The organism is Phyllobacterium sp. YR531, from assembly GCF_000282595.1.
Taxonomy (GTDB): Bacteria; Pseudomonadota; Alphaproteobacteria; order Rhizobiales; family Rhizobiaceae; genus Phyllobacterium.
This window is the reverse complement of sequence record NZ_AKIZ01000022.1, coordinates 1-57,671: the sequence shown is the minus strand read 5'-3', so window position 1 is coordinate 57,671 and position 57,671 is coordinate 1. Positions and strand designations below refer to the sequence as shown.

General features: G+C 49.5%; 58 protein-coding genes (1 of these 58 running past the window's edge). 39 read left to right on the top strand and 19 right to left on the bottom strand.

All coding sequences use genetic code 11. The features are described 5' to 3' along the window. The 14 genes from PMI41_RS13985 to PMI41_RS13920 all read left to right on the top strand — a co-directional run. Positions 1-238, top strand: the final stretch of a protein-coding gene (locus tag PMI41_RS13985) for an aldehyde reductase (RefSeq protein ID WP_008125872.1). 785 nt of this gene lie to the left of the window's left edge; only the last 238 of its 1,023 coding nucleotides appear in the window; its start codon lies beyond the left edge, outside the window; it ends in the stop codon at positions 236-238. Between the two features lie 135 nt (positions 239-373). Next, entirely contained in the window at positions 374-1,729 is a 1,356-nt protein-coding gene (locus tag PMI41_RS13980) for an LLM class flavin-dependent oxidoreductase (protein ID WP_008125869.1), read from the top strand. 21 nt (positions 1,730-1,750) lie between these two features. Next, on the top strand, positions 1,751-2,644 hold the full coding sequence (locus PMI41_RS13975) for an ABC transporter ATP-binding protein (protein ID WP_008125861.1): 894 nt from the start codon (positions 1,751-1,753) through the stop codon (positions 2,642-2,644). Positions 2,645-2,678: 34 nt separating this feature from the next. Next, the gene (locus PMI41_RS13970) at positions 2,679-3,722 is read left to right on the top strand and encodes an ABC transporter substrate-binding protein (protein ID WP_348225805.1); all 1,044 of its coding nucleotides are present in this window, start codon (positions 2,679-2,681) and stop codon (positions 3,720-3,722) included. Between the two features lie 28 nt (positions 3,723-3,750). Beyond that, positions 3,751-4,584 carry an ABC transporter permease gene (locus PMI41_RS13965; protein WP_008125859.1) on the top strand — a complete coding sequence of 278 codons (834 nt, stop codon included), beginning with the start codon at positions 3,751-3,753 and terminating at the stop codon, positions 4,582-4,584. Next, on the top strand, positions 4,584-5,372 hold the full coding sequence (locus PMI41_RS13960) for an ABC transporter permease (protein WP_008125858.1): 789 nt from the start codon (positions 4,584-4,586) through the stop codon (positions 5,370-5,372). The genes PMI41_RS13965 and PMI41_RS13960 overlap by 1 nt, the downstream gene beginning before the upstream one ends. Before the next feature lie 34 nt (positions 5,373-5,406). Next, positions 5,407-6,276 (top strand): NADPH-dependent oxidoreductase, encoded by an 870-nt coding sequence (locus PMI41_RS13955; RefSeq protein WP_008125856.1) that lies wholly within the window; start codon positions 5,407-5,409, stop codon positions 6,274-6,276. Between the two features lie 243 nt (positions 6,277-6,519). Continuing rightward, positions 6,520-8,259: an ABC transporter ATP-binding protein gene (locus tag PMI41_RS13950; RefSeq protein WP_008125846.1), complete on the top strand. Its 1,740-nt coding sequence runs from the start codon at positions 6,520-6,522 to the stop codon at positions 8,257-8,259. Positions 8,260-8,417: 158 nt separating this feature from the next. Next, a complete protein-coding gene (locus PMI41_RS13945; protein WP_157179395.1) occupies positions 8,418-8,966 on the top strand; it encodes a 4'-phosphopantetheinyl transferase superfamily protein in 549 nt (182 codons plus the stop codon). Between the two features lie 332 nt (positions 8,967-9,298). Further along, positions 9,299-10,939 carry a phosphoethanolamine--lipid A transferase gene (locus PMI41_RS13940; protein WP_008125842.1) on the top strand — a complete coding sequence of 547 codons (1,641 nt, stop codon included), beginning with the start codon at positions 9,299-9,301 and terminating at the stop codon, positions 10,937-10,939. Beyond that, positions 10,936-11,322 carry a diacylglycerol kinase gene (locus PMI41_RS13935; RefSeq protein WP_008125840.1) on the top strand — a complete coding sequence of 129 codons (387 nt, stop codon included), beginning with the start codon at positions 10,936-10,938 and terminating at the stop codon, positions 11,320-11,322. Before PMI41_RS13940 ends, PMI41_RS13935 begins: the two co-directional genes overlap by 4 nt. Positions 11,323-11,365: 43 nt before the next feature. Beyond that, a complete protein-coding gene (locus PMI41_RS13930) occupies positions 11,366-12,028 on the top strand; it encodes a response regulator transcription factor (protein ID WP_008125825.1) in 663 nt (220 codons plus the stop codon). Continuing rightward, the gene (locus PMI41_RS13925; RefSeq protein ID WP_008125822.1) at positions 12,025-13,356 is read left to right on the top strand and encodes a HAMP domain-containing sensor histidine kinase; all 1,332 of its coding nucleotides are present in this window, start codon (positions 12,025-12,027) and stop codon (positions 13,354-13,356) included. Before PMI41_RS13930 ends, PMI41_RS13925 begins: the two co-directional genes overlap by 4 nt. A gap of 311 nt (positions 13,357-13,667) precedes the next feature. Then, on the top strand, positions 13,668-14,699 hold the full coding sequence (locus tag PMI41_RS13920; RefSeq protein ID WP_040855124.1) for an adenylate/guanylate cyclase domain-containing protein: 1,032 nt from the start codon (positions 13,668-13,670) through the stop codon (positions 14,697-14,699). 14 nt (positions 14,700-14,713) lie between these two features. Here PMI41_RS13920 and PMI41_RS13915 read toward each other — a convergent pair whose 3' ends face one another. Then, positions 14,714-16,015 (bottom strand): aspartate aminotransferase family protein, encoded by a 1,302-nt coding sequence (locus PMI41_RS13915; RefSeq protein WP_008125818.1) that lies wholly within the window; start codon positions 16,013-16,015, stop codon positions 14,714-14,716. 96 nt (positions 16,016-16,111) lie between these two features. Between PMI41_RS13915 and PMI41_RS13910 the strand changes: the two genes are divergently transcribed. Beyond that, the gene (locus tag PMI41_RS13910; RefSeq protein ID WP_008125816.1) at positions 16,112-16,963 is read left to right on the top strand and encodes a LysR family transcriptional regulator; all 852 of its coding nucleotides are present in this window, start codon (positions 16,112-16,114) and stop codon (positions 16,961-16,963) included. A gap of 72 nt (positions 16,964-17,035) precedes the next feature. After that, a complete protein-coding gene (locus PMI41_RS13905) occupies positions 17,036-17,602 on the top strand; it encodes a TetR/AcrR family transcriptional regulator (RefSeq protein ID WP_008125813.1) in 567 nt (188 codons plus the stop codon). Between the two features lie 45 nt (positions 17,603-17,647). Here PMI41_RS13905 and PMI41_RS13900 read toward each other — a convergent pair whose 3' ends face one another. Beyond that, positions 17,648-17,866 carry a hypothetical protein gene (locus PMI41_RS13900; protein WP_157179394.1) on the bottom strand — a complete coding sequence of 73 codons (219 nt, stop codon included), beginning with the start codon at positions 17,864-17,866 and terminating at the stop codon, positions 17,648-17,650. A gap of 511 nt (positions 17,867-18,377) precedes the next feature. Here PMI41_RS13900 and PMI41_RS13895 point away from each other — a divergent pair. The 3 genes from PMI41_RS13895 to PMI41_RS13885 all read left to right on the top strand — a co-directional run bounded on the left by PMI41_RS13895 (position 18,378) and on the right by PMI41_RS13885 (position 21,869). Further along, on the top strand, positions 18,378-19,262 hold the full coding sequence (locus PMI41_RS13895; RefSeq protein ID WP_244423951.1) for a sugar ABC transporter substrate-binding protein: 885 nt from the start codon (positions 18,378-18,380) through the stop codon (positions 19,260-19,262). Positions 19,263-19,357: 95 nt separating this feature from the next. Beyond that, positions 19,358-20,884 (top strand): sugar ABC transporter ATP-binding protein, encoded by a 1,527-nt coding sequence (locus PMI41_RS13890; RefSeq protein WP_052025901.1) that lies wholly within the window; start codon positions 19,358-19,360, stop codon positions 20,882-20,884. After that, positions 20,871-21,869 carry an ABC transporter permease gene (locus tag PMI41_RS13885; RefSeq protein ID WP_008125806.1) on the top strand — a complete coding sequence of 333 codons (999 nt, stop codon included), beginning with the start codon at positions 20,871-20,873 and terminating at the stop codon, positions 21,867-21,869. The genes PMI41_RS13890 and PMI41_RS13885 overlap by 14 nt, the downstream gene beginning before the upstream one ends. Positions 21,870-21,911: 42 nt before the next feature. Here the strand turns inward: PMI41_RS13885 and PMI41_RS13880 are convergent, their stop codons facing one another. Both PMI41_RS13880 and PMI41_RS13875 read right to left on the bottom strand, forming a co-directional pair. Then, positions 21,912-22,565: a glutathione S-transferase family protein gene (locus PMI41_RS13880; protein WP_008125804.1), complete on the bottom strand. Its 654-nt coding sequence runs from the start codon at positions 22,563-22,565 to the stop codon at positions 21,912-21,914. 53 nt (positions 22,566-22,618) lie between these two features. After that, positions 22,619-23,260 (bottom strand): dihydrofolate reductase family protein, encoded by a 642-nt coding sequence (locus PMI41_RS13875; protein ID WP_008125802.1) that lies wholly within the window; start codon positions 23,258-23,260, stop codon positions 22,619-22,621. A gap of 94 nt (positions 23,261-23,354) precedes the next feature. Here PMI41_RS13875 and PMI41_RS13870 point away from each other — a divergent pair, with 94 nt between their 5' ends. The 6 genes from PMI41_RS13870 (at position 23,355) to PMI41_RS13850 (ending at position 31,173) form a co-directional block, all read left to right on the top strand. Beyond that, entirely contained in the window at positions 23,355-23,870 is a 516-nt protein-coding gene (locus PMI41_RS13870) for a helix-turn-helix domain-containing protein (protein ID WP_008125799.1), read from the top strand. 84 nt (positions 23,871-23,954) lie between these two features. Then, positions 23,955-24,716 (top strand): endo alpha-1,4 polygalactosaminidase, encoded by a 762-nt coding sequence (locus PMI41_RS13865; RefSeq protein WP_202949300.1) that lies wholly within the window; start codon positions 23,955-23,957, stop codon positions 24,714-24,716. 286 nt (positions 24,717-25,002) lie between these two features. Next, positions 25,003-25,167 carry a hypothetical protein gene (locus tag PMI41_RS25265; RefSeq protein WP_008125796.1) on the top strand — a complete coding sequence of 55 codons (165 nt, stop codon included), beginning with the start codon at positions 25,003-25,005 and terminating at the stop codon, positions 25,165-25,167. 79 nt (positions 25,168-25,246) lie between these two features. After that, positions 25,247-25,627 (top strand): HTH domain-containing protein, encoded by a 381-nt coding sequence (locus PMI41_RS13860; RefSeq protein WP_008125794.1) that lies wholly within the window; start codon positions 25,247-25,249, stop codon positions 25,625-25,627. A 112-nt stretch (positions 25,628-25,739) separates the two neighbouring features. Continuing rightward, on the top strand, positions 25,740-29,972 hold the full coding sequence (locus PMI41_RS24870) for a type III effector HrpK domain-containing protein (protein ID WP_008125793.1): 4,233 nt from the start codon (positions 25,740-25,742) through the stop codon (positions 29,970-29,972). A gap of 745 nt (positions 29,973-30,717) precedes the next feature. After that, positions 30,718-31,173 carry a hypothetical protein gene (locus tag PMI41_RS13850; protein ID WP_008125791.1) on the top strand — a complete coding sequence of 152 codons (456 nt, stop codon included), beginning with the start codon at positions 30,718-30,720 and terminating at the stop codon, positions 31,171-31,173. A gap of 147 nt (positions 31,174-31,320) precedes the next feature. Here PMI41_RS13850 and PMI41_RS13845 read toward each other — a convergent pair whose 3' ends face one another. Then, positions 31,321-31,722: a cupin domain-containing protein gene (locus PMI41_RS13845; protein WP_008125789.1), complete on the bottom strand. Its 402-nt coding sequence runs from the start codon at positions 31,720-31,722 to the stop codon at positions 31,321-31,323. A 290-nt stretch (positions 31,723-32,012) separates the two neighbouring features. Between PMI41_RS13845 and PMI41_RS13840 the strand changes: the two genes are divergently transcribed. Continuing rightward, positions 32,013-32,885: an alpha/beta hydrolase gene (locus tag PMI41_RS13840; protein ID WP_008125787.1), complete on the top strand. Its 873-nt coding sequence runs from the start codon at positions 32,013-32,015 to the stop codon at positions 32,883-32,885. Between the two features lie 276 nt (positions 32,886-33,161). Further along, positions 33,162-33,809 carry a response regulator transcription factor gene (locus tag PMI41_RS13835; RefSeq protein ID WP_008125785.1) on the top strand — a complete coding sequence of 216 codons (648 nt, stop codon included), beginning with the start codon at positions 33,162-33,164 and terminating at the stop codon, positions 33,807-33,809. Here the strand turns inward: PMI41_RS13835 and PMI41_RS13830 are convergent. After that, positions 33,784-35,517: a hybrid sensor histidine kinase/response regulator gene (locus tag PMI41_RS13830; RefSeq protein WP_157179393.1), complete on the bottom strand. Its 1,734-nt coding sequence runs from the start codon at positions 35,515-35,517 to the stop codon at positions 33,784-33,786. The genes PMI41_RS13835 and PMI41_RS13830 overlap by 26 nt on opposite strands. A 28-nt stretch (positions 35,518-35,545) precedes the next feature. After that, the gene (locus tag PMI41_RS13825) at positions 35,546-36,436 is read right to left on the bottom strand and encodes an MBL fold metallo-hydrolase (protein WP_008125780.1); all 891 of its coding nucleotides are present in this window, start codon (positions 36,434-36,436) and stop codon (positions 35,546-35,548) included. Positions 36,437-36,634: 198 nt separating this feature from the next. Between PMI41_RS13825 and PMI41_RS13815 the strand changes: the two genes are divergently transcribed. Beyond that, entirely contained in the window at positions 36,635-37,291 is a 657-nt protein-coding gene (locus PMI41_RS13815) for a peroxiredoxin (RefSeq protein WP_008125778.1), read from the top strand. Between the two features lie 533 nt (positions 37,292-37,824). On the opposite strand, the gene PMI41_RS13810 is transcribed toward PMI41_RS13815, so the two are convergent. Both PMI41_RS13810 and PMI41_RS13805 read right to left on the bottom strand, forming a co-directional pair. Beyond that, positions 37,825-38,538, bottom strand: coding sequence for an SDR family oxidoreductase (locus tag PMI41_RS13810; RefSeq protein WP_008125776.1), 714 nt, complete (start codon positions 38,536-38,538; stop codon positions 37,825-37,827). Positions 38,539-38,564: 26 nt separating this feature from the next. After that, positions 38,565-39,365: an SDR family oxidoreductase gene (locus PMI41_RS13805; protein ID WP_008125774.1), complete on the bottom strand. Its 801-nt coding sequence runs from the start codon at positions 39,363-39,365 to the stop codon at positions 38,565-38,567. Positions 39,366-39,475: 110 nt separating this feature from the next. Here PMI41_RS13805 and PMI41_RS13800 point away from each other — a divergent pair, with 110 nt between their 5' ends. The 3 genes from PMI41_RS13800 (at position 39,476) to PMI41_RS13790 (ending at position 43,122) form a co-directional block, all read left to right on the top strand. Next, positions 39,476-40,414, top strand: coding sequence for a GlxA family transcriptional regulator (locus PMI41_RS13800; protein ID WP_008125772.1), 939 nt, complete (start codon positions 39,476-39,478; stop codon positions 40,412-40,414). A gap of 137 nt (positions 40,415-40,551) precedes the next feature. Then, a complete protein-coding gene (locus PMI41_RS13795) occupies positions 40,552-41,460 on the top strand; it encodes a hypothetical protein (RefSeq protein ID WP_008125770.1) in 909 nt (302 codons plus the stop codon). Positions 41,461-42,036: 576 nt separating this feature from the next. Next, the gene (locus tag PMI41_RS13790) at positions 42,037-43,122 is read left to right on the top strand and encodes a porin (RefSeq protein ID WP_008125767.1); all 1,086 of its coding nucleotides are present in this window, start codon (positions 42,037-42,039) and stop codon (positions 43,120-43,122) included. Positions 43,123-43,281: 159 nt separating this feature from the next. Here the strand turns inward: PMI41_RS13790 and PMI41_RS13785 are convergent, their stop codons facing one another. Continuing rightward, on the bottom strand, positions 43,282-44,199 hold the full coding sequence (locus PMI41_RS13785; protein ID WP_008125765.1) for a hypothetical protein: 918 nt from the start codon (positions 44,197-44,199) through the stop codon (positions 43,282-43,284). A gap of 264 nt (positions 44,200-44,463) precedes the next feature. Then, positions 44,464-45,360 carry a LysR family transcriptional regulator gene (locus tag PMI41_RS13780; RefSeq protein WP_008125763.1) on the bottom strand — a complete coding sequence of 299 codons (897 nt, stop codon included), beginning with the start codon at positions 45,358-45,360 and terminating at the stop codon, positions 44,464-44,466. A gap of 96 nt (positions 45,361-45,456) precedes the next feature. Between PMI41_RS13780 and PMI41_RS24760 the strand changes: the two genes are divergently transcribed. Together PMI41_RS24760 and PMI41_RS13770 are read left to right on the top strand one after the other, a co-directional pair. Continuing rightward, on the top strand, positions 45,457-45,831 hold the full coding sequence (locus PMI41_RS24760; protein WP_081497139.1) for an Atu4866 domain-containing protein: 375 nt from the start codon (positions 45,457-45,459) through the stop codon (positions 45,829-45,831). Between the two features lie 35 nt (positions 45,832-45,866). Next, positions 45,867-46,601 carry an SDR family oxidoreductase gene (locus PMI41_RS13770; protein WP_008125760.1) on the top strand — a complete coding sequence of 245 codons (735 nt, stop codon included), beginning with the start codon at positions 45,867-45,869 and terminating at the stop codon, positions 46,599-46,601. A 338-nt stretch (positions 46,602-46,939) separates the two neighbouring features. Here the strand turns inward: PMI41_RS13770 and xth are convergent, their stop codons facing one another. From xth to PMI41_RS13755, 3 genes are all read right to left on the bottom strand, one after another. Further along, positions 46,940-47,725: an exodeoxyribonuclease III gene (xth, locus tag PMI41_RS13765; protein WP_008125757.1), complete on the bottom strand. Its 786-nt coding sequence runs from the start codon at positions 47,723-47,725 to the stop codon at positions 46,940-46,942. Between the two features lie 254 nt (positions 47,726-47,979). Then, complete coding sequence (locus PMI41_RS13760) at positions 47,980-48,990, bottom strand: PAS domain S-box protein (RefSeq protein WP_008125755.1); 1,011 nt, start codon at positions 48,988-48,990, stop codon at positions 47,980-47,982. A gap of 163 nt (positions 48,991-49,153) precedes the next feature. After that, complete coding sequence (locus tag PMI41_RS13755) at positions 49,154-49,801, bottom strand: TetR family transcriptional regulator (protein ID WP_008125754.1); 648 nt, start codon at positions 49,799-49,801, stop codon at positions 49,154-49,156. Positions 49,802-49,887: 86 nt separating this feature from the next. Between PMI41_RS13755 and PMI41_RS13750 the strand changes: the two genes are divergently transcribed. The 3 genes from PMI41_RS13750 (at position 49,888) to PMI41_RS13740 (ending at position 52,814) form a co-directional block, all read left to right on the top strand. After that, on the top strand, positions 49,888-50,544 hold the full coding sequence (locus PMI41_RS13750) for a class I SAM-dependent methyltransferase (protein WP_008125753.1): 657 nt from the start codon (positions 49,888-49,890) through the stop codon (positions 50,542-50,544). 60 nt (positions 50,545-50,604) lie between these two features. Further along, complete coding sequence (locus PMI41_RS13745) at positions 50,605-51,471, top strand: SDR family oxidoreductase (protein ID WP_008125752.1); 867 nt, start codon at positions 50,605-50,607, stop codon at positions 51,469-51,471. Between the two features lie 131 nt (positions 51,472-51,602). After that, complete coding sequence (locus tag PMI41_RS13740) at positions 51,603-52,814, top strand: adenylate/guanylate cyclase domain-containing protein (protein WP_008125751.1); 1,212 nt, start codon at positions 51,603-51,605, stop codon at positions 52,812-52,814. A 23-nt stretch (positions 52,815-52,837) separates the two neighbouring features. Here the strand turns inward: PMI41_RS13740 and PMI41_RS13735 are convergent, their stop codons facing one another. Further along, positions 52,838-53,464 carry a YdeI/OmpD-associated family protein gene (locus tag PMI41_RS13735; protein WP_008125749.1) on the bottom strand — a complete coding sequence of 209 codons (627 nt, stop codon included), beginning with the start codon at positions 53,462-53,464 and terminating at the stop codon, positions 52,838-52,840. A gap of 17 nt (positions 53,465-53,481) precedes the next feature. Beyond that, positions 53,482-54,687: an NAD(P)/FAD-dependent oxidoreductase gene (locus PMI41_RS13730; RefSeq protein ID WP_008125747.1), complete on the bottom strand. Its 1,206-nt coding sequence runs from the start codon at positions 54,685-54,687 to the stop codon at positions 53,482-53,484. A gap of 64 nt (positions 54,688-54,751) precedes the next feature. On the opposite strand from PMI41_RS13730, the gene PMI41_RS13725 reads away from it, so the two are divergent. Both PMI41_RS13725 and PMI41_RS13720 read left to right on the top strand, forming a co-directional pair. Beyond that, positions 54,752-55,216 carry a MarR family transcriptional regulator gene (locus PMI41_RS13725; RefSeq protein ID WP_008125746.1) on the top strand — a complete coding sequence of 155 codons (465 nt, stop codon included), beginning with the start codon at positions 54,752-54,754 and terminating at the stop codon, positions 55,214-55,216. 128 nt (positions 55,217-55,344) lie between these two features. Beyond that, on the top strand, positions 55,345-55,671 hold the full coding sequence (locus PMI41_RS13720) for an EthD family reductase (protein WP_008125744.1): 327 nt from the start codon (positions 55,345-55,347) through the stop codon (positions 55,669-55,671). A 306-nt stretch (positions 55,672-55,977) separates the two neighbouring features. On the opposite strand, the gene PMI41_RS24755 is transcribed toward PMI41_RS13720, so the two are convergent. Continuing rightward, positions 55,978-56,124, bottom strand: a complete 147-nt coding sequence (locus tag PMI41_RS24755; RefSeq protein WP_008125740.1) for a DUF1127 domain-containing protein — start codon at positions 56,122-56,124, stop codon at positions 55,978-55,980. A gap of 145 nt (positions 56,125-56,269) precedes the next feature. Beyond that, entirely contained in the window at positions 56,270-56,476 is a 207-nt protein-coding gene (locus tag PMI41_RS25070) for a hypothetical protein (protein WP_008125738.1), read from the bottom strand. A 21-nt stretch (positions 56,477-56,497) separates the two neighbouring features. Between PMI41_RS25070 and PMI41_RS13715 the strand changes: the two genes are divergently transcribed. After that, positions 56,498-57,121, top strand: coding sequence for a TetR/AcrR family transcriptional regulator (locus tag PMI41_RS13715; protein WP_008125736.1), 624 nt, complete (start codon positions 56,498-56,500; stop codon positions 57,119-57,121). 107 nt (positions 57,122-57,228) lie between these two features. On the opposite strand, the gene PMI41_RS13710 is transcribed toward PMI41_RS13715, so the two are convergent. Beyond that, a partial coding sequence (locus PMI41_RS13710; RefSeq protein WP_008125734.1) for an ABC transporter substrate-binding protein occupies positions 57,229-57,671 on the bottom strand: 443 nt, incomplete at its 5' end.

Sequence of the window (57,671 nt, the reverse complement as noted above, 5' to 3'; positions counted from 1 at the left end):
CTCCGGATTGGGCATTAAAGGCAAGAAGGTCCCCACCCGCCAGCTACCGGAATTTCTCGTCAAAATTCTTTTGCCCTTTCTACCTAACCTCAAGCCACTTGCCCCGCTTATCGGACATAAGTTTCTCCTGACCACACAAAAGGTTCGCAAAGTACTTGGATTCAACCCTCGTCCGCACCGGGACACAATCATAGATTGCGCGAATAGTTTGAACGGATCGTCTGCAAGCGCATCGTGATGACAATCACCACAGCGGTCTGAATGCCAATAAAAGAGAAAACTCCAATACCCGAGATTTAAAGAATACCATTTCTGTAGTGATTAGATAATCGCGCTTAGGCTTCCCGTAACTCGATTTACGGAAAGCTTGATCATGAGCAAACGCCAAGAGCAGCTGAAACTCGGAGCCTTTCTCTACCCGACTGGACATCATATCGCTGCATGGCGCCATCCAGAAGCACAGGCAGATGCAGGATCGAATTTTGCACATTATGCAGAGCTTGCGCGCATAGCTGAAGAAGCAAAATTCGACCTGATTTTTATGGCGGATGGTGTAGGAACACGCGGTACCGACACGGAAGCGCTGAGCCGCACTGCTCAACGTTATGTAGCTCAATTTGAACCGCTTACATTGTTATCGGCACTGGCTGCACTGACCAAGAAAATCGGCTTCGTCGCCACCGCTTCCACTACCTATAACGAGCCCTATCACATAGCTCGGAAGTTTGCGTCTCTCGATCACATTAGCGGCGGCCGGGCAGGATGGAATCTCGTGACATCTTCAAGCGAGAACGAGGCTCATAACTTTAATCGTGATCATCACGTCGCTCATGCAGACCGTTATGAGCGAGCAGAGGAGTTTGCTGATGTTGTCGTCGGCCTTTGGGATACGTGGGAGATTGATGCGTTCGTCAGAAACAAGGAAAGCGGCATTTTCTATGATCCGTCGAAGCAGCATTTGCTCAATCATCATGGCAAACATTTCAAAGTCCGGGGCCCGTTGAATGTATCGCGGGCACCGCAGGGACATCCCGTCATTGTTCAGGCCGGCTCGTCTGAACCCGGGCGCAATTTGGCCGCCCGTACCGCAGAGGTAATCTTTACTGCGCATCAGGACATCAACGACGCACGTGCTTTCTATAGCGATGTCAAAAGCAGACTAACAAGATACGGTCGTTCTGCTGATGATTTGAAGATTATGCCTGGCATTTTCCCGGTTGTCGGCAAGACACAGTCGGAAGCTGAAGAAAAATTCCAGCAGATTCAAGAGTTGATCCACCCGGCTGTTGGCCTGTCGCTGCTTAATGGGATGGCGGGAGATGTTGACCTTTCACAATATCCGCTCGACGGCCCATTGCCGGATGTCACCGAAACCAACGGCAGCAAGAGCCGGCAGAAATTGATGATTGAACTTGCTCGACGCGAGAACCTAACCATTCGGCAACTCTATTTGCGGGTCGCTGGCGCGCGAGGCCATTGGCAGGTGGTCGGAACTGCCTCGACGATCGTTGATCAAATGGAAGACTGGTTCAATACAGGAGCTGCAGACGGTTTCAATGTCATGCCCCCGCATTTGCCAGTTGGGCTTACCGATTTTGTTGAACATGTCCTTCCTGAACTTCGCAAGCGCGGTCTGTTCCGCAATGAATACGAAGGGAACACGCTTCGCAATCATCTCGGGCTGCGGGAGCCTCAGCACCCAGCACGCCAGGCTGTGGCAGCTGAATAGTATCAAGAGCGAGGTAGCACCGTGCCAAATCAGAAGCATGTACACATCAAGGACGTGACCCGGCGTTTTCAGGTCAACGGAAATACAATTACTGCCCTCGATAGCGTCAGCCTAGATATAGCCGAGGGAGAGTTCGTTACAATTGTGGGGGCCAGTGGTTGTGGCAAATCCACTCTTCTCCGGCTGGGCGCAGGTCTTGACACTGGACACAATGGGAATATCGAACATGCCGGAAAGGTAGTTAAGGGTCCATCGTTGGATCGGGGTATCGTGTTCCAAGAGCCTAGGCTTTTCCCGTGGCTGACCGTCGAGCGCAATGTTGCACTTGGATTGCAGAATTCCGGCTTCACCAAAGATGAGAAGCGCCAGCTAGTAACGGACCAGATCGAATTGGTCGGATTGGCTGGCTTTGAAAAAGCATATCCACACCAGCTTTCCGGTGGCATGGCACAGCGCGCTGGAATTGCGCGAGGCTTGGTGAACCGACCCGACGTGCTTTTTCTTGATGAGCCTTTTGGAGCGCTTGACGCCATTACGAAGGCCCGGCTCCAAGGAGAGCTACAAGACATCTGGGCGAGAGAACAGATTACTATGATTCTCGTAACTCATGATGTCGATGAAGCGGTTTATCTTGGAGATCGAGTCGTTGTGATGTCTCCACGCCCCGGTCGGATCAAAGAGATTGTACCCGTCAATCTGCCACATCCGCGAGAGCGCACTTCGAACCAGCTTGCACATATTCGCAATCATGTTCTCGAAGTTCTCGAAAGCACAACAGCCACCTCCAAAGCTCGGCCAGTGCAAGCAAAGCCAGGCCCGCAAAAGCGCCGCACGACAGCAGCTGTATCGGCTGTGCCAATCGCATTGAATGCGAAAGCGAACCGCCAAACACTCTATTCCTCAACGGAGATTTGACATGACTATCCTCCAATTATCACGGCGGGCTTTGATGGCCGTTTTTACTGCCTCGGTACTGGCTTTGCCAGCTATTGCTGCAGAACCGCTAACGATCCATGTGGGCTATGCCGCTATCGGACTTGATAGCCGTCCTTATTCGGAAGGGACTTCTGCTGCCACTGCTCGCGCTGGCGAATATCTCGAAAAAGAATTTGCCAATGATCCAAATATCAAGATCGAGTGGTTTTTCTTTAAGGGTGCAGGTCCTGCAGTCAATGAAGGGTTTGCCAATGATCAACTAGACTTCGCTTACCAAGGCGACCTCCCCTCTCTCATCGGTCGTGCTAATGGCTTGAAAACCAAGTATCTCTTGGCAAGTGGCGCGCGCAAACCACTTTACCTGGCAGTTGCCAAGGACTCCGGTATCAATTCGGTTACTGATTTGAAGGGCAAAAAGGTAGCCTATCAGCGCGGAACCAATGGGCATCTTGCAGCAATCAAAATTCTGGAGGCAAATGGACTAACAGAAAAGGACCTGCAGGTAACGAACCTCGATAGTGCTGGCACTGTGGCTGCGCTGACCAGTCAGGATATCGACGCTGCCTTCGGTGATACTGCTCTCATTAATCTCGCCGCCCAAGGCAATGCCAAGGTGATCTATACCACTAAAGGCGACGATCCCCGCTTTGGCCGCAATGCCGGTATCGTTGCGCGGGAGGCTTTTATCAATGAGCACCCTGAAATTACACAGCGGGTGGTCGATGCTTTCGTCAAAGCAGCTCAATGGTCTTCGGACGAGCCAAACCGTGCCGCCTTGTTTGAGCTATGGCATAAATCCGGCACTGCGATTCCGATTCTGGAAGATTACTTCAGCAATGATAAACTCGCCTACCGCAACTCCCCGCTGATCGACGATCTGCTGGTTTCTCAGTATCAGAAGCAAGGTATCAAGGCAAAAGAGTTTGGCCTCATCCGCCGCGACGTTAGTACGGATGGCTGGTTTGAGCCCAAATACCTCAAAACTTCGTTGGATAAGTTCGGGCTTCAGAATTTCTGGCAGGCCTATGGTTCGAACGGCAAGCCGCTCGGTTCCTGAGCCCGGCGCGATTGGTTTACGATAACGAATGACATTCTCTGCCGATACAGTTTCATCCGCTTCGGTCAAAAGCCGAAGCGGCAAAAAGTTTTTCACAGCCCGGCGCGCGCGCAGGACTGCGGTAGCTCTCTTTCTGCCAGTCTCTTTGACCCTACTTTGGTGGATTGCATCGGATCGAGGCTGGCTACCCGAACAAATTCTGCCATCGCCGGCCTATGTCTATTCTACAATGATTGAAATGATTGGATCGGGCGAAATCCTTTATCATGCGGGCGTTAGTCTTAGACGTGTTGTGATTGGGTTCATTTTCGGAGCTTTAGCTGGTCTTGCGCTCGGCATGGGCATGGGTTTGTCACGACGGGTTGATGATTACGTCCGCCCCCTGTTTCTCGCCTTTGCCCAGATTCCCACCCTTGGGTGGATACCACTGCTGATGCTTATTTTCGGGATCGGGGAAACGCTAAAGATTATTGTGATCGCCAAAGGTGCACTGGTCCCGATGGCAATGAACACTGCAGCGGGAATACGTGCTGTCCCAGCCGATTTTGTGGAAGTCGGCCACGCGCTGCGCTTTAGCCGTTGGCAAACCTTACGTCTTATTGTTCTGCCCGGCGCAGCTCCTGCTATTTTTACCGGTATTCGTTATGGACTGACCCATTCCTGGACAGCGCTTGTTGGTGTGGAATTGCTAGCCTCATCAGAGGGGCTGGGCTACCTCCTTGTATGGGGGCGGCAAATGTTTTGGCTGGATGTGGTGATGGTCGCGATGATCACTATTGGTCTTATCGGCTTTGCCATGGACAAAAGCCTAGATGCCTCCGAAAACTACCTGCAGCGCTGGAAAAAAGAGGGGGCGGATTAATGTCGGTTCAATCTGCACTGAAAACCAGACGAGCAGTAAAAATCCGACGCGGGCTGACAATTCCTATACTGCTCCTCATTATATGGGAAGTATCTAGTCGGACGGGCCTTGTCGATCCGCGATTTTTGCCTTCGCTGGAGAACGTTTTCCTGACAGCAAAGCGTGAACTGATAGACAATAACCTTATAGGTGAACTGAGCATCAGCTTGTCCCGAAACATTGCAGGGTTTTTTATCGGTTCTATCGTCGGCATTGTCTTTGCGACAGTTCTCGCACTATCGCGTACAGCCGATGCACTAATCACTCCAAGTTTCAATGGATTGAAGCAAATATCACTTTTAGCTTGGATTCCGTTGATATCGATCTGGTTTGGCTTTGGCGAACAGGCCAAAATCGTGTTTGTTGCCATCGCCGCCTTTATTCCGGTTGTACTCAATACCTATGAGGGAATGCGCAGCGCACCGCGCGATCTTATCGAAGTCGGGCATGCATTGAGATTCACACCCTTGCAGCGGATCACACGAATATTTCTGCCATCGGCCTTGCCATCCATAGCAACCGGGGTTCATCTGGGCCTGATCTATTCTTGGCTTGCAACCGTTGGGGCAGAATACTTCCTCGCGATAGGTAGGGGAGTTGGAAGCTTGATCATTGCCGGCCGGGAACATTTCGATATGGCGCTGGTCATGGTCGGCGTCTTTATACTCGGCCTTGTCGGATTTGCTCTAAATCGGATAGCTGGCGCTGCCGAAGCCTATTTATTGCGTTGGCGGCGAGTTGTTGAATAAACGCTCTGCAATACTGGAAATAAGGACCCACTCAATGTCCACTGCCAACAAAAGCAAAGTTTCCTCTGGGGGCGGGCCTGCGGATGATCGTATCGGTCAATTGTTACGCGCGCGCTACGGCGCAGATGTCGATTTACCTGACGGCCATAATGCTGGGGATATGTTAGAAACTCTTCTTTCCCATCGCAGCATACGTTTTTACCTGCCGCAACCTGTTCCATCCGCAGCAATTGATCTTGCAATCGCCGCCGCTCAATCCGCGTCGACGTCATCGAACCTGCAAGCATGGAGTGTAGTTACTGTCGAGGATAGTGCGCGTAAGGCGCGGATCAATGCGATAGCTGGTAATCAGAAGCAGATCGATCAGGCGCCTTTGCTCCTTGTCTGGCTTGCTGATCTTTCCCGCGCGCGCCGTATTACAGCCGAACGGAGCGAAACATCGGATGGGCTGGATTATCTGGAGAGTTTTCTTCTTGCCGTAATCGACGCGACGTTAGCAGCACAAAACGCTGTGATCGCCTTTGAATCAATTGGTCTCGGCACTTGTTACATCGGCGCACTGCGCAATGATCCTGCAACAGTTGCCAAGGAATTAAATCTGCCTGACGAAGTATTTTCTGTCTTCGGACTGACTGTTGGCTACCCTGACCTGTCAATCAAGACCGATATTAAACCGCGACTACCGCAATCCATTGTAGTTCACAATGAGCAGTATAAGCGTGACGCGGAATCAGAAGGCCTGTCTGACTACAACGCTGCCTTACGTATCTTCCAAAAAATCCAGCTTATGTCGTCTATTGATTGGACCGAACAAGTGAGCCGGAGAATTGGTACAAAAGAAGCTTTGAAAAAGCGCCACGAGCTTTTGACCGTAATACGAAAACTTGGTTTTGAGCTGAAATAGCTTGAATTGACCCGCGTAGACTAATCGAAATAAGACCTCCTTAATTGTCGAACTATCGTTAGATGAACCCATTTCCGTTCAAGCTGCAGCGATATTGTACTAACGCCTGTTGAAAGATGACTATTATTCTCAATTTTATCTCTGTAATCATCGAATTCGTTGGGATAAAGGAATGGATGTGCTAACTCCGGCATTGTGCCTCGACATGCACACTTGCCTTTCCACAGTTCTTATGCGTGCAATATGATCAGACGTTTCTTTGCCTACTACGCCCCGTACAAGGGTCTTTTTGCGCTGGATTTCTCCTGCGCAATCATATCGGGGTTGCTTGAATTGGGTTTTCCCATGGCTGTACGCAGTTTCATTGACGTTTTGTTGCCTAGCCAGAATTGGACATTGATCCTCCTCGCTTCTTTTGGCCTGCTGACTGTCTACTTACTGAATACCGGATTGAATGCGGTCGTTGTATATTGGGGTCACAAACTAGGCATCAATATTGAAACCGAGATGCGCCGTAAGAGCTTCGATCATCTGCAAAAACTGTCATTCCGCTTCTATGATAACCAAAAAACCGGCCATCTTGTTGGACGTGTTACCAAAGATCTTGAAGAAATTGGTGAGGTTGCTCACCATGGTCCTGAAGACCTTTTCATCGCTGTCATGACATTCATTGGTGCCTTCTGGCTGATGGTCTTTGTCAATCCTATCCTCGCAGTTCTCACATTGGTGGTCGTGCCCGTGGTGGTGTGGGGCGCCGGCCAGTATGGCGGACGAATGACAAAGAACTGGCAGAACCTTTACAGCCGCGTCGGGGATTTTAACGTCCGTATTGAGGAGAATGTGGGCGGCATGCGCGTGGTTCAGGCATTTGCCAACGAAGACCACGAACGCACTCTTTTTGCGCGGGACAATGCGCGTTATCGTGAGACCAAGCTTGCCGCCTATTGGATAATGGCAGCCAGTACATCCCTCAATTACATGAGCATGCGGCTGATACAGGTCATCGTCATGATTGCTGGAAGCTACCTAGTTATCACCGGACAGATGACCAATGGCGGTTTCGTCAGCTTTCTTTTGCTCGTTGCTGTTTTTGTCCGCCCAATCGAGAAGATCAACTCTGTCATTGAATCCTACCCGAAGGGTATTGCTGGTTTCCGTCGTTATACCGAACTTCTCGATACGGCTCCAGATATAGCAGACCATGCAAATGCGGTGGCTGTTTCCAACTTGAAAGGCGATATTGCTTACAACAAAGTCACATTCGCATACTCGTCAGACCGCAACGCATTGCAAGACATCGACCTTAATATCAAAGCAGGCGAGACAGTTGCCTTTGTTGGATCTTCTGGCGCCGGAAAGACCACGCTTTGTTCATTGCTACCACGCTTTTACGAGGTAGATTCTGGCGGTATCAGCATTGATGGTATCGATATTCGCAATATGACGCTGGCCTCGCTACGCAGCCAGATCGGCGTCGTTCAGCAGGATGTTTTCCTTTTCGGTGGAACTATACGCGAAAATATCGCTTACGGCCGTCTTAACGCAACAGACGATCAAATTGCCGAAGCAGCGCGTCGGGCCCGGCTCGATGAGATGATTGGGCTACTTCCAGCCGGTTATGAAACGATAATCGGAGAGCGGGGAGTAAAATTATCCGGCGGGCAGAAACAGCGGCTTGCTATTGCTCGCATGTTCCTCAAAAATCCACCAATCCTCATCCTTGACGAGGCGACATCTGCTCTCGACACAAAGACTGAACGCGAGATTCAGGCATCCTTGACCGAACTCGCCGAAGGGCGCACCACCTTGGTTATTGCCCATCGGCTTGCGACAGTCCGCAATGCAGATCGTATAGTCGTCGTCGACGATACGCGCATTCTGGAACAGGGCACGCACAAGCAACTGCTAAAGTCGGATCGCTTCTATCGGCGCCTTTACGATGCTCAGTTTGGTGAAAATAGCCCTTCAACTCTGGCCAGTTAAAAGGTTGCAATCCTCGCATGGATTTCTCCTCAATCATATCTCTGGAAGAACTAGCAACCAATAGCCTGAGGAGACACGCTAACTACTGTTTTCTTGCGCCTCGAAGTTTGGCAAAGCGTGTCGACCCGACGACACTAATCCCTGCAGAAGTCGAGCGCATGCAACTGTTCAAATTCGAAGCCGATCGCGAACGTTTTCTGGTTGCTCATGGTTTAAAGCGAATTATCTTAAGCAACATACTCGAATGCAGCCCGCAAGAAATACCCCTTGTTTTCGGACCAGGCAACAAACCCTACCTTCGGGACGGACAATGCCATTTCAACCTTTCCCATAGCGGAAATTGGATTGTCATGATGATCTCATGCGAAACAGAAGTCGGAATCGACGTTGAGCAACCCAACGCATCGGGCGAGGTCCCCTTCTCAATGGTCAGCCACCCTAATGATGATCTTCACTCCACGCTCAAAACGGCTGAGCAGCAATTCTATGCCAGTTGGACTCTGAAAGAAGCAATGTCGAAATGGGATGGACGCGGCCTCGATCGTCCGTTTAACGAAATCCGCCTTGAAGCAACCTCTGGGAATACTTATCGCGGCTATCATGAGGGAACAATTTGGCATGCAAGACATGCCACGCTTGGTGATGGTGCTCACATTGCTTATGCCAGTGCTAACCCCTTACAGGTGTTTCATCTGGCAGTGAGCTGACCTTCATCCTATTGCTGGAATGAAATTGTTGCCATTCGCGTGCGGTGTTTAAAATCTAATTTCGCGGCCAGCGGAACCAACGAAAGCGCCGCCACAAGCGCTAGTATCAGGCAGATGCCGTAGTTCACTCTAAACTTCATATCTTAGTCCACATTAAATCAATGCGAACATTTTGTTCTTAAAAGCTGACACCAACCTGAAACCCTCAGCGGGCAACGAATAACTGAAAATCGGTTATCATTCAGGTTCCTGTCAGCAAATAATCCGATTTCTGCATTCGAACAGCGCCGCACAATTGCGACGCCTTAATTCGATCACGCAAGGAAGTCGCCGTGTCAGTCGCAGCAGGTTATTTGGAAGGCAGTTTAGCTCGCCCGAAAATTGGTAGCGTAAGTTTGAGTGTTGTCGTTGCGGTCTTTCTAATTGCGACCGCCAACGCTACTTTTTGGGGAAAAGCAAGTGTCCTGCTCGAGGGGCAGACAATCGCACTCGTCTACTTAGCCTTCGGGCTTACGTGTGCGTTCGTTGCCCTATGCGTGTCTTTTTCTCTGAAGTTTCTTATTAAACCGTTTTTGATCATTCTTTTACTCTTCAGCGCATCCACATCCTGGTTCATGGATAGCTACGGCACGATAATTGATGTGAACATGCTGCAAAGCGTTATCGATACCACCGATGCTGAAGCCGGCCACTTAATGACACCCGCCTATATATGGCACATGCTTATCTTCGGAATAGCGCCTGCTCTTTTGGTCGGTTGGGTACGAGTCAAACATCGGACTTATTTCCAGAAACTCAAATGGAATATGGCAATCATTGCCCCTGCGCTTGTTTTTTTCGTAGTCGCAGCGCTTTCACATGCCAGCACATATCTGTCTTTGGGGCGAGAAAACCGCGATTGGTTTGCCACCTTAAATCCCATTGCGCCAATAGTGAATGTAGTTAAGCTGGCGATAAGAACGACCAGTAACCAGAACATCGTGGTACAGCCACTCGGTACGGATGCTCGCGTCTATTCGACCGCAAAAACAGACAAGCCACGTGTCACAATTATCATTGCAGGCGAGACAGCCCGGGCAGAAAGTTTTTCACTTGGTGGCTACTACAAGAACACCAACCCTGAACTGTCGAAGCAGGATATCACCTATTTTCCACAAACGAGCAGTTGCGGCACCATCACCGAAGTTTCATTGCCATGTATGTTCTCAGTCTACACACGCAAAGAATACACCTACCGAAAAGGACTGGAGACAGAAAACCTGATGGATGTACTAGGTCACGCCGGGATAAAAACGGAGTGGTGGGACAATAATACCGGCGATAAGAAAATTGCCAAACGCACGACATATCAACCGCTCTATAAATCCGGCAACCCGGCTTATTGCAAAGATGGCGAATGTCTCGACAGTATCCTTCTCGACCAGCTCGATAATTGGCTGGACAACGTGAAAACTGATTCAGTATTGGTTATTCATCAACTCGGCAGCCATGGCCCGGCCTATTATTTACGGTATCCGGAAGAGTTTCGACATTTTACTCCAGACTGCCGTACGTCCGAGTTTGCGAAATGCACCCGGCAAGAAATTATAAACTCCTACGACAACACCATACTTTACACCGATCACATTATCTCGACTGTAATTAACAAACTCAAGGAGAGAGAATCCCGCATATCACCGTCCATGATCTATATGTCGGATCACGGGGAATCGACCGGCGAATATGGGCTCTATCTCCATGGCGCACCATATTTCATGGCCCCTACACAGCAGACGCATGTGCCCTTTGTGCTATGGCTTGGGCAGACTGCTAAGTCTGAAATTAACGCTTCGTGCCTTGCTTCTCAGGCCCCCAAACCGCACTCACACGACAATCTCTTCCATACTGTGCTTGGCATGATGCACGTCGAAACAGCGGCACGCGACAAGACGCTTGATGCACTTGCCCCATGCCGACAGGGATATTCGTCATGACTGACAGTCCATACTTTAAAAAGAAAACCGGATTGCGTCATCTGTTCGCGGCTGCAACTTACTCGGTGAAAGGAGCCAAACGTCTTGTGCAAGAGTCGGCGGCGCGGCACGAAATTGTTGCTTTCATTCTGATCACGGCTTTGTTCTCATTCGTTGGAGCGACCATTCTTCACCAACTGGTGTTAACATCCCTTTTCCTTCTGCTACTCGCTGTTGAAGCTCTGAACACAGCCGTCGAAGAGGTCGTCGACCACATTTCGCGCGATTACTCGGTTGCAGCTCGAAATGCGAAAGATCTCGGCTCGTTTGCGGTCTTTTGTGTCCTCGGCATCAACGCCGTTTTCATTGTCTACGTCTTAATCGATTTGCTGACCCAAGTTTAATTGGCTACGCTGAACAAATATCAAACGTTGCCGGGGTTGAGGTTTGAGAGTTCTCCTTGTTGAAGACGATCAAACTCTTGGTGAGGCGGTGCGCGACCATGTCGCCAGCACCCACCATGCAGTTGATTGGATGCAAACCATTGATGATGCGACCGGTTCCGCCCGTGTGGTAGAATATGGGCTGATCCTGCTTGATCTTAGATTGCCGGATGGCAGCGGCATAGATTTCCTCAAAGCACTCCGATCAAAAAGTGATGCAACGCCTGTCATCATTTTAACTGCCCATGATCAGATATCCGATCGGATCGAAGGCCTGAATGCAGGCGCCGATGATTACCTCGTCAAACCGTTTAATCTCGACGAACTCACAGCTCGCATGCTTGCGGTGACAAGGCGGCACTCCGGCAGTTCAAGCTCAGTGATCTCCATTGGCAAACTGCGTATCAACATCGCCGATAGAAGTATTTACTCGGGAAAGCAGGAAATTATATTGTCGGGACGTGAATGGGCCGTGCTTGATAAATTACTTTCGCGTACCGGTGCCATCATCTCAAAATCTCAGATCGAAGAGGCGCTTTACGCATTTGGCTGGGAAGTAGAGAGCAACACTGTCGAGGTTTACATTAGCCGTCTTCGCAAGAAGCTTGGGCGCGAGCACGTGTCAACAATACGTGGTGTCGGCTACAAACTCGAAGGTCGCGTATGAAACACCGCAGCATGACACGCCGTCTGATTTTTTCTTTGACGGCGACACTAATACTATTTTGGCTTCTGGCTACAACTGCTGGCATATTCGTTATGCAAGACGAGTTTGGAGAGATTTTTGACGGCTCTCTACAGGCAACAACTGAACGTCTCACGCCGCTCGTTGTCGACGATCTTCTGCAGAATGCGCAACTTCCTGAATCACGGCGTCTGCAGAACTTGAATGAGTCCACGCACAAAGGTTATCTTACGTATCAGGTCAGAGACGCCACCGGCAAGGTCATCCTTCATTCTCACGACGTGTCGGCAACACCTTTCGTTGCACCATTAAAACGCGGGTTTTTTCAAGATGATATCTCGCGATTTTATACGGTTTCCGCGGCCAACAATACAATCTTTGTCCAAGTTGCAGACTCGATGGCACATCGCACGGAAGCGGCTGTAGAAGGAGGTCTTGCTTTGCTCCTTCCTGTTTTGGTGCTGATACCAGCCAGCATAATAGGTATATGGTTGATCGTGCGCCGCTCCATCGAACCGGTCAATGATCTGCGCCAAGCAATATCCGACAAAGATAGCGGGAATCTGGCTGCAATCGAGCTACAGACACTCCCACGTGAACTCCAACCGATTATGCTGTCAGTCAATCGACTATTGGAACGTCTGCGTTCGGCTCTCACCGCGGAGCGAGAATTCACTGCAAACAGCGCACACGAGTTGCGCACACCGCTTGCGGGTGCACTTGCACAAACTCAGATGTTGAAATCTGAGCTGCGAGCCCCAACGTCAAATTCACGGGTCACACAGATAGAGTCGTCACTGCAGAAGCTTATCAAGCTCGTTGAAAAACTTATGCAATTGGCGCGTGCCGAAGCACGGATTGGCACTTCGAACGAAACTGCCGATTTGGGGAATGTCCTAGAGCTTGTGATCGAAGACTTCCGTCGTGCTTCCGAGGCTGGCAACAAAATCCTGTATGCACGGGCCGAGGCAGCAACGCTTCACCGCCCGGTAAGTGAGGACGCATTTGCAATCGTCCTTCGTAACCTGATAGAGAATGCGCTGATCCATGGAGATCCCAATACTCCAGTCAGAATTGACCTAACGCGCCATGGAACTATCCATATCGTCAATGACGGGCCGGTCCTCAATTCCAACGAACTCAAATCAATCCGGCAACGCTTCAGTCGTGGCAAAACCACATCTCCGGGCTCAGGTCTCGGCTTGCCCATTGCTACGGAACTGGCATCGCAGATGGGAGCTACCTTGGAACTGAAATCTCCGGCGACTAACGCTACTGCCGGTTTTGAAGCTATTTTGCGCTTTAGCTGACGTTTCACACCCTTTTACCCTTGCAACAAATAGTTCCGCTCGCCATTGATGGCTCGGCACAAGCCCCCATATGCATATCACATCCTGCCTGAAAATGAGCTTCATCGGGAGAAACGTTCTTGCGTAGAAATTCTACAGGATTTTGGATTCTCGTTCTCTCTGTTATTGCTTTGGGTGGTTTCTCAACAAGCTCACTGATTTACGATGGCTCTCCACTGATTGGGTCTAGCCTGGCACTCGTCATCTGTATACCTATTCTCGCGCTTGAGCGCAGCTCCGCATTTCCTGCCCTTCACCGGTGGTTCACTTCATTGAATTCTGTGCAGTTCTGGTCACTGGCGCTGAGTATCGCGGCTGCGGGTGGACTCACTTTTGCGGTGCTGGCGGCAAAAGACTCTCTTGTTGCGAGCGCTTTTTTTGGAATCTGTCTTTCTGTTCCAATTTTTGCTTTTGAGCGCGGAGTTATCCTGCGGAAATTACATCTATGGATCAACAGACTGCCCACCTTCGGATTCATTCTGGCAGGCCTTTCCGTCTACTATATTCTGATCAATATTGGTTTTGCTATCGCCGGAACTGCCATGTGGAGCATTGGTCTCATGGGCGGATCGTTTACGGAAGCAACGATCATTCCACCTAACATCCTGCTTTATACGCTCGGCGTCTCTGCGATGCTGACGTTTATTCTGCGCGTGCGCGAATTGCTTGGCCGCGATATTTTTGCGAGCCTTATTGTTGGTCGCTATCGTCAGCCAGTCAGTGAAAATCGCGTCTTTCTATTCATTGACCTCGTGGGCTCTACATCATATGCCGAACAATACGGCGATCTGCGTGCGCAACAGTTTTTAAGCGCATTGTTTGCAACATTCTCGGAGCCAGTGCGACGCCATCGCGGCACTATTGATGATTATCTCGGTGATGCAGTTCTTATTACCTGGCCTTATGAAAAAGGCATTCGGGATGCACGCTGCGTCCGATGCGTTTTCGACATCCTTGATGTTATCGCAGCAAACTCGGCAAAGTGGATGAGGGAATTCGGCCAAGTTCCAAGTTTGCGAGCGGCCCTCCATGGTGGGCCGGTTATTACGGCGGAAATCGGCGTTGACCACCACAAAATAACTTACTTCGGCGATACCGTGAATACGACCGCCAGACTTGAGGGCCTCTGCAGAACCTTAAGCGCCAATGTCCTGATTTCTGGCGAACTTGCGCTGCGTATCAACTTTCCTCCTGAAATAGCGAGAGAGCAATTAGGAACGCATAATGTCAAGGGCAAGGGACAGCCGCTTGCCGTGGTAGCGTTGAAACGGCAAGCCCCACAGCAGAACGCTGACTTGTTGTAACCAAGTGTCCAGTATCAAACACATTCGGCAATTGCACGTTCAAGAATGTTTACTCCAAGCTCAAGTTCTTCGTTCGAGACTGTTAAAGGTGGAGCAATACGGAATACACCTCCCATTCCGGGAAGCTGTACGATATTCATACTTAGACCAAGTTCCATGCAGCGACGTGTAATCCTGGCGCCAAGCTCTGGTGCAGGCTGTTTACTTTCCCGGTCGGCTACAATTTCCATTCCCAAAAGCAAACCTCTACCGCGCACATCACCTATGCATTCAAACCGTTGTTGAAGGTCCCTCAGTTTACCAGTCAATATATTACCGGCCTCTGCTGCACGGTTGACCAGTCCATCACGTTGAACAATCTCCAGTACCTTGAGACCAACGGCAGCCGGCAGCGGGTCAGAAACGTGCGTTGTGTAAAACAAAAACTTGCGCTCGTGGCAACGTTCTTCAATTTCCGCTGTTGTCAGAACCGCCGACAGAGGAAGACCTGCTCCGAGCGTCTTGGACAGAACGAGAATATCTGGAGTGACGCCATCTCTTTCGCACGCAAACATAAGACCGGTCCGGCCTATCCCGGTTTGTGCCTCGTCAAGTATAAGGAGCATTCCCCGCTCCTCGCATTTCGATTTCAGCGCGGCAAGGTAACCTGTCGGGAGTTCGATGATACCGCCTGAGCTGAGAATTGGCTCCGCCAAAAATGCTGCAAGATTCCCTGTCGATTGCTGGTCCACCAAGGAGAACGCATAATCAAGTTCTGCTCGCCAGTCGGCTTCTCCACTCCGTTCAAATGCTGGCCTATAGGAATTGGGTACAGGGATTGCAAAAGAACCCACTGCGGGCGGCCCATAGCCTTTGCGGCCAGCGCTGTAAGTTGCCGATGCTGCAGCAGCGGTCATACCGTGCCACGACTGGGCAAAGCTCACAACTTCCCAACCGCCCGTCGCAAGCTTGGCCATACGCAAAGCAGCTTCATTTGCTTCGCCACCTGTTGTCAGCAACATTGATCTTTCGAGATTTCCAGGTGCGATACGCGCAAGTTCCGATGCGAGGTCGACGACGGGTCGGCTGAGCATGCCACTGAAAAGATGATCAAGGTTTCTGACGTGGTGTGTTACCACCTCGGAAATCTCAGGGTGGCCGTGTCCCAAAATTGCGCTCATCTGGCCGGAGGTAAAGTCGAGAATTGCTCGACCGTCAGCATCATAAACAAAACTGCCTTGCGCTCGATCGATGATCAATGGCTCGAACACACCACCATAGCGTATGAGGTGTTTACGAGCGCTTGTCCAAAAGGCGGGATCGGTATTTCTGCTCATGGCTGGCTCCTGATCACTAGCAAATTTCCAACAGGCTAGAGAAGCCAACCACTTCATGCTAGCTTATAGAACTAAATTGAGCATTCAATAAAACTTATGGCTCCTCTTGATATAGACCTCCTCCGCTGCTTCCTGATGGTCGTCGAGACCGGCGCATTGAGCCGGGCTGCCGAGCGCATAGGGCGTAGTCAGGCAGCAGTCAGCATGCAGATGAAGCGCCTTGAGGATATTGTCGGTCAACCGCTGCTTAATAGAACGGGGCGCGGTGTGCTCATGACCATTCACGGTGAACGGCTATTGGGGCATGCACAGCGTATCCTGCGTTCGCACGATGAAGCTGTCGCGGAACTAACAGGACGCAGCCTTAGCGGCACATTGCGCTTCGGTTGCCCGGACGATTATGCCGATGCATTTTTGCCGCCATTATTGCGCAGCTTTGCTCAACTTCATCCTCAAGTGATGATAGAGGTCGTTTGTGCTTCAACCCCTCGCCTGCTTGCCCAGTTGGATCGCAACGTCCTTGATCTTGCGCTGACATCAGTCTCGCTAGATTCAGGGCGTTCAGTACTGCGCGAAGAGGAATTGGTGTGGGTAGGGCAGAAAAACATCAGGGAGGATTCGCCTGACCCACTTCGCTTGGCGCTTGGTGATCCAGATACGCTTGATCATCGTGCTGCAACAGCGGCTCTTGAACAGCCAGAGCGAAGCTATCTTATCGCATACTCAAGCGGTAGCCTTTCAGGTCTTCTTGCTGTTGTCCGATCAGGCCAAGCCATTGCAGTGCTGACCAAAGCAGCTGTACCTGCTGACTTATCGATCCTTTCAAAAACAAACCGCTTGCCTGAACTCCCCAAAATAGGCCTGATACTTAAGATGGACGAGAAGCGTGCTACGCCGTTAACGCGCGCCTTTGCAGCCCATGTCCGTACACTGCTGCCAGCACTTTGACTATTTAGCCCCTTACCTACCAATTCAATAGAAAATTGACTAATTTGGTTGAATTCGTGCTAATCTGAAAAAATGCCAAAGCCTACCAAATCCGAGATAGACGCTGAGATTATTGATCGTGCTGCAGCATTATTTGCCAGACACGGTTTCGCCCATACATCGCTACAACAGATTGCAGACTCCGTGAATTACTCAAAAGCGGGAATACTGCATCATTATCCAAGTAAGAAAGCAATTTACGACGCTGCCTTGCGTACTGGTCGCGAGCACATGCATGAACTACTGGCCAATGTCGAAGCAATTGCCGTTGGTATCGAACGTGATCGCGCTATCGTGGAAGCTTCCGTTGATTATACATTCAATTGGCCGGGAGTATCCGCCCTTGTAAATCGGTTGGCAGACAAAGAGCAGGATATTGATCCTGAACTAACCGAGATGGGGCTGGTGATGTATGCAGCGTTGGGGATCGATTTAAAAGCACCTCAACAGGAACGGATTGTTCGTGTCACCAGTGCATTCATGGGGCTCGGCATAACGGCCTTGTTGGCTGTTCGATTGGATTTAAAACGTGAGTGGCGTGATCACATCATTTCCGCTGCGATGAATGGACTCGGTCATCCAAATAAGAAGACTCGCTGAGATTCACTCAAGTTTATACCAATACCGTGGCCAGTTGCTTAATAATCAACGCGCTTTCCATCCAAGCACAAAGGCTACGAAAATTACTCCAAGAGCAAAAACTTCAGAAATTGCAATGCTGAAGACGATAACTGTTCCTCTGTTCTGCTTAATAAGCACAAGCATATTATGCAGTAGCGCCATGGCACTTTTCCGCTCGATTACGATCGCTGTCACTATCATGCAAATTGCAAAGACGACGTAGAACGCAATGCTGAGAGTCATGAACTCACTTCTATGCTGCTTGATGATCGAGAGCGTATTCAGGAAGGGCAATTTATTTTCCTTGAGTATTCATAAGCAGCAAGCTTGGTTCGCATAGGCGCGAACACCACCTATCATAGAGTTAGAGAATATACCAATATGGTCTTTTTACAACCATTTTGGTGGGTAGTTGCAGACCACGTCCGCAGTGTTCGCGAGCAACAAGTCCCAGGCTAGTGGCCTCGAAGTATTGAGCCAGACAATTCCGCTTGCTTCGATCGCAGTAACAACTCTATCCGCCGCTGCCTACCCACTCCATATAAAAAATATTGATATGAAACGTTTCATATTGACTTTACTAGCGGTACATGACCTTTAATGCACGGAACACGGTTGCCATCCTTCGATCGCAAACCGTGTTGTCGCCGCGTTGGAGGACGAGGCGAGACTCTACTCATTTTGTCGTTCTGGGAGGAATACAATGAAATTCGCCAAATTTATTGCCGCCGGTATATTGGCAAGCACAATCCTGATGCCTGTGTCGGGATATGCTGCCGACAAGCCCGTAGTTGGCTTGGTAATGAAATCTCTCGCCAACGAGTTCTTCAAGAACATGCTGGAAGGTGCAAAGGCCGATGAAGCAAAGCGCGGTGACTACACACTCAAAGCCGTGGGCATGCAGTCGGAAACAGACGTAGAGACCCAAATTAACGCGATAGAGAGTTTTATTACGGAAAAGGTCGATGCGATTGTCGTTGCACCATCTGACTCCCGTGCGTTGGTACCGCCGATCAAACGCGCAATAGACGCTGGCATAACAGTGATCAATTTTGACGTAGCACTGGACGAAAAGGCAAAAGAAGAGGCCGGAGTGAAACTGGCCTTCGTGGGGCCGGACAATCGTGGTGGAGCAAAGCTCGCAGGCGATGCTTTGGCGAAAAAACTTGGTGAAGGTGCCAAGGTCGTTATCATCGAAGGTAATCCCGGTGCTGATAATGCCGCTCAACGCAAACTTGGGTTTATGGATTCTGTAGAAGCCGGCAAGCTGGACCTGCTGGATTCACGCACCGCTCACTGGGAAACTGAAGAAGCCAATACACTATTTTCCAACATGTTGACCGCTCACCCTGATATTCAGGGTGTTCTGGCCGCCAATGACTCGATGGCACTTGGCGTGGTCAAGGCGATCGATGCAGCAGGTAAGACAGGCAAGATTGAAGTCGTTGGCTTCGACAACATTCCAGCCGTGCAGCCGCTTCTCAAGGAAAAGAAACTGCTTGCAACTGTGGATCAGTTTGGCCAGCTAATGGCGGCAGACGCCATCGATAAGGCTCTCAAAGTGGTAAAAGGCGGAGCGCCGCTTGAAGGTTGGGTCAAGACCGACATCAAACTCGTGACATCTGACGATGTGAAGTAAATCCCGTCTGGCTGCGTCACCAGGATGGCGCAGCCAGTACTTCAACGCTCTAGATTAGGCGGACAGCGGATTTGAACGAGTCGCCCAGCACTGATATGTCTATTAAACCATTGCTCGAACTGTCAGGTGTTGCAAAACGCTTTGGCGGCGTCGTCGCCCTGAATGGCGTCAGCTTCAATCTCCGGGCTGGCGAGGTTCACGCTCTTGTGGGCGAAAACGGCGCAGGAAAATCCACTTTAATCAAGATTTTATGCGGTATCATCCGACGAGATGCCGGGACCATCGTGCTCGGTGGAACACCTTACGATCCGCAAACACCTGGGGATGCCAAGGCAGCCGGTATTCAGGTGGTGCATCAGGAATTCAATCTTCTCCCCTATTTATCTGTCGCTGAAAACATATGCTTCGAAGATTTGCCGCGAAACCGCTTTGGTATCGTAGATCGACGCTCACTACACGAGCGGGCTCGCAAAGCGCTTGACGCGATCGGCCTCGCTGATGTGGACGTTCGCCGCCCCGTGGCATCACTTGGCGTGGCCCACCGACAGCTTGTGGAAATCGCCCGCGCCCTGATGGGCGAGAGCCGCATTCTCATTCTGGACGAGCCCACTGCAACACTGACTGCGCGGGAAACCAAGCGACTATTCGCAATTATCGCCGCTCTTAAAGCAAAAGACGTGGCCATTGCTTTTGTCTCACATCATCTCAATGAAGTTTTCGCGATATGTGATCGCGTCACTGTCTTGCGCAATGGCCAATCTGTGATGACCTCCGATATTTTGGCGACTAATCCAGATCAACTTGTAGGCCACATGGTCGGGAGACAGCTCGCTGCAGCGATGGCGGCAACACGCGAAGTGGATAAATCCGGACGTACTGCGCTGTCATTGCACAATTTAAGACACCCCGCCTCCCCTAATGAAAGCGGTATATCCTTTGATCTGCACTATGGCGAAATGCTTGGTATCGCGGGCCTCGTAGGCTCTGGCCGCACCGAACTTCTTCGTTCGATTTTTGCAGCTGACCTGCCTAAATCAGGTTTGCTGGAGCGTGATGGGAAAAAGGTATTCTACCGGAATCCGAAAAACGCGATCCGCGATGGAATAGGGTTTGTTACCGAAGATCGCAAGGAAGAGGGTCTTATCCTGAACATGCCCATCGCGGCAAATGTGACGCTTGCAAATCTGAAAGCAGTATCTCGATATGGACTTCTGAAAAAACACGGCGAGATTGCGCTGACACAACAACTCGGCAGTGACATTAAACTGAAATACGGTCACCCGCAGGACAATGCCTCGACCCTTTCAGGTGGAAACCAGCAAAAAGTCGTATTGGCAAAATGGCTGGCCAATAATCCTAGAATTCTTTTGTTGGATGAACCCACTCGAGGGGTCGATGTTGGCGCAAAGGCAGAAATTTACGCTCTTTTGCGCGGACTTGCGGACAAAGGACTGGCTCTGCTTGTCGTTTCCTCTGAATTGCCTGAGTTGATCACACTTTGTGATCGCATCTTAGTCATGTCCAATCATCGTATCGCAGGCGAGTTGCCGCGGAAGGACTTCTCAGAAGAACGTATTTTGCATTTTGCCTATAAGGATGAGCGCAGCCATGAACACCAGTGATGTAAGTCAAACAGGCCAGACACGCATTGCCACCACAACCAAAACGGTTTTGCGTGAGGCTGGTATTGGTATCGCGCTGATAGTGCTCATCCTTGTATTTTCCATGACAACGCAGCACTTTCTTACCGCCAGTAATGTCACCAATATTCTTACACAGGTAACCATAAATCTTATTCTGTCTATAGGCATGACATTTGTCATTCTGATTGGCGGCATTGATTTGTCAGTAGGTTCGGTGCTGGCATTTTGCGCAGTCGTAGCAGGGACCGTTATGACCCTGCCTGGCCTAGATCCGTCAACTGCAGTTATTTTGGCAACGCTGAGCGCAGTAGCAGGCGGCATCTTTTTCGGGTTACTTAACGGCTTCATAAGTGCCTATTGGGCAATCCCCTCCTTCATAGTAACGCTTGGAACTCTCAACATTGCTCGTGGCGCTGCCCTTCAGGTAACAAATGCCTCAACAATCTATTCCTTTCCTGCTTCCTTCAACGCATTTGGATCCCAAACACTATATGGCATCCCTCTGCTCTTTCTCATTGCGTTGGTGCTTGTCGGCATAGGTTGGTTTGTGCTTACCAAGACGGTTTTTGGCCGTGTTCTCTATGGAATTGGAAACAATGAGGAAGCCGCGCGGCTCGCAGGCCATAATGTTTTCTTTTATAAAATTGCTGCATTCACGATTTGCGGCGGCGCAGTGGGCATCGGCGCAATCGTCTATATGGCACGTCTCAACATTGCCAGTCCGATTATAGGTATAGGTTTTGAGCTCAACGCCATTGCCGCCGTTATCATCGGCGGTACGAGCTTGAGTGGCGGACGGGGTAGTATAATTGGCACGTTGCTCGGAGCTTGCATCATCGGCGTCTTGGCGAACGGGTTAATACTTCTGGGGCTGAGCGATTTCATGCGCCAGATGATCACCGGTTTTGTCATCATAATCGCAGTTGTTCTCGACAAATATCGTGAACGTTTGACCAAGGTTTAATTAGCGCTAATACTGATCGTGTCCGACGAGCAAATCGTCTATTCAATCGCGATCTTCAGGCGCTCCCAAGGGAAATAGATGACGATAGGGGCGAGCCTCATCAAGTGCTCGAGCATAACTGGGGCGTGCAAGGAGGCGATCACGATATGCCCAGAGATTCTGGTATTTGACAGGGATGGAATAGGTCCAATCGGCATAGAGCAAGGAGGGAGCTGCTGCACAATCTGCCAAGCTGAAATCACCGGCGACCCATTCACGTTTAGCCATGCGTCTATCAAGAAGTTCGTAGGCAGAGTCAAACGCGGTTTTCCACTTTGCACCGTCCTCGCCATCATCAGGTTCACGCCCGATCGACAGATAAACCAGCCTTTGCTGCGGATAGTTGACATAGTTGTCGAAGAACCGGTCCCACATCCGAACCTCAACCGCTTGGATTGGATTGGCGGGTATTAGTGGTGGCGTGTCGGGGTAAAGGGCATCAAGATATTCAATGATCGTTGTCGCCTCAAAGATCAATTCCCGCCCGTTTTGCACGACAGGAAATCTTTTGATAGGCCAAAGTTCTTCAAACTCACTGGCAACTGGATCTGTGCCGTCAAGCAGGCGTGTTTCGAATGATACACCCTTTTCATAAAAGCCTGTCTTGGCCTTCTGCACATATGATGAAAGAGGGTGAAGATACATAATCAGCGTCATTGCCATTCCTATTATCCAGCATATGAGATCGGCTTGGACTGACTCCGATCCGACTATTTTGTCAGCACTATATGAGTTGCTTGATCGGTCAGGGTACGTTGCGTGACATTGAATCCCAATTTCGGCAAATCTATCCCACTGAACATGGCTTCACCTTCTCCAAGAACCACGGGCGAGATTGCAAAGTGCAATTCGTCAATCAAATCTGCTTGTAGATATTGGCGAACAGTACTCACACCCCCACCAATTTTCACATCCCCATCCCCAGCTGCAGCTTTTGCCTGTTCAAGAGCAGCCTCAATGCCTTCTGTTACAAAGTGGAAAGTAGTGCCGCCTTCCATGACAATCGGATCGCGCGCGTAATGCGTTAGAATAAAGGTTGGAGCATGATAAGGAGGATTGTTACCCCACCAGCCTTTCCATGTGCCATCCGACCATTCGCCTCGGATTGGGCCAAACATATTGCGGCCTAAAATGAACGCACCGAAGCCTGCCATACTGCGGGCAGCGTAATCATCATCGGGGCCGGTTTCTCCGACTTGTTTCCCTAACATTGCGTTGAATGTCTTGGTACCAAAGAACCATTGATGCAGCTCCTCGCCTCGTCTGCCCAATGGATCAACCAAGCTTTGTTCCGGTCCTGCACCAAATCCATCAACTGAAAGGGAAAAACCTCCCACCCGCACTTTTGGCATAACATCCTCCTACCAATTGCATATTGCAACTGGTTGCTTTGTGCCACAACCGATCCTATATTGCAACCAGTTTTTTTTCTGGAGAACCTTATAGTTGGAAATTGATAAAAGATCGGGTTGCCCGATAAATCTCTCATTGGAAGTTCTGGGAGATAAATGGAGCCTTATCGTCATACGCGATATGATGTTTGGCAATCGGCGGCATTTCCGGGACTTGTTGACCCATTCAGAAGAGAGGATTGCCTCTAATATTCTTGCTGCTCGCCTTAAACACCTATTATCAATAGGGCTGATTACCAAGCGGGATGATCCCAGTCACAGTCAAAAAGCCATATACAGCCTAACGGAACCATCTATCCAACTTTTACCCATACTTGCCATGATAGGTGGTTGGGGACGAAAGCACCTGCCCGTTACCCCGGAATTGAGTATCCGTGCAGAACTGCTGGAAGACGGCGGACCCATTATGTGGGAAGAATTCATGAACGAGCTACGAGAAATTCATATCACGAATCCAATTGGCGGAACAAATGGTCAGGTCGCCTCTTCAGTCCTTGCCCGCTTGACTGCTGCTTACATACAGACATGTGAGAGAATGGAAGAAAGCTGACTATGAGAGCTTTTCAGCTGTAAAGGTATACCCGGGATGGGCAATTTTATAACAAGATCCACTTGCCTTTTCATGGCCATAGCCATGAGCTTGATCGGCCTTCAGGAAGCCACAGCCACTGAAAAACCACAGCGCAGTCTTCCTGCCGATGCTGTGACAGATTATCAATTGGGAGGCAGCTATACACCGCCATCTGGTGTAAATATCGTTGTCAGAGACAGCACTGAATTGCCCGCCGTCGGCCTCTATAATATTTGCTATGTGAATGGCTTCCAAACACAGCCTGGCGATAGCTGGCCAAAGGAACTTCTGGTACTCAATCCTGACGATACGCCTCTGGTCGATCCCGGTTGGCCCGATGAGCAGCTACTCAATATTTCATCTAAGGTTCAGCGGACCCGGATCCTTGAACGACTCGCAGCCACTATTTCCCGCTGTGCCAAGGCCGGGTATACTGCTGTTGAATTCGACAATCTGGATTCCTACACCCGATCAAAAGGTGCTCTAAAACTAAACGATGCAATAGCGTTTGCCACTTTGCTCGTGAAAACGGCCCACGATCATGGCCTTGCTGCAGGACAAAAGAATACTTCTGAACTATCCGCTCGTGGCAAAACACAAATCGGGTTTGACTTTGTGGTCTCCGAAGAATGCCACCGATTTGATGAATGTGCAGCCTATACCCTTGTTTATGGCGACCAAGTGATCAATGTTGAATATACTGACGATTTACGGGGCTCATTCAAAGATGTTTGCTCCGATTCTCAAACACCAAAAGATACAGTTCTGCGCGATCGGAATCTGACGCCAGCAGGCAACAGCCACTATTATTTCAAGCACTGTTAGCTTTGGCTTTCACTTTTCGGCTACGCAATAACTACACAGCACACGTTCCAACATCTACAACACTGAGGCAAAAATCCTGCAGTGAATTCTCGCCTTTGACGATTATGCAGCCGTCACAGACACGGTTATGTTTGTAAAAAGAAGAACGTGCTTTGCTAGCGGAAACTAATAAGCTTTGCATGTTGTCTATTGGTTAAAAAATTGTTCTATACTTTTACCCGCCAATAAAATGGGACTTTATACCCTTTGGCGCAGCTATATTACGACCGGTTTGAGGAGGAATATTATGGCAGTTCAAGGTGTAGGTGCCGGATCAACAGGTTCAGATGCGTCAATCGACAAGATGACCCAAGCCTTTGACAAAGCCATCGAGAAATCGGCTAAGATCACCGAAATTACAACTGAAAAGAAAGTCGCTTTGGATGCCGCCAAACAGCGGCCCAATAACTGATTTCACAACGCCGAGCAGCACTGCTGCGCAATCTCTAGTCCATAAATCCGAATATCCAATTGAAAGATATAATAGCTGAATGGCTGACAGATCACATCGACTGGTAAAGATCGTCAATATCCTAGGCGAAGCTTCAAAACCCTTGTCTGCGGAAGCTTTGGGAGAGTCGTTGCGGGTTGCAAGCCGAACAATATACCGTGATATTGCTTCACTACAGCAAACTGGCGTTCCGATCGAGGGTAGCACCGGTTCAGGTTACATTATGCGCTCTGTAAGCAGTGTACCGCCGATAACCTTCACAACCGCAGAACTCGAGATCATTATCGCTGGTCTTTGTCTTATCGGACAAAAAAGTCACGTTGAATTCCAGCCTGCAGTAAACAGCCTCTATCAAAAGATGATGCATGCTGGCCAACCAGTATTGTCGAATATACCGCATCGTTTCGAGGAATTAAGATGAACGAGTTTCTGCACTGAACTGCGCATATGTAGCAGGAAGCCCACTAACTTGGGTCTACTGTAAAAATGGAAAGAAATTTTAAGTTGTTCTGAGAAATACGGAGAAATATTTAATGAAACCAGAGTCAGTGAAGCTGCAAAATGCAAGCACTAGCCCCGCGGATACTCCATTAGATATTTCAAAGTGGCTTACCGCGACATCCGCCATCCAAAAGAAATCACCGGATGATAGCGCTCGTAAACAAGCCGAGGCTCTGGGTATTGAGTGGGAACGGCCAAAGGGCGACAACCGGTCCGCCAAATATATTATTGAAAACTCCCCAATGCTGAAAGACCTGATCGATCACGAAAACGGCGGCAAAGGCCGCCCGGACGTCGGTGACATGAAAGAGGGCCTTAACAAGCTTGTAGGTGATTACGAGAATGATTCCGATGCAGCCTTCAGGGCTGATCAAGTGCTTGAGCATATCGAGAAATTCGACGGCGATGGGAAGCTCATTTCCGGTAAAGATGTCGGGAATGGGAAGATCGATGGGATCACCGATTCCAATCAGGTGAAGAACGGCACTGAGGCTGGCCGGTTAAAGGATCTTGGCAAGTATGGCTTTGAGCATCTGAAGGGCGATCTTGTAAAGTCGAACACCATGTGGGGAGATCCGAAGGCTCGCGAGGAAGCCGCACGCCTTGGGATTAAATGGGTTGCGCCTGAGGGCGATAATCGGTCGGCTGAAGATATCATCAATGACAATCCGCTACTCAAGAACCTTGGCAACCAGAGCGGCGTAAAGGACAAGTTGAGGGATCGCGTCGGCGACTTCGAACATGATCGCGACGCGGCGTACCGTGCCGTCCAGGTTCTCGAGCACATTGAGAAATTCGACGGCGATGGTAAGGCCCAAGAGGGCAAGAATGTTGGCAATGATGAAATTAACGGCTTCACCAACAGCGGCGAAGCCAAGCATGGCACCGAAGCTGGCCGCCTTCAGGATTTTGGAAAGTATGGCTTTGAAAATCTGAAGGGTGAATTGCCGGAGAAACTCAATCCAAAGGACAACAAAGAGGCTCGTGCTGAGGCCGAGAAGCTCGGAATTAAATGGGAAAGGCCGAAGGGCGATGAGCGCTCCGCCAAGGAGATTCTTGATGACAATCCTGTTTTGAAAAACATGAAAAACCATGGCAACGCAAAGGACATGCTGAAGGAGCGTGTCGGTGATTTCGACCGGGACGCTGATGCGGCATTCCGTGCATCGCAGGTTCTCAAGCATGTTGAGAAGTTTGACGGCGACGGCAAGCTTCTGGATGACAATAAAGTCGGCAACAATCAGATTGATGGGTATACCAGCAGCGATGAGGCCAAGCATGGGACAGAGGCTGGACGTATACAGGATTTCGGCAAGTATGGTTTTAAGAACCTGAAAGGCAATCTCGACGAGGCCGCGAAGAAGGACGATAACCCACCGACATCATCCGATCCGGGGAAAGACGGGGATGCAGGCAAGATCGAGAACGAGGACAAAGCGCGCAAAGAGGCGGAGGCGTTGGGTATCGAGTGGAAGCGGCCGAAGGACGATGATCGCTCAGCCAAATCCATTATTGATGATAGCCCCATGCTGAAAGACCTCGTTGATCGTGACAACGGCGGAAAAGGTCGTCCCGATATCAAGGACATGAAGGATGATTTGAAGAAGCGGGTTGGCGACTATGAGAAGAATGCTGACGCAGCATACAGAGCGTCACAAGTCCTAAAACATATCGAGCAATTTGACGAAGAAGGCAAGGTTACCAAAGGTAAAGACGTCGGCAATAACAAGATCGATGGAATAACAGACTCTGATCAGGTCAGGCACGGGACGGAAGCCGGGCGTCTGAAAGATTTCGGCAAGTATGGTTTTGAGCATTTAAAAGGCAAGTTTCCGGATCATTCCAAACCCGGCAATGATGATGCGGCCCGCAAAGAGGCGGAGGCACTGGGTATCAAGTGGGAACTGCCGGACTATGACAAACGAGATGCCAAAACGATTATAGATGACAGCAATCTGCTGAAGGGACTTGGCAATCAGAGCGGTGTGAAAGACAGATTGAGAGACCGTGTCGGCGACTTCGAGAATGACCGCAATGCGGCCTATCGTGCCGTACAGGTTCTTGATCGCATCGAAAAATATGACGCCGACGGCAAGTTGCAAACCGGTGATAGTGTTGGCAACGGCAAGATTGACGGATTTACCAACAGCGGCGAAGCCGAGCATGGTACAGAAGCCGGTCGCTTGCAGGACTTTGGCAAGTATGGCTTTTCAAGCCTCGCCGGTGTGGGTGGCACCTATGATGACTATCTGAAGAAAAACAAGGATGCCGACGATGCATCCAAGATAATTGCCAAGAATGGTTCAATCCTTCACGAGAATTTCGACTCCATCAAGAAGGCGACGGGAGCCGAGGGAGATTCCCTCACTCTTAAGGACTTGCAGAAGTTCAAGGCAGATAACCCCAAATTTATGAGCGATGATCTGAAGAAGTCTATTGATTTCTGGATCCAACCGGGCAGCTTTGACATTCTAGAGACCAGCCACGACAAACTGCGTAACGGGTCGGATGGTAAAGTTTCGAAAGACGATATCTCCGACTGGATGAAGAATGACGCTCCAAAGGATGCAAAAGGAGCGATTGAATTTGCCGTGCGCGCAGCCGACGGCAATGCGGTGTCGGGTATCCAGATAGAGAAATTTGACGACGAAATTTTCAAGAATCCTGAAAAATATAGCGCCAAGGAAAAGGCGGCCGTCATACACGACCTTCAAAAAGCCTATGATCTGGTAGGCATGGGCGAGCAATCCGGCATGTGGAAGGAAGGCCACATCATAAAGAAGCTCAAGGATCGTGCCGGTGTTGGTGATGATCCCAAAGCCATCCAGGCAGAAATCGAACAACGTATCGGCACACTCAAGAAAGACCCCGATGTTACAAAGTTCCTGAATGAGACCGGAAAAAATGCCCTATCGGATTTCCTCAATAGCGATAAGGCCCTGAAAAAGGCTCTAACGAACAATTATGACAAAGACATCAAGACCGGTGCCGAACTAGACAAGCGATGGAAGACGAAGACGGACGACGGAAAGGCCATTGGTCCGACAGAGAACCTCGCAAGTTTCTTCCAAACCGGAAAGATGTATCAGGCAGCATTAGGACTTGACGATACCAAGGCGCTGCAGGGCGCTGTCAAGAACTCCAAGCACAATGGCGAGTTGCAGGAGTTTTACGAGAAATCGATGGTCTCGGGCGATCGTTTCAAGGAGTTGTTGAAAGATCATCCTATTGAACAGGCGATGAGTACGTTCAGTTTGGAAGCCGCTCTCTACAACGCCGCTTTGGATCCTGAATTCACGGGCAAGCACGATAAGAAGCTCAATGAGAATTTCACCTCCATTGCCGAGAAAGGCGCTTACGATTCCGGATCGTTCGACGATCTGAAGAAGGCATTCGGTGTCGATGGCGGCAAGGATCTTGATGATGATAAGGTCAAGAAGATCATTGAGGAAATCGAGAAAACGAATCCTGAACTGCTTGTCAATGCGGATGGTACAAAAGCCAAACCGGATCAGATTCTCGGTGCTTTCCGTGGCCAGTGGGATATATTGCGTAACGCTACAGGCGGCGGCAGTCTTTACGATCTGGTTGGGCCCAACAGTTCTGCCAAGCAGCAGTTTGACAAAGGCATACAGCACGGTGTGAGCGGGTTGTTACTGGCTGGCATCACGATTGCCAAAGGCGCCAGTTCGAATGGCAAGCTGACAGACCGTCAAAAGGTTGATATCGCGATTGGTTCGGTTCAGACCGCCGGAATTCTTGCCGAGGGCGGCGTAAAGAACTATCGCGATTACATGAAAACCGCGGGGATCGATCCGAAGATCATCGACGATCCGAAGAACTTTAATGAGTTCCTCCAAAAGAACGCGGGTAAGTTTGAGGCAGGTGCCGGATTGGTCGGAAGCCTAGCTGGACTTGCCCTTGGTGCATACAGCATCTTTGACGGCGTAAAGGCGATCAGAAACGGCGACACAGCGGCCGGCGGTGTGAATATTGCAGCTGGCTCTCTTGGTATTCTTGGCTCGGCCGCTGGCGCGGTGGAGGGAGGAATGGGTGTGGCCGGTCTTGTAGTGCCACGTTTGATCAGCGGACTAGGCGCAGGCCTCGGCGTGGCTGGCGGTGTACTCAGCTTGGCATCAATATTCATTTTTGCTGCAATCAACGAAAGCAAAGCTTCGTCACTCCAGAACGATTATGGCGATCTTCTGGGTGATTATTTGGAGAAGTATAAAATTGACGGCAAACCAGACGAGGCAAAAGCTTGAGGCATTTTTCAGGCAACGATTTAGCAGTGATAATGTGAATTTAGCTGCCATATAACGAAAGGCAATTTCAAACTTCTTTCAAGTAAATTGCTACAACCGAAAAATTATCGCAAAAGCCACGCTCGTGGCTTTTGTTGTATTGGATATTGTAGAAGACTTTTTGGGAAATTCTCGGCCTGACGGCGTGCGGTGATTTTTAGCTGACTTATAACGTAGCTCCCAGTGCGCAAAGGATTTGTAGTCACCATCCCACGCGTATAGGAAAGCACCGTAAACCCTACGATTGCTCGCACAGTAGGTGCAAAGAGATACTTTTTGGGAATCTGTTTTGCGGCGCCAGATTGTTATTCCGCCTTGCTGAAAAGCGCTCGTTTGCAAACAAAAATTTATACTTTGCAAGCGGATATTATTAATTACGTCCCGTTGATTACTTTTAAATAACCAGTTTAATCACGTTAACAGTTAGGCATTACGTATAATTTTCAGCATCATGGAAATTACCCAAATAACATTCAAGTAGACGCTCCATTAAACCAGATCGATGTTTTCATTTTGAATTTAAGCTCTTCTCGAAATAACAGTCCAATTAAGAGGAATATTTTGCCGCCAAGAAGCGCCCATATTACTGGTTTTTCCTACGCAACCAGCACACTGTTGGCGCACAGCTTTTTCTTGTCGGTTAATTGCGGCATGCGTTGGTCTCTACTTCAGTAACGACGGTATTCAATGCACAAGGGGGTGTAATATGTCTGTAACGGCGATACCAAGTAACATCGTAAACACGTCTAAAGAACCAGTCTCATCAAACTTTGAGTCAAACCTTAATGCAGCAAAGGCCAGCCAGATTCTGGTGGATCATTTGAAGCAGAATGGACAATCCGCCATCAATAAGGATGGATTGGTACAATTGGCGAAAAACACCAAGGACACTAATGTTTCAGCTGCAGCAGATTACATGCTGAAGAACAATGACGTTTACACGGCGATTGAAACCCACGACGTCGCTGGAGCTGACGGATTATCCGGTGTTTGGAATTTTGAATGGGCAGCGAAAGGTGGCCTTGCCGGCAACTCCACGGATGCCCTGGCCGCAATGACAAACGCATTTGATCTTGCAATAACCAAATCCGCGGAAATTACTAAAGTCACGACAGACAAAAAGGTTGGGTTGGATGCAAGCAAGCAGCGTGCCAATGCCTAATTGCAAGTTCTGAAGGATCTCACCTAAGCCATCATTGCAACAGGTAATGCATCTATCGAACGATGGTATTGCGTAAGAACGGCTCCGGCGTGCCCATCGGGTACGCCGGAGCCGTTGTCGGTCAACCATAAATTAAACGTGGTGCCTTTACTCTTCAGGTACGACGAGCTGCTTTCCCTTGGTGACGATATAGGTCGCCAATTCCGATGCTGTTACTTCGCCGACATTCTTGGCCACGTGAGCCACGCCCGCAGGGATAAATAGAGAGCCGCCAGCTTTCAGTGTGACCGGCTTTTGTCCCTCCAATTCATACTCGATAGTACCCCCAACAACGTGGGCAATTTCAACGCCGGGATGTGAGTGCTTTATTGAAGAGGCCTTTGGCGAAAAGCCGACTAGAACCTGAACAACTTTTTGTCCGGTTTTCCCTAAATCTTGCTGCACAAGGTCGGTGCGCAGAAGTGCTTGCTGTTGAGCGTGTGAAAGACTGATAGGAATTCCTATGCTAAAAACAAGAATTGCAGTTGCAATTCTGATAGTGGTATTCATGCCATTGTCCTTCCCATGCAAGGCGAGCGGATCAGTGCCGGCAGAAAGCGCCAAGCATCATTTTTGCTGCCAGTACGGTTTCTAAGCGCACGGTGTATCAGGTGTGTTTCGACACTGACGCTGTTTTGTAACGCCATGTATTAGGCTCAGATTCTGGAAGCTGCCGCTCACGTCTCTCGCGCCTATCCGACCTGACAAAAAGCCACCCCTTATTTACAGATGTCAGCATGGTTGGGAACTCTACAGCAAGGCAATGCATTGGTACCTTCAAACCAGAGAGGAATCGACCAATGCCACACCATGCCGTACGACACCTCACGCTCGACATTGATGGTATGAATATTTTCTACCGCGACGCAGGGCCGACGGATGGACCAGTTGTTCTCCTGCCGCATGGCTATCCCTGCTCATCCTACGAATTCCGCAACTACATGGCAGAACTGGCTGATCACTGGCGATTGATTGCACCAGACTTTCCTGGCTGTGGCTATAGCGATACACCCGCGGATTTCGACTACACATTCGACGGATACGCTGACTTTCTTGAGCGGTTTGTCGAAGAACTCGGTCTTACAAAATTTGCCCTGTATCTTCATGATTTCGGCTCTCAGATCGGGCTGAGATTGGCGATCAAGCGTCCGGAACTAATCGCGTCATTAATTATCCAGAATGGTGACATCTACGAAGACGCGCTTGGACCAAAATACAAGACACTTCGCGAGTATTGGAAGAATCCGACCAAAGATGGTTATGACAGTATCAGACAGAGCATTACGAAAGAAGAATTCGGCAACGAGTTTTTGAACGATGTCGGTCCCGATCTCGCAGAACTCATTACGCCTGATCTTTGGGAGCTACATTGGTCGCTTATGACTGAACGCCGAAAGGATATAGCCGCAGCTCTGATCGCCTCCTTGAAGGACAATCTGAGCTGGTTTCCGCGATATCAAGCCTATCTGCGCGAGTATCAACCAAAAACACTTATAATTTGGGGGCCACGGGATGGTTATATGCCAAAAGCTTCTGCCCAAGCTTACCTACGCGATTTACCGGACGCGGAGCTGCATTTGCTAGACGGAGGGCACTGGTTGTTGGAAACAAATCTGGAAGAAGCTGTGGCCATAAGCCGAAAATTTCTCCGACGCACTCATAGCAATATCTGAATTCGTTCAAAATTAACTCCAATGTCGCGTATTACTTACGTGCTAGTATCTGCTGCATGATTTGAAGGAAACACATGGAGTGGCACGTGCAAAATGCGTCGAACTTGGCCGTGATTATTCAACATTATCGAAACCGCAAACCATTTTCGCTTTTTCAAGATAGATGAATAGAAATGGAACTTCTGACGGAGTTGGGTATTTTTGAACTTTGTTGCAGATAACGCTGTTATCTTGATTGGAATGATAAGAAATTCGGAGTCAACGGAATGAACCAAGTTGAATAGCGATGAGGGCCAACAAGCACGCATAATTGTAGCTGATGATCACCCCATTTTTCGCGACGGAATGTGTCGGCTTGTTCGGCGCCTTGCTCCTGCAGTGATCATCGAAGAAGCTGGCACAATGGACGAGTTGTTGTCGCTTTCGCGTACGGGGCCTCAGCCAATCGGATTCCTGCTTGATCTTGTGTTTCCGGGACTTGATCCACAGCATTCAATTGCCGCACTGCGTCGGGAATTTCAGGACACATCGATCATCATTGTATCGATGGTCGATGACATGACCGCCATCGACGCTGCAATGAAAAGCGGAGCCAATGGTTTCATTGGCAAAGCTGTCCCACCACAAGAGATGGCTGAAGCAATCAAGGTTATTCTGGGAGGCAACAATCTTATAAAACGCTCGATGCCAGGATTGACGTTGCAAAAGGATGCTGGCTTTCCCCGATTCAATCTTACGCCAAGACAGGTTGAGGTTCTTGGACTAATCGTTAGAGGAAAGTCCAATAAGGAAATCGGGCGTGAGCTGAATATTTCCCCCTTCACTGTAAGCATCCATGTTTCGGCATTGCTTCGACTGCTGGGTGTAGAATCCAGAGCAGCAGCGGCGGCGAAGGCGGTTATAGATGGTCTGGTTGAGCGCTAGTTCTCTCCTTGTTGTCAGTCCGCGCCAACTCATCGATTTTCACCTTCTGCATCAAGACCACCTCGCGCAGTTCTTGTGAGCGCACAGGCTTCGACAATACTGGTATATTTTCATTCCCCGGTTCTTCCAGAATTCGGCCCACGTCGTGTCCCGTCATTATCACGGCAGGAATATCTCGGCCTAGCAATTGCCGCACTCTAGAAATGCAATCCGTCCCTGTGAGGTTAGCGCCGAGGTCAAAATCGGTAATGATCAGATCGCATACTGCGACGTTTTTTGGCAAACCAGTATCTGCCTGAACAGTGCAGCCCCATTTCTCAAGCAATGTAGCTGTAGCAAGCAAAACGTTCTTATCATCCTCAACTAGAAGAACCCTAAGTCCCTTCATTGCGGAATGATCTTTCCTTTCGCTTATCTGCACAACATCAGCTTGAGCGACCAGATGAGCTATCTTCAAGCCGTCAATTATGACGGATGTTCCTCGACCGCGCAGCGAACGTATGCTCACTTCAATTTCCAGCAACTTTACTAGACGCTTGACGATTGCAAGTCCAAGCCCCACTCCTTCAACATCTTTGTCCCCCCGCTCACGCGCCTGGTAAAACTCCTCGAAGAGCATGGGCAAATGATGGGCTGCAATTCCCTCGCCTTGATCATGCACCTCGATAGAGATGCAACCTCTCCGCCGCCTGCAACCCACGAGAACCTGACGGCCCGGCGCATATTTTATAGCATTCGAAAGGATGTTCTGAAGCACCGTGGCAATCAGTGTAGCGTCTGTTGACACGTATATATTTGCAGGTACTTGGCGAAATACTACGCCAGCCCATTTAGCCGCTTCCCTATTCTGTTGGATGAGATCATCGATAATCACACCAATTGCGACAGGCTGTAGGCGTGGTTGAACTTTGCCACTCTCGAGTGTCGAAATATCCAGAAGTGAGCGGAAAAGCCCCGACACACTATGTACTGAACGATCAATGTTATCGACCATTTGATGCTGCTCTGAACTGAGCCCGGTATCGCGAAGGCAGGCCGTAAAAAGGCTGATTGCATGTATCGGCTGACGTAGATCGTGACTCGCTTGAGCAAGAAAGCGGGACTTTGTTTGGTTTGCCTGAACGGCTTGGCTGTGCGCTTCAAATGTTCTGCTTACTAGTCTATGCGCATAGGTTGGAACGGCGATTGTGGTCAGGATGAATGCAACGACGACATAGGGATAATTCCACAGGAAGCTGTTGAAATATGTCGCCGTAAGAATGCTGACTAGTGCCATACACGTGGAGATCACCAAATATTGTGATCCGAAGCGTAACCCGTAACCCAAGGTCACCCATAACAAAGGAGCATAGGTTGGCAACAGCACGCTATCGCCGATAGACATGATTGATGTGATTGCAGAATAGTCCATGACCATGGCAAAGACGCGCCGCGACAGATATTCGCCCGGTCTTTGAATTACCCATATCAATATGCTGATCGAAAGTATCGAGTAGATGGACGAATAGAGTGCTATCTGACTGGGGCTGATCTCAAAATTACCTGTCGTCGCCATTATGGCGGACATGCAGATGACAAATACAGGCCCGGCAACAACACGAAAAAGCGCCTGAGAATATTCGGCGCCTTTTCGGTTCTCACGAGTGCTTATGAATATCTGCGACAGTTTTGAATTAACCCAGGAAAGTGAGACTGTTCTCTCGGTCATTTCGTCCATGCCCCGTTTCGTATCGTCATTAATCCCATATGACGCCACCCAATGCATTCAGGGGTATTTTTAAGTAGCGAGTGCCGTTTGTTTCTGGTTCGGGAAGTCGCCCGCCGTTGAGATTAATCTGGAGAGCAGGCAATATCAGCTTCGGCATTGCAAGGGTTTTATCCCGGGTCTCTCTGAGAGCAATAAACTCCTCCATGGAGTGGCAACGGCTTAAATGCGAGTTATGTGCCTTTTGTTCTCCAACAGAACTTTCCCACATAGGTTCGCGCCCACCCGGCTGATAGTCATGGCCGACGAAAATCCTGGTTTCATCAGGCAATGCAAGAATGTCTTGAATTGAATACCATAGTTGATCAGCGCTGCCACCCGGGAAATCAGTTCGTGCGGTGCCGCTGTCAGGCATAAACAATGTGTCGTGAACGAATGCCGCATCACCGATAACGTATGTGATCGATGCGAGCGTGTGACCCGGAGAAAACATCACGGTCGCATCGAGATGACCGATTTTGAAAGCTTCGCCCGGCTGGAAAAGCTTGTGCCATTGCGACCCGTCAGCGATTAGCGCCTCCCAATTGTAAAGGTCTTTCCACAAAGATTGCACTTCAACAATGTGGCTGCCAATCGCACAAGGCGCGCCGGTGCGGGAGTGCAAATATTGCGTTGCCGAAAAATGGTCAGCGTGGGGGTGCGTATCCAGAATCCATTCAACTTTCAGCTTGGCCAATTCCACATAGTTGAGAATACGATCAGCATTAAACGTTGCTGTTGCTCCTGATTTTTCTTCAAAATCCAGAACAGGATCAATGATTGCGCAAGCCTTTGTGTCAGGGTCTGACACGACATATTGTACAGAGAACGTCCTCTCGTCGTAAAATGCCTCGACATTGGGGCGAATGGCGATGTTGGTCATGGCGTTCTCCAAAGATCAGGTCTCGGAGGCTCATGTTTATTGGGTGTTTCATCGAAATAGCAAGTGCGCAGTGGACTCAGACAAACTGACAAGGTTAGGATATTGTCCAAACCAGTCGCCCAAGGCAACAATGCACCAACGGTTTGATAGTGCCTTTGCGACCAACATCTATCGATTGATCGAAAGAGAGAACCGCAAATGGGTTTACGAATAAACGATGTTGCTCCGGATTTTACTGCCGAAACCACGCAAGGTGAGATCAAATTTCATGATTGGATAAGAGATAGCTATGCCGTCCTGTTCAGTCACCCGAAGAATTTTACACCCGTGTGCACAACAGAGCTCGGCTACATGGCCGGTCTTGCTCCGGAATTCGAAAAACGCAATGCCAAGATTATCGGCATCTCGGTTGATCCAGTTGAAAGTCATGCAAAATGGAAGGCGGATATTAAGACGGCAACAGGCCACGAAGTCGATTATCCGTTGATTGGCGATCACGATCTCAAGGTAGCCAAACTCTATGACATGCTGCCAGCTGAGGCCGGAGATTCCTCCGATGACCGCACACCTGCCGACAATGCGACCGTTCGCTCGGTCTTTGTTGTTGGTCCTGACAAGAAGATAAAACTCGTTCTCACCTACCCGATGACCACCGGCCGCAATTTTGATGAGATACTGCGTGCGATTGACAGTATTCAATTAACTGCCAAACACCAGGTAGCAACACCCGCCCAGTGGAAACAAGGTGACGATGTCATCATTACCGCAGGTGTATCTGACGAGGATGCAAATGCTCGTTTTGGTGGTTTTGAACGCATTTTGCCTTATCTGCGCAAGACCAAACAACCAAAGTAGCAATGCTTGATCTGATGAGTTTCTGTTAAACGACCGCCATACAGATTGTCAGCAACGATACCTAGTCGACAGAGTGGCCAGCGGCCACTCTGAATCCAATTGAACATTTCGCCCCAGAAAACAACAATTGACTCATTTGCAATTTTATTAAAATGTGGCGCAATTCATCTAAACGTTGAATCGAGCGTGAATGCTCCGGAGTATGGGGCGGGAACATTGTCACGTTACTTATTGGATTATTTTCAGCTCAAACAGCCACTTTCCTGTATGGAATGCAAAACTGTGTTCCTGCAAATTCCGGAGGAGGTGTCTGATGAAGCTCCCGTCCATTGTCGTGAGTGTGGTGCATATATTTGTACTTGGTTATCGGCGAAAGAGCAGATTTTGCCGGACAATCAAGAGCACGATAATGCACATACGCATGATAACAGAAAACTTGCCAGCCTCAGGGCCAGGACCTAACCGGCAAGTTTCATATTAAAATCTGGTTGCAAGCGGATTTGAAAATCGTTCGCCTGCAGGTTTGTCAGTGCTTAGGCAATTTCAGGGGGATTGAAATAAATCGGCTCCCGCGTTGACAGACTGTGTTTCAGCTTCCTTGTGAAATCGTCCACCAAAACTTCGTCTTGTCCATTCTCAAGACCCGCAAGCGCCGCTTGCACAACATCGCGCGGGCTGATCTTCTTGATGTCCAGAGCCTTGGTCATGTCTGTATCAATAAAGCTGATGTGCAGACCCAGAACCCGTGTATTTTGACTACTGACCGCCAGCCTCAGAGCGTTTGTGAAGCTCCAAACTGCAGATTTTGAAGCCGAATAAGCTGCTAGCACGGGTCGGGAAAACCACGAGGAGTCTGACAAGACATTGATTATGGCACCTCCGCCATTCCGTGCAAGAATTGGCGCAAATGCCTGGCTTGTATATATTGTGCCATAATAGTTGGTTTCAAAGATTTCACGGCTGCCGTCAATCATTTCCGGACCAAGCACATCATTTGTCAGTCGGGCAATCCCGGCATTATTGATCAATAGCGTTGTGTCTCCGCATTGAGTGGCGGCGGCTTTGACTGAAAGCGGGTCTGTAACATCAAGCCTGACCTGCACAATCCCGGGAATCTCCCTGCCATCGGGATTGCGTATGCCTGCATAGACTTTTTTGGCACCTTGTTTTAGCGCTTCCTGAGCGAAAGCCAAACCAAGTCCACGATTTGCGCCTGTTACGAATACAATAGAGTCTTGAACCTTCATGTCAGTCGTCTCCGGCTGGGATATAGTCAGGCGATCGCTTGATAGCGCTTGGCTGGCTGTTGTTTTGATAGATTGGGCAGCAGTTTCTGGCGTGCCGCTTCATAAGCGTTCCAGTCTTCTACTTCCGGCAATGCAGGGATGGTAATGAACTCTTGCCGATCAAATCCAATCAATGCAGCGTCAACCATATCTTCGGCAGACATGACGATTGCGCTGTCCAACTCCGATACAGGTTTTCCGGAAAGCTCCCAAAAATCTGTAGCAGTTGCGCCGGGCAGGACAGCCTGAATGTAGACATTTTTATCGGCCAGTTCTTGTTTCAGCGACTGGCTGAACGCAATGACATATGCCTTGGATGCGCCGTAGACACCGTTGAGCAATTCCGGAGCGAGTCCCACAACCGACGCAATGTTGATGATCGATCCACCGCAACGAGCTACAAATCCCGGAACTGCTGCATAGGCGAGACGCGTAAGCGCCACCACGTTCAGATTGATAATGTCTACCATCTTGTTGACTTCAGAAGCCAGCAATGGGCTGACAGCGCCGAGACCTGCATTGTTTATCAGGAGCCCGATACTGGCATCTGTTTGCAGTATCTTCTCAACACGAGCGAGATCCACGGCCTGATTCAAATCCGCTTGGACGACTTCAACTGTTCTGCCTGTCTCATCAGCTAGGCGCTTAGCAAGACGATCAAGCCGCTCTCGATTTCGGGCGACCAGAATGAGGTTATGGCCGCGATGCGCCAATCGCTCCGCATAAATTGCTCCAATGCCAGACGACGCGCCGGTTATGAGTGCTGTGTTGTTTTGAGAATAGGACATAACGTTCAGATCCTTGAAATTGCTCTTTGTGGTCCGAGCGTAATACTTCTTCCCAATGTCTGAAATGTCATATATACAACTTTTTAAGACATAACTTTTAGGACATTAATATGCAAAGCGTTGGTTTTGTAGTGCAACCAAATTTTCAAGTCTTGGGTTTTGCAGCAATGACGGTGTTTGAGATCGCTAACACTGTCGCCAAAGACAATTTCTATGACATCACCCTTCTGTCCGAGTATGGCGGGATGGTTCGATCATCGGCAGGCTTCAGCGTTGAAACGAAATCGTTTGGCAAAACCGAGTTGGACACGGTCGTTATTTTGGGTGGTACTACGATTCAACCAACGACATCCGGTCTGCTGAATTTCATCCGGGAATCGGCAACAAGTGCCCGACGTTTGGCAGCGCCCTGTATCGGCGCTTTCATCTTGGCCGAAGCAGGCGTGTTGGGTAATCGCCGTGTCACTACGCATTGGGCGTTCGCTCGCGAATTGCAAAATCGTTACCCGAAGCTGAAAGTGGAAGAGGATCGCATCTTTATCATAGATGGCCCAATCTGGACATCAGCCGGCATGACGGCCGCTATCGATCTCGCGTTGGCGATGGTGGAAAAGGATCATGGCGTTGAGGTCGCACGCACGGTTGCACGCAATCTTGTCATCTATCATCGCCGGGCCGGAGGCCAATCGCAATTTTCTGCTCTTCTTGAAATGGAACCAAAAACAGACCGAATCCAAAAAGCTTTGGATTTTGCAAAACGAAACCTGAAGAACGAACTCTCCGTCGATGATTTGGCCAACGCTGCCAATTTAAGCCCTCGTCAATTCAGTCGCGCGTTTCGTGCAGAAACCGGTCAATCCCCCGCTAAAGCCGTGGAGAATCTGCGTGTTGAAACGGCCCGCATATTGATGGAACAAGGACGTCTTTCTATGGACATTATCGCTGACGAAACAGGCTTTGCTGATCGCGAGAGAATGCGCAGAGCTTTCTTGAGAGCTTTTGGACAATCGCCGCAAGCTATGCGGCGAATTTCACGAACCGCAGCTTGAGTTGAATCACACCGCCTATTCATTGCATGCGATGAAATCCTCCTCGAAAATAATTATGCTGAAATCGAACCGAACGGTTTGAAATCGGGCAAGCCATCCCCATATAACAGCAAGGGCATTCGGTCAGGATAATTTGTATGGACGGCAGCGCAGTTCAAATCTCGTGTGGGCGTAATGAGACACGCTCACTCTGGCTACGGCAGCGTGTTGCAATTCTGCGTAACAATCCGAATTTCTGCCATGCTTCTTTTGAGTATGCGCATGGAATTGTGCGCGTTTTCGAAGGTCAATACATGGCGAACAAAGTGATGGCCAATGCTGCCCGTCAGGCTATATGCATGGCGATTGCAGCCATGCATTACGGTCGTGACGATGAACATCACGGCGCTTCCATGTCGAGCCTTCAATATGTCACAACCGAACTTGGCCTTTGCAGCAAAAGCACGACAACTGCGACTGTCAATTTGCTTGAGAATATCGGCCATGTAACGCGGGTAAAAGATGAGGCGGACCATCGAAGCCACCTCATTGAACCGACTGGGCAACTCATTTCGGTTCTTCACGATATTATTGCGGTCTGCCTCTCCGCAGCAGACAGGCTATTCCCATTGCGCCGCTATCGCGCGCTGCTCGACAGTTCACTGAATTTCCTTGAGCGTTACTTCGCTACAAGCCTACATTCACTCTTTGATATAGAGCCGATCATCATTGAAGACCGTCGTTCTAGATTGTTTGCAACAAGTGACAGTGGAGAAATGCTGCTTTGCAAGCTGATGGCGGGCCGCACGGAACGCGATCAGAATGTGGTGAGCCTACCTTTCGATGAGATCGGCCACCTTTATGGTGTATCGCGCACTCATATCAGACGCTTGATGAAAAAAGCTGAGACTGAAGGCATGGTCCGGCTCATGGATGCTGGCGGTCGGCACATCGAATTACTTCCGCCTTTGAAGGAGGTCTTCAACAATATCGTCGCCTCGCATATAGCCAAGGTGCAATTCGATATTCACCTCGCAAATAAAGACTACGATCTTCTTCCAGCATAACTTTGCTATTGTATAATAATATATACTCTTATTTGGTTTTTTAAATTCCAAGATAAGAATTAAAAACATTACTTCAAAAGACTTGACCCCACCGGTTAGGGCGGGGTCTTTGAGCATTGACTGGAGATCAAGTAAACTCAATCGTCCTGATTTCTGGTGAAAGATCAACAGGTTCTAGGGCGCATTGGTAACCTGCACTGAAAAGCTCATTTCGTCAAAGGACATAATCAGTTGCTTCTCAATGAGAATTCATTCTCAATTTTTATGTAATAATAGTATACTATTCTAAATTATTTGAATTATGACGACGTCTTTCCAACTCAAAATTTCAATAGCACTCACGCAAACGTGAATAAGAATCCCCTAAACTAGCCATTTTCCCACGTAATAAAGCAATTAATCGCCTATTTTCTCCATGAGCAAATATTAGTTCGTGCTAATTAAGCAACAGTATGGCTTTGGTAAGAAACAACCGGTTTTGTCCTTTGACCAAACGGGCTCGAAAGTAAGACATAGAGAAAGCATTCACTCTCTTGAATGTGATCCCTCACTCATGATCTTTACTGGAGATCCCAGATGAATTTTAGAAGTCTTCTTCTTGGCTCTGCCGCCGCCCTTACAGCGGTATCAGGAGCCCGCGCCGCCGACGCCGTGGTGGTTGCTGAGCCTGAACCCGTCGAATATGTCCGCGTTTGCGATACATACGGCGCCGGGTTCTTCTATTTGCCGGGTACCGAAACCTGCCTCAAGGTTGGTGGGTATCTGCGTTTCGACGTGCAGGCTGGTGATGATCCTTATGATGGCTCGAACTCAGGCCGTAACAACGAAGAAAGCTACCATGTCCGCACCCGCGCACAGGTTACTTTTGACGCCCGTTCTGAGACCGAACTCGGAACTTTGCGCTCCTACATCGCCACGCGTTTTCAATATGATGATGGCGAGAATTCCGATGCGACCATTCCTGAAGCCTATATTGAACTCGGTGGTTTCCGCGTTGGTGTAGCCGATGAAATCTTCGGTGCCTGGGTCGGTTATGCCGGCGATATTATCCAGGACGATGTTATCAACTACCAGTCCGGCAAATCGAACCAGATCAGCTACACATTTGCTGCGGGCAATGGTTTCTCTGCAATTATCGCAGCAGAACAGGGTTCGAACGAATTTGGCGACAATGTTATCGACGATTACATGCCACATGTTCTAGCCGGCGCGAAATTTGAACAAGCATGGGGTAAGATTGCTGGTACTGTCGGCTACGACTCCAGAGTTGAAGATGTCGCCGTCAACTTGCGTCTGGATGTAAACATCACTGACCGGATTTCTGCTTGGGTCATGGGTGCATATCAGTCCGACTTCCGGAAAGAAAGCTTCTACGATCACGACACCAACTGGTTCGCTCAGTTCCAGGGCGACTACGCTGTTTGGGGTGGTGTGGCAGCCAAGCTTTCGGAAAAGGCAGTTCTTAATGCTCAAGCAGCATATGAAGAAGAAGGCACCTATGCTTTCGCGGTCAATGTCGCCTACGAACTTGTTCCTGGTTTGAAGATCACGCCAGAAATCAACTACACCAAGTTTGACGGCGCACGTAAGGACGATTCGATTGCCAATGGTGGCAGCGATGATGCGTTTGGCGGCATCATCCGCTTTCAGCGCAATTTCTAATCTTAGCAAAGTTTGATTTCAGAAGCGGCGAGCAAAAGTTCGCCGCTTCTTCTCTATTGTTCATGATAATTTGGCCAATCTGCTCGCTTTGCAAAAACCCGAATTGAAAATCAGGCAGCATTTCGCTCTGAGAAGCAGTCGCTACAAATCAACCAATCTTCAACGGAAAAAAATTTCCGCTTTGAACTGGATAGTACTGGCATCGTGAAATGCCGGAGGCTTGTTAGAGAAGTCAAATCGAGCCGGAGGCGATACTGGCTTATTGTCGGGCAGCGCCGAAATCGTCAATTTAAACGCAGGCGAAGGCTTATAACTGACCTTGGCATAACGCGTGGTTTCTTTTCCGCTTTGTTCATAGCCAAGTCCGGCTTCCCATTTACCACTTGCATAGGAAAGGTCGGCCGAATGGCCGGAGAGTTTGAACTCTTTGTCTACCTTCGCCGCTCCTTTTAACGTCCACGTATCATTGGTGGCAACGAAATCGGCTCCACCTCCGGCGAATTTCCCATCCCTGGCAAATTTGGCACTGGCATGGGTCTTTATGTTAGGGTCTTCAATATCCCCGTTAAAATGGAAGACATACTGTTTGTTCGCAGGGTCGATATAGATCCCCAAGCTAGGATTGGTGGTACTTTTGAAGCCGAAAACTGTTGGGTCTTTTCTGATGTCCGGTATCATCAGCTTTTGAACATCGGGCACATACTTCCCCAAAAGATCTTTCTGGGTCATCGTCAGCGGTATCGGTTTACCGAAACGATCAAAAGCACCCATCGCGGTATAATTACGGCTCGCAATAATGCAGTTGACTGCAAAAATCATGCAACCATCGTTGGTGACACCGGCAATGCTTTTATGATGCGTATTCCTGAGACTGTATTTTCCGCAGCACGATAGCGATTCATCTATTGTGGCATCAAGAGAATTGCCATTGAACCGGATACCCGATGGCCCGCCAAAGCCATCGCGCAAAATAGGTGACACTGATAACGGTATCGCCCGGAAGCTATCATCAGGCGCGGCTGACTCAGAACTTGCCGACTGTGTTCCCGTCGGTTGTGTGCGGGGTGGTAGTCCCATGTTATACCTGCCATTTGCAAATCAATCGCCACATGGCGAGGTTGGACCCTTTGCAGAGTAACCAATAACTACTTCTACCAATGAACTTACATCTATTTATTAGTTTTTCAACGGCAGCATTTTCTCCGCAGAGTTCGTTGCTACAGGCCGTTACCTGTCGGCCATTGAGGCTCAAAATTCCGATGGCCATTCAAACTCAACGTGCCACCGCATCGGGACATTTTTCAGATTTTACATCCCGGCGTAGCAGCATAACCTATCCAATCAGCTGAGGTTTGAAATCCGTATATAATCCACGAGAGCCCGGAGCTTTACAGGCTGTCTGTGACGCTTGGGATAATAGAGATAAAAGCCGTTGAATGGCGGACCATATGCCTCCAGCAAAGGTATAAGTTCTCCTCTGGATACCCAGGGTTGAAACGTATCCACCATACCGAATGTGATGCCCGCTCCGGCGCAGGCCATCCGGATCATCAAGCCCATATCGTTGGTCGTGACCTTGGGATTAACCGCGACATCGAAATCCCGACCATTTTCGGTAAATTCCCAGCGATATGGTGCGCTGTCCGGACGGGGCCTCCAACCTATGCAGATATGCTCCGACAGTTCTCGCGGATGATTGGGGCTGCCGTTCTTTGCTAGATATTCCGGTGATGCAAAAGCGTGTTGTTCCTGCTCTGGCGAAACGGAGATAGCAATCATGTCCTGTTCGATTACCTCTCCCAATCGCACGGCCGCATCAAATCCGACATCGACAATATCAAACTCTTCATCTGTAACCGTAATATCAAGAGCGATCTCAGGATACTGTTTGATAAATCCGGCCAGCAATGTGCCCGATAAGAAACTCTCGGCAATAGATGAAACGGCAATCCTTAGCAGTCCGCTTGGCCTGCTTTGCACCTCACGAAGGGCCTCCATCGCTTGTCTGACTTGAGAAACAGAGGAGTTTACCGCGCCGTAAAATAACTCGCCTGCTTCCGTCATTCGTACGCTTCGGGTGGTCCGTTGTATTAGGGCGACGCCGACACGATCTTCAAGTCTTTGCAAAGCCTGACTGACCGCTGAACGAGTAACGCCAAGCCGTTCGCTTGCGACGCGAAAACTCTTCGCATCAGCAATCGCCAAGAACACCGAAATGCCTTCAAGATCGTCACTCATTGGTAAGAACTACTAACCAAGTCATTTAAGATTAGCAACTTTTTCATCCCAATAATGATGGGTATTTTGATATCAATGAAACCCGAGAGAACTTTTATGGCCCAAGTTTCCAAGTCACTAGCCAGCCTCATGGTCATTATCTCGGCTTCGATCTTCGGCTCAACCGGGCAAACTATGGAGCGACCGCAAAAGCAATCCGGTTCAGAGAATTCCAAATCAAAAGAGGTTCAAATGTTGCATCACCCTTACATCGGCATGTGGGTAACTGATGATAATAGAGTTCGCCACGAACTGCTTCCTGACAACCGTTATGACGAGGCTCGCGGCAATCGCGAAAGTGCCTATCAGGGCCGCTATGAAGTGACCGGCAATCATATCGAATACTGGGACGATACCGGCTTCACAGCTGACGGCGATTTTGTGGACGAGAACACACTTCACCACGGCGGAATGATCCTGCGCCGCAAATAAATATTCCCCTTCAGTAGAAAACCACGGAGTTTCAAATGTTCAATATTCAAGGAAAAGTCATCGCCATCACCGGGGCCAGCAGTGGCATTGGTGAAGCAACAGCAAGGGCTCTTGCAAAAGCAGGCGCTCATGTCGTGATCGGCGCAAGACGAATTGATAGGCTTGATAAACTGGCCGAAGAGATCGCATTTGAGGGTGGCTCGGTACTCACGAAACAATTGGATGTTACCAACCGCGAGCAAGTGAAAAGCTTTGCCGACTTTGCAGTCTCGGAGTTTGACCGTCTGGACGTTATGATAAACAACGCAGGCGTCATGCCACTTTCACCGCTGGACGCCCTTCTGGTAGACGAATGGGACCGGATGGTCGATGTCAATATAAAAGGCGTGCTTTACGGAATCGCGGCTGCGCTCCCAATTATGAAGAAGCAAGGTGAAGGCCAGATCATCAATGTGTCTTCCATAGGCGGTCACACCGTATCACCCACCGCAGCCGTCTATTGCGCAACGAAATTTGCGGTACGTGCGATTTCAGATGGCCTGAGACAGGAGAACGATAAAATTCGGGTTACCATTATTTCCCCGGGGACGACAGCATCGGAACTCGCAGACACTATCAGCGATCCTATCGCCCGTGCCACGATGAAAAATTTTCGCGCCGTCACGATTGATCCCGAAGCCATCGCAAACTCCATCCTCTACGCCATATCCCAAACAGCGGATGTGGATGTGAGCGAAATCATTGTCCGGCCAACAGCTAGTCCTTACTGATTATGACGTGCTCACTTTCACCGACGATAAACCTGTGGAAGTACATAATGCTATTCTCAATAAAGGTGTTCATCCCGAGTGGCAGCGGAGGCGTCGGCCATATTGCGATCCAGTTCCGCCAGGGCCTACGGTCGGCGGCCTTGGCCTGGATACAGCTTTAAAAGCGGTTGCACGCTTTGGCCACGTTGTAAGAGCCTTGGCTGGGAACATTCAAGCCGCAACCTACCACTGCTATGAGCTTGTCGAGCACGGTAGACCATCGGAAAACTCGTTGTACAAATCGGGTAATCATGACAACCATGCCACGCTCCGCTTTGGTTCATATCATTAGCTTGAACTTATCTGGCCTGTGCTTTCGACAGCTCAATCCACACCGGGGCGTGGTCACTGGCTTTGTCCCAACCGCGGACCTCGCGATCAACGCCAACCTTTTTAAGACGGCCTGCAACGGACGGACTCAGCAAAAGATGGTCAAGTCGCAGGCCCGCATCTCTGGTCCAAGCGTTGCGGAGGTAGTCCCAAAATGTGTAGATTCGCTCGTTGGGATGAAGCGCTCTGATCGCATCTACCCATCCAGCTGACGTTAGAGCCTTGAAAGAACTCCTTACCTCAGGTCGGAACAACGCATCATCCAACCACCGCTCCGGCTTGTAAACGTCGAGTTCAGTGGGCATCACATTGTAATCGCCAGCAAGTATGATGGGCGCATTTGTTGCAAGCAGTTCGTTCGCATAAGCATTCAGCCGGTCAAGCCAGCGAAGTTTGTAATTGAATTTCGCACCCGGCACAGGATTGCCGTTAGGCATATAAAGACAACCAATGAGAATTCCATTTACGGCCGCCTCAATGTAGCGGCTATGGATATCCTCAGAGTCACCAGGAAGAACACGTCTCGTCTCTATTGGATCGGCATTTCTCGCAATAATCGCTACTCCGTTCCAGCTTTTCTGACCATTCCAGACACAGCCATAACCTGCTTCGTTTAGCGCCCGCTCGGGAAATTTACTGTCTGGCGACTTTAGCTCTTGCAGACAGGCTACATCGGGTTGCGCCTTTGCCAGCCATCGCAGCAAAAGGCTCAACCGCCCATTGATTCCATTAACGTTAAAAGTGGCAACCTTCACATACATACTCCGAAGCAAAAATAACGGAATATCTGCCGGAATGGTTCCAGAACTCCTCAAGCAATTTTCCAGATAGCTGCCAACCAAATTCGCGCTCAAACGTTATCATCTCGTGACCTGTTAACCCTGAGCATCAAATGCACGACGAACTGTTTATCTATCTGATTTATGCCAACGCGATCCTGGTGCTTCTCTGCATCGCATGGTTCATTTACAAAGGCCGCGGTTAGCGAAATCCCATATGAAATTTGGGGCTAGAGATCGCCTTCAATAAAATCGGAAACACATTCTTTCAACGGAGCGGACAGCTCCCATAAACGCACTTTATCGTTTACAACAATTTGAGCGTTCCCACGCAAAGCCAGCGGCGTGGCCCGCTGCAGTACGACATAACCAAAGCCGGATTTCTGTTCAACAGCATCAGCATCCGCAGTGTTCGTCTCCTCCCAACAAAGCTTTAAAAAATCGCCCTCTCCAATCTTTTCGATCTGCCAGATTATAGTGATCTCACCTCGTGAAGTTGCTAGCACGCCATATTTCGCAGAATTCGTCGCCAACTCATGGATAGCCATTCCAATGTGCAGCACAGCAGGGGCTGCTAGCATTAACTCTGGCCCGGTAACAGTTATTGGTCCATCATGTTTGAACGGCTTCAATTGATCGCCAATCAAAGTTGCCAGATCACCACCTTTCCAATCAGCTGAAACCAATACGTCATGCGAGCTTGCAAGTGATGTTATGCGCTCATTTATTTGATGCTGGAACTCGTCAACGTCCTGTGTTCGCTTGGCTGTCTCCCTGATAATCGACAGGATGACGGCATACTGGTTCTTCACTCGATGATTAACCTCGCGGAGCAAGAGACGTATGCGTCTCTCATTATCCCGCGATGCAGTGATATCACGTGCTATTTTCGACGCACCGACGATCCTGCCATGATCGTCCTTAATTGGTGACACTGTAAGGGAGATTGGAATGAAAGAACCATCTTTTCTGACACGTACAGTTTCAAAGCTCTCAATCACCTCACCGGCCCGTACCCGTGAGATTATATCGTCCTCTTCGCTCTGATGGCTCTCGGGAATTAGAATACGTATGTTCTTGCCAATGACCTCTTCAGCTTTATAGCCGAAAAAGCCTTCCGCAGCTCGATTCCAACTTGTAATGACACTGTTCAAATCCTTGCTGATAATTGCATCGAATGAACTATCCACGATGGCAGCCAGTCTGGCTGCTATCAGATCGTTGTCATCATTCGCACTCACGTAAGCATTCCTCACAGGATTAGCCAAAACAGGCTGGCGTTACAGTATCAATTGGCCTCACATTAGCAATAGTGTGCCATCCCAAATCCGCTTTAGAGAAGCCTCTGCAGCCGTCCAATTCAATGGAAGCCGTTGCAAACGCCAAACGCGGAGAGTGCCGGAACTAGATCGGTTCCTTGGCTTTATCACCCAGCCGCTGCAGATAGGCACAGAACATTTCTGTCATTGCGTCCGCATAAAGATTAATCTCTTCGTCCGAACGAGGTTCTTCGGAAAAGTCTTTACCTACGCAGCTCATAGTTGTCATTATGAGCCCACCAGCCCGATTTCTGATGGTTTCTGAGGCCTCGGGGAGAACCTCACGCATAAATTGTGCGATGATTGGTTCGTCAGCATGCCGTGCTTCCAGCGCTTCCGGTGCATCACGATACAGCGGAGCAGCATCACTCAATGCCACACGTACAGCAGCCTCCTCGCACTCAGAGCAAATAAAAGTATGCACGAGTGCCCTTAATCGTTCGAACGGCGGGCGCGCCGTATCCGATAAAATATCACCCAGCAAATTCGTTGTTTCCCGCCATTCATCGCTTTGAAGTTTGAACAGGATCGCAGCTTTATTTGGAAAGTACTGATAGAGAGAACCAACACTGACACCCGCCTTTTCCGCCACCCGGGCGGTCGTAAAACGTTGCGCTCCCTCTTGTGACAAAACCTGAACAGCTGCCTGCAAAATGGCGCTTACAAGGTCATTTGAACGAGCTTGCTTTGGCTTTTTTCTTGAGGAAATCCGGGCATTTGGGCGATTTTCCATTTTCTTGTTCCTCAATGCGATTAGCAAATGCGACGAATTAATCGTATTTTTCCGTCAGCGCAATGTTGCACAATGAAGGATCTGAGATGAACACTCTGACGACAACGCCATTCGCACATCTTCTTGACCGGCTGTTCGATGAAGCAGAGAAAGCCACGAGCCCCACCATAGCCGAACTGTCTCAAAACGAGCGTGCGCGCCTTATGCGCAGCAAAACCGAGTATCGCGATTTCTATGGGCGTCTCAAGGACCTGTGGCTCCCCGTCTCACGGCAAACGGGCGAACTACTCTACATGTTGGCCCGAAGTGGCGGCGCAAGGAATATCGTGGAATTTGGAACCTCGTTTGGTATTTCGACCCTTTATCTCGCTGCCGCGTTGCGGGACAATGGTGGTGGTCGTCTGATCAGTAGCGAATTCGAGAGCTTAAAAGTCACTCGCGCGAACCAACACCTGGCAGATGCCGGCCTCGCCAATCTCGTTGAAATACGAGAGGGAGATGCTCTCAATACGCTAAGCACCAATCTTCCTGAAACTATTGATCTGGTGCTTCTGGATGGCGCAAAGTCTCTCTATACAGAAATCCTAGCGCTGGTTGAGTGCCGCCTGCGCCCCGGCGCACTGATAATCGCGGACGACGCTGACTATTGTCCAGAATATCTTGATCACGTCCGCTCGCCTGACAATGGTTATCTCTCGACTTCTTTCCCCGATAATATCGAACTGTCGATGCGCACCGCCTGAGCTTTCCGACTAACCGACATGGGCCGTCTCGAAGACTATGGCCAACGATGGAGATTTATAATGCACGTATTTGTTACGGGAGCGACAGGTTGGGTTGGGTCTGCCATCGTCGAAGATTTGATCCTTGCGGGTTATCGGGTCACCGGGCTTGCCCGCTCAGCCGACAAGGCCGCTGGTCTGATCGCCATGGGTTCGAAAATTATTCAAGGTACGCTTGACGACCTTGAGATCTTGCATGATGCCGCAGTTGCGGCTGAAGCAGTAATTCACACTGCGTTCAATCACGACTTCTCGAAATTTGCGGAGAACGCGGCGCAAGACGAACGGGCGATTGGAGTTCTGGGACGTGCACTCGCAGGATCAAAGCGGCCACTCATCGTAACTTCGGGCTTATCGGGTCTGCCAAAAGGTGCGACTGAGTTTGACCTTCCAAATCCGGCATCACCAAGGAAATCTGAAGCCGCCGCGAGGACGCTTGCAGAAAAAGGCATCCGCTCAACAACTGTTCGGCTTGCCCCGTCCGTTCATGGCATCGGCGATTACGGATTCATTCCGATTGTCATCCACCTCGCACGCGCCACAGGCGTTTCCGCATATCCGGATGACGGACTTAATTGTTGGTCTGGCGTTCATCGTTTGGATGCAGCGCGAGTCTATCGTTTGGTGATTGAAAGTGGTTGCACGGAGAGCGTCTACCATGCCGTTACCGAGGAAGCCGTTCCGTTCAAGACGATCGCCGAAGTAATAGGACATAATCTTGGCTTGCCAGTTGAATCCCGGCCACGCGAGCACTTTGGCTGGTTTGCAAATATGGCGGCGGGCAATATGGCAGCGTCCAATAATCGTACTCGCTCAATACTTGGTTGGGCGCCAACTGGGGCGACGCTTTTTGACGATTTGAACCAACCCCAATATTATGCGAACTGAACTCTCGTCTGTGCTGGTATTTTGCCCTGAGTCCTGATGATGCTGGAAGGAAATCGTGTTTTGTTTCAAATCAGATTACTCCAGCACCATCGAATGTCTTTTTTCGAATGTGTAAGACCGGATGATTACAAATGGCAATCAGCAAGACCGAAGAACCTGCACGTTTTCGGAACGAACAACTTAAGTCCAGCTATTTGACTAATTTTTTTCTGCAGATCAGTCAGAACCTTGTCAAAGCCTCCCTCAATGGGCTGACTGATAATGAGATCGTGGCACTTCTGGGAACCTCCTTATCAGATGCAGGTGTGAACGTTTCCACCATTGAAATTGCCTGTGACGTTGTTGACCCCGAGGCGGATTTGCATCGAGTACGATGGCACAGAGATGCCTCAGGTAGAGGTAATAACGAGCGTTCTACCGATATTTTCTCCAGCATGCTGGAAGAGGACGTGACCACGCTTCGCCTCAATGCCAAAAACACTCAATTTGCATCGGTTCTGGTAGGGCAAGAAACTGATGCGATTGCTTTCGCAAACCACCTCGAACCGGACGTCACAATCGGTTTTTTTGATGATGTGATGAGCTTGTTCATTACAAACGAACCCGATGGCTTTAAACCATCAGACATCGACCTTCTCCACCTTATTACACCAGTTTTTGCGCTGGCTTTAGGCGCCCGTTTAAACGCCTCTGCGGCTCGCACGCTACTTCAGACTTACCTCGGCAGCGATGCTGCCACTGCCATGCTTGATGGAAGAGTTGGTCTTGGCGATGTCGATGAAATTCGCGCTATAGTTCTTTTCTGTGATCTGGTGGATTTTACACATATGACGGAGGGGCTCGCTCCCCAGTCGCTTATCAGCAATCTCAACTTGTTCTTCGAAACTGTCACGAGACCCTTATCAAGGGCCGGAGGACAGGTGTCCGGCTATGTTGGCGACGGCGTTGTCATGTTTTTTCCAATTACCAATCCCGCCAATGAAGACGTGCAATGTGCCACCGCGATAAATGCCGCATTGGAAGGGCTAAGGGCACTGGACAGTTTGAACGATAGTTCGTCACGAAATAATCTGCCCAAACTTCGTGCTCGAATAGGGATTGATATTGGCGAGGTCGTTCACGGCAATATCGGCTCTGCCGGCAGATTTTCGTTTACAATTATAGGCTCTCCGGTCAATCGCGCTGCACGTCTTCAGGCGCTTGCCAAGGATCTTGGTGCAATATTGCTGATGAGTTGCGACCTTGCTTCGAGAGCCTCCATAGAATGCACTGCATTTGGCAATCACTCCTTGAGGGGGTTTGACAGACCCGTGGATGTCGTCGGGTTTCTCAGCTCATCATAATCACTCTCTCTGATGCATGCTGATCAGCCAGATTTGCTATATTTCCAGAAGCGGCTTTTTCCATCTGCAATCCACTCGATCGCAGCCTCAATCCTCTTGTTTCGGGTCGCGTCTGTCTTTGCCTCGCCGATCCAGGAATTGTAATCCTTTCGGAAGGACGGTGACTTGCTTTCAAATATCAATTTTGCATGTGGATTGCTGGAAAGCGCAGCCGAAAACGCCTCATGAACCTCGATCATTTTCGGTGCCCCCTCGGACTTTCGCGGCGGCAATTTTACGCCTTGCTCATTGAGCGCCATTGCCTCTCTGATCCAATCAACGAGTTCTGTATCTTCCGGCAGATTCTTGATACTGGTTAGCTTACCCATGAAGCGATTGATTGCCGGCAAGTGCGAATTCGCTTGAAGCCGCGCGTCACTCATCAACGAATCTTTCCAGAAGCTGAAAGAGCAATGTTTTTTGTACGCAGCGAAGATGCACATCATTTCGCCGTGATAGTCAAAATGGGGAATACCCCATTTCATCTCTTCGACAATCTCCGGACAGATCGAGTGTAGAAGGGTGCGTATATGGATAAAGATTGGCTTAGCAAAAGGCTCTGTTTTTTCAAGATAGGCATCGATTTTGGGATTATAGCCAAGGTTGGACAAGATCAGAATCCTTTCATTTAAAACATGGCTTTCGACAATGGGTGGATATCGACACGGTAGCTGAAGAGTTTACGTCCTTGGCGAATTCCCATTCGCACGAAAATCGGCAGGATGAGATCTCGCACGAGATGACCGAGCCATGTTGTCGGACCCTTTTGTGATCTGTTTCGGGCCGTTATCTCAACCACCCGGTTGATGCGATCACGACGGAGATTTTCAAACTGTCGGAAAGTATGCTTAAGCTCGGTTTTATTATTCAAGCATGCAGCGAGCACAATCGAGTCTTCAATCGCCATTGAAGCTCCTTGGCCAGCATGGGGCCCCACCGCATGGGCAGCATCACCTATCAGGATGACGCGATCTTTCCACCAGCGCGGGAGAACAGGCATATCGAATATCGGATAGGATCGATCAATTCTGCCGACATGTTCAAGGATCAGTGCATTTGGAGCAGGATCGCCTGTGTGAAGACCACGAATGAAAGCGGCAAATTTTTCAGGGTTGGTTTGCCTGCCATTGCCCGCTTGTTCGGCAAAGTAGGAATTAAACCAGTGAACTGGCCCCGCATTATCCTTGATATAACCGAAGAAGGCTTGTCGTCCAAATGTCATCCTCATTAGTCCGCCTGTCGAGGGCACATTAGCGTCGACGACGCCTCCTGTTCCTATCACTCCAGTGAAACGTGGCACAGGATATTCTGGAAAAACACTCTGTCGTACTGCTGATCGCAATCCATCAGCAGCAACCACCCATGTTGCGTGAAAGACATCACCATTCTCAAATTGTACTGTCGCTCCATCCGCTCCGTTTTCAACGTTGCTTACGCGACAGCCAAATCGAATTGGTATTCCACAAGCATCGACTTTCTTCAGTAAAATTGCCGTCAGCTTACCGCGACGCAACGTAATACTTGGTGCGCCGAACAGCTGAGCATGATCGCTTTGATCAGCAATAATAAGCGATTTTCCACGTGCATTCAGCAGCTCGATACCCATTGTATCGATGCCGACATCGAGAACGTCATCGTAACAATCAATCGCGCGCAAACCGTTCATTCCGTTGGGCGCTAAAGTCAGGAACTCACCCTCCTCCTGCACGGATTCGGAAGTTCGTTCCTCGAACACGGTTGGCGAGTAACCCAATTCCCTCAATCGGATTGCCAAAACCAGTCCAGCAATCCCAGCACCGCACACAGCAATGCCCGATCCGTCGATGGCAGTCATTGACGATACCTCGATATTTTGATATAACGATTTGCTGATAATACGAAAATCGAAAGAACTGTCAATGACCTCTCGCGAGGACCTGGTAAGAACACTCGGATTTGCAATTTCGCAATGGCAGGATTCAGTTGAAGATTTTGATAGTGCAGTGGGTGAGATATATGAACTGAGCGGCCCCGAAAGGCGTTGCCTCAGTATGGTCAGTTACGGTCCTCAATCAGCTAGCGTGATTGCAAAGGCCGTCAATCTGACACCCGCCGCGGTCACAACCTTAATCGACAGGCTCGAGAAACGCGGTTTTGTCCAGCGGCAATCAGATGCAAACGATCGGCGCAAGGTTATGGTAGCTGCAGCCACCAAAACAGATGCGCTGATACAACGGGCGTACCTTCCAATCTTCGAGGCTGGAGCTGCACTTTTGGAAAATTACTCAATCACTGAGATGAAGCTGATACTGAAATTCATGAATGAAGTCACTACTATGCAGACAGATCAATCCGAAAGATTGCGCAGAAGCATTAGCTCGTAGATCCCGCAATACTTTGCGGTACGGCCGTATCATTTATTATCTGATGGCAACTATGCAAATCATCGGCGTGGAGAGGACGTACCAAATGGTATGTTGGGTTTCTTAGCTGGTACGTTGAGAGGTAATACATGTTCAAGATAAGTGTAATTTATCCGAATGAGGTAGAGAGTCGTTTTGATCATGAATATTATCGTGACACACATATGCCACTCGTCCAAAGACTGGCAGGCGATGCCTGTAAATTTTACACGATTGACCATGGCGTAGCCGGGAAAGATCCCGATTCGAAACCTCCGTTTGTCGCCATGTGCCACTTTTATTGCGAAAGCATTGATGCTTTCTGGTCAGCACTGACACCGCATCTGGAGGAAATCGACGCAGACATGCCAAAATATACCAATATTGTGCCGCTTGTTCAGGTTAGTAAAGTAGTGGGTGAGATCAAACAGATATAGAAGCCTTCTTGTAAGCGTCGTAAGCAGCATGGAATTTGGGAGGGCAAAACCGGCATGCAAAGCTGAAGCGCTATCGGCAGGACCAACATCCTCTATTACAAAAATCTCACCGATTATCTTTGCAAAAACGGTATCGCGCATAGCTTCTGCAAGGTTTCCTCGCTCCGCGAGTGCTTCGTAATATGCGATCGGTATAGCTATTTTATCTCGCTATTCATTTTTAATCGACATACACACTTATGGATGCAAAAACGCCCGCAGTAGAAGCGAGCGTCGTGCAGTCTTGTTCGAGTTAGATTGATATAATCAGCGGGCAACCGACGCGCGGGCAATAGTGCGGATGTCTGCGCGATCAATACCTAAATCCCGCAATTCGCGGCTGGACATTCGGTCAAGTTCGGTAACGGTCTGACGGAACTTAAGCCAGTTATTGAATGAGCGTGCTACGTTCATGATAATCCCCTTTCTGAGGGCTGTCTGACGTCAGCAACCTTGGCCCCGGCGTCGTTTCGATAGGTTGGAATATAGTCGTTTTAATCGGTTTAAAACAGACACACTTCGTCATTCCACCTATGCATTAGATGCAATGGTCGGAAATTTAATTTCCTTCCTCCGGACGTTCTTCACATCCCTTCCAGCCTCGTAACAAGTCTAATGGTTCAAGGCCGTTCCACTCGCTGCCCTCAATCGGATGATTGGCAACATTGAGCCAGTTCGAATTCATTTTCACCACAGTGTTTGTAAGTCCATTAGCAATTTTGCTTCTTATCCACCAAGCAGCGGACGATACAATGTTGTAAGCCACGATTAGTTCTCCGCATATACTATGGCAATCACCATAGTACATCTAGCACTAGACCGATCGCCATACAACTATTATGATGGTGGGATGCCCAGAACCTCCACTGCAAAGAGTCGTTTTATTGAAACAGCTGTCGCTCTCTTCCGGGCGCGCGGTTATCACGGCGTTGGCCTCGCGGAAATCATAGAGCAAGCGAAAGCCCCCAAGGGATCCTTCTACTTCCATTTCCCTGGCGGAAAGGAAGAGCTTGCGGAGGAGGCTATCCGATATGCAGGCGGGTATCTTCCACACCTGATGCAAAAATATTTCGCACATTCTAATACTCTTGCCGCCGGTATAGATGGCATAGTCACGCATTTAGCACGAAACTTTGAAGCTTCGGGCTGGAGTTTAGGTTGCCCTGTCGCCAGCGTAATGCTGGACACCACTCCTGCTTCTGAAAGGTTGTCTCGCGTTTTTGAAGAAGTCACCGAAAAATGGATCGTTTGTATCAGCGAGAATTTCGAACGCTTCGGTGAACCTGAACCACGCAAGCTTGCGATAAGATTTCTAATAGCACTTGAAGGCGCGTGGCTGGTGGCCCGGGTGTTAAAATCCCGGGAACCGTTTGTGGAAGCCGTCTCGTCCGTGACGGCAGGCCTGAAGTAAAAATGTAGGGGTCGGCAGAAGTCCTGCTAACCCCTACATTGGTTAGTTGTAAATGGTTTGCTTACCCTGACTGACAGGAGGTTTCAGCTTTTACAGTCAACTCGGCATCATTGCTGAACATAGGTGTAATTGCCGTCTGCACCCTTCTTCCATTCGTACATAACATAGCCTGGAAGTTTGGGATCGCCCTTCTCGTCATAAGCGATATCACCCAGCACCGTTTTGAATGGGCCTTTTTCCTTGATCGCTGCTGCGACAGCTTCCGGATCATTCGATCCAGCGGCTGCGGCCGCTGCAGCAATGGTCTGTGCTGCGGCATAGGAATAAAGCGTATAGGCTTCAGGCTCAAAGCCCTGAGCGCGGAACTTTTCAACGAGTTCCTTGTTGGCCGGGTTGGTACGGGGGTCCGGGCCAAACGTATTCAACGTGCCGGCAACAGCGTCGCCAGCAATGGAAGCCAGTTCGTTGGATACGATGCCATCGCCGGAAATAAACTGGACCTTAAGCCCCTGATCGGCAAGTTGGCGCATGATCAGACCAGCTTCCGTGT

What these genes read in the sequence shown, in the direction of transcription:
- PMI41_RS13980 (WP_008125869.1), top strand. Translation starts at nt 374, where the DNA reads ATGAGCAAACGCCAAGAGCAGCTGAAACTCGGAGCCTTTCTCTACCCG.
- PMI41_RS13970 (WP_348225805.1), top strand. Translation starts at nt 2,679, where the DNA reads ATGGCCGTTTTTACTGCCTCGGTACTGGCTTTGCCAGCTATTGCTGCA.
- PMI41_RS13965 (WP_008125859.1), top strand. Translation starts at nt 3,751, where the DNA reads ATGACATTCTCTGCCGATACAGTTTCATCCGCTTCGGTCAAAAGCCGA.
- PMI41_RS13960 (WP_008125858.1), top strand. Translation starts at nt 4,584, where the DNA reads ATGTCGGTTCAATCTGCACTGAAAACCAGACGAGCAGTAAAAATCCGA.
- PMI41_RS13955 (WP_008125856.1), top strand. Translation starts at nt 5,407, where the DNA reads ATGTCCACTGCCAACAAAAGCAAAGTTTCCTCTGGGGGCGGGCCTGCG.
- PMI41_RS13950 (WP_008125846.1), top strand. Translation starts at nt 6,520, where the DNA reads ATGATCAGACGTTTCTTTGCCTACTACGCCCCGTACAAGGGTCTTTTT.
- PMI41_RS13945 (WP_157179395.1), top strand. Translation starts at nt 8,418, where the DNA reads ATGCAACTGTTCAAATTCGAAGCCGATCGCGAACGTTTTCTGGTTGCT.
- PMI41_RS13935 (WP_008125840.1), top strand. Translation starts at nt 10,936, where the DNA reads ATGACTGACAGTCCATACTTTAAAAAGAAAACCGGATTGCGTCATCTG.
- PMI41_RS13925 (WP_008125822.1), top strand. Translation starts at nt 12,025, where the DNA reads ATGAAACACCGCAGCATGACACGCCGTCTGATTTTTTCTTTGACGGCG.
- PMI41_RS13915 (WP_008125818.1), bottom strand. Translation starts at nt 16,015, where the DNA reads ATGAGCAGAAATACCGATCCCGCCTTTTGGACAAGCGCTCGTAAACAC.
- PMI41_RS13910 (WP_008125816.1), top strand. Translation starts at nt 16,112, where the DNA reads ATGGCTCCTCTTGATATAGACCTCCTCCGCTGCTTCCTGATGGTCGTC.
- PMI41_RS13905 (WP_008125813.1), top strand. Translation starts at nt 17,036, where the DNA reads ATGCCAAAGCCTACCAAATCCGAGATAGACGCTGAGATTATTGATCGT.
- PMI41_RS13900 (WP_157179394.1), bottom strand. Translation starts at nt 17,866, where the DNA reads ATGACTCTCAGCATTGCGTTCTACGTCGTCTTTGCAATTTGCATGATA.
- PMI41_RS13895 (WP_244423951.1), top strand. Translation starts at nt 18,378, where the DNA reads ATGCCTGTGTCGGGATATGCTGCCGACAAGCCCGTAGTTGGCTTGGTA.
- PMI41_RS13890 (WP_052025901.1), top strand. Translation starts at nt 19,358, where the DNA reads ATGTCTATTAAACCATTGCTCGAACTGTCAGGTGTTGCAAAACGCTTT.
- PMI41_RS13885 (WP_008125806.1), top strand. Translation starts at nt 20,871, where the DNA reads ATGAACACCAGTGATGTAAGTCAAACAGGCCAGACACGCATTGCCACC.
- PMI41_RS13880 (WP_008125804.1), bottom strand. Translation starts at nt 22,565, where the DNA reads ATGACGCTGATTATGTATCTTCACCCTCTTTCATCATATGTGCAGAAG.
- PMI41_RS13875 (WP_008125802.1), bottom strand. Translation starts at nt 23,260, where the DNA reads ATGCCAAAAGTGCGGGTGGGAGGTTTTTCCCTTTCAGTTGATGGATTT.
- PMI41_RS13865 (WP_202949300.1), top strand. Translation starts at nt 23,955, where the DNA reads ATGAGCTTGATCGGCCTTCAGGAAGCCACAGCCACTGAAAAACCACAG.
- PMI41_RS25265 (WP_008125796.1), top strand. Translation starts at nt 25,003, where the DNA reads ATGGCAGTTCAAGGTGTAGGTGCCGGATCAACAGGTTCAGATGCGTCA.
- PMI41_RS13860 (WP_008125794.1), top strand. Translation starts at nt 25,247, where the DNA reads ATGGCTGACAGATCACATCGACTGGTAAAGATCGTCAATATCCTAGGC.
- PMI41_RS24870 (WP_008125793.1), top strand. Translation starts at nt 25,740, where the DNA reads ATGAAACCAGAGTCAGTGAAGCTGCAAAATGCAAGCACTAGCCCCGCG.
- PMI41_RS13850 (WP_008125791.1), top strand. Translation starts at nt 30,718, where the DNA reads ATGTCTGTAACGGCGATACCAAGTAACATCGTAAACACGTCTAAAGAA.
- PMI41_RS13845 (WP_008125789.1), bottom strand. Translation starts at nt 31,722, where the DNA reads ATGAATACCACTATCAGAATTGCAACTGCAATTCTTGTTTTTAGCATA.
- PMI41_RS13840 (WP_008125787.1), top strand. Translation starts at nt 32,013, where the DNA reads ATGCCACACCATGCCGTACGACACCTCACGCTCGACATTGATGGTATG.
- PMI41_RS13830 (WP_157179393.1), bottom strand. Translation starts at nt 35,517, where the DNA reads ATGACCGAGAGAACAGTCTCACTTTCCTGGGTTAATTCAAAACTGTCG.
- PMI41_RS13825 (WP_008125780.1), bottom strand. Translation starts at nt 36,436, where the DNA reads ATGACCAACATCGCCATTCGCCCCAATGTCGAGGCATTTTACGACGAG.
- PMI41_RS13815 (WP_008125778.1), top strand. Translation starts at nt 36,635, where the DNA reads ATGGGTTTACGAATAAACGATGTTGCTCCGGATTTTACTGCCGAAACC.
- PMI41_RS13810 (WP_008125776.1), bottom strand. Translation starts at nt 38,538, where the DNA reads ATGAAGGTTCAAGACTCTATTGTATTCGTAACAGGCGCAAATCGTGGA.
- PMI41_RS13805 (WP_008125774.1), bottom strand. Translation starts at nt 39,365, where the DNA reads ATGTCCTATTCTCAAAACAACACAGCACTCATAACCGGCGCGTCGTCT.
- PMI41_RS13800 (WP_008125772.1), top strand. Translation starts at nt 39,476, where the DNA reads ATGCAAAGCGTTGGTTTTGTAGTGCAACCAAATTTTCAAGTCTTGGGT.
- PMI41_RS13795 (WP_008125770.1), top strand. Translation starts at nt 40,552, where the DNA reads ATGGACGGCAGCGCAGTTCAAATCTCGTGTGGGCGTAATGAGACACGC.
- PMI41_RS13790 (WP_008125767.1), top strand. Translation starts at nt 42,037, where the DNA reads ATGAATTTTAGAAGTCTTCTTCTTGGCTCTGCCGCCGCCCTTACAGCG.
- PMI41_RS13785 (WP_008125765.1), bottom strand. Translation starts at nt 44,199, where the DNA reads ATGGGACTACCACCCCGCACACAACCGACGGGAACACAGTCGGCAAGT.
- PMI41_RS13780 (WP_008125763.1), bottom strand. Translation starts at nt 45,360, where the DNA reads ATGAGTGACGATCTTGAAGGCATTTCGGTGTTCTTGGCGATTGCTGAT.
- PMI41_RS24760 (WP_081497139.1), top strand. Translation starts at nt 45,457, where the DNA reads ATGGCCCAAGTTTCCAAGTCACTAGCCAGCCTCATGGTCATTATCTCG.
- PMI41_RS13770 (WP_008125760.1), top strand. Translation starts at nt 45,867, where the DNA reads ATGTTCAATATTCAAGGAAAAGTCATCGCCATCACCGGGGCCAGCAGT.
- PMI41_RS13755 (WP_008125754.1), bottom strand. Translation starts at nt 49,801, where the DNA reads ATGGAAAATCGCCCAAATGCCCGGATTTCCTCAAGAAAAAAGCCAAAG.
- PMI41_RS13750 (WP_008125753.1), top strand. Translation starts at nt 49,888, where the DNA reads ATGAACACTCTGACGACAACGCCATTCGCACATCTTCTTGACCGGCTG.
- PMI41_RS13745 (WP_008125752.1), top strand. Translation starts at nt 50,605, where the DNA reads ATGCACGTATTTGTTACGGGAGCGACAGGTTGGGTTGGGTCTGCCATC.
- PMI41_RS13740 (WP_008125751.1), top strand. Translation starts at nt 51,603, where the DNA reads ATGGCAATCAGCAAGACCGAAGAACCTGCACGTTTTCGGAACGAACAA.
- PMI41_RS13730 (WP_008125747.1), bottom strand. Translation starts at nt 54,687, where the DNA reads ATGACTGCCATCGACGGATCGGGCATTGCTGTGTGCGGTGCTGGGATT.
- PMI41_RS13725 (WP_008125746.1), top strand. Translation starts at nt 54,752, where the DNA reads ATGACCTCTCGCGAGGACCTGGTAAGAACACTCGGATTTGCAATTTCG.
- PMI41_RS13720 (WP_008125744.1), top strand. Translation starts at nt 55,345, where the DNA reads ATGTTCAAGATAAGTGTAATTTATCCGAATGAGGTAGAGAGTCGTTTT.
- PMI41_RS24755 (WP_008125740.1), bottom strand. Translation starts at nt 56,124, where the DNA reads ATGAACGTAGCACGCTCATTCAATAACTGGCTTAAGTTCCGTCAGACC.
- PMI41_RS13715 (WP_008125736.1), top strand. Translation starts at nt 56,498, where the DNA reads ATGGCAATCACCATAGTACATCTAGCACTAGACCGATCGCCATACAAC.